The 57671-nt window shown below is 65.5% G+C and carries 45 protein-coding genes and 2 pseudogenes (1 of these 47 running past the window's edge); 33 read left to right on the plus strand and 14 right to left on the minus strand.

What is annotated here, in order from left to right; translation table 11 throughout:
* From ABQ137_RS05970 to pbpC, 5 genes and pseudogenes are all read left to right on the plus strand, one after another.
* Positions 1-253: pseudogene (locus tag ABQ137_RS05970) on the plus strand (REP-associated tyrosine transposase); the annotation flags it as partial.
* Between the two features lie 208 nt (positions 254-461).
* A complete protein-coding gene (locus ABQ137_RS05975) occupies positions 462-3602 on the plus strand; it encodes a TonB-dependent receptor (protein WP_349781562.1) in 3141 nt (1046 codons plus the stop codon).
* Between the two features lie 157 nt (positions 3603-3759).
* Positions 3760-4707, plus strand: coding sequence for a glycerophosphodiester phosphodiesterase family protein (locus ABQ137_RS05980; RefSeq protein WP_349781564.1), 948 nt, complete (start codon positions 3760-3762; stop codon positions 4705-4707).
* A 131-nt stretch (positions 4708-4838) separates the two neighbouring features.
* The gene (locus tag ABQ137_RS05985; RefSeq protein ID WP_349782335.1) at positions 4839-5615 is read left to right on the plus strand and encodes a CPBP family glutamic-type intramembrane protease; all 777 of its coding nucleotides are present in this window, start codon (positions 4839-4841) and stop codon (positions 5613-5615) included.
* Positions 5616-5726: 111 nt separating this feature from the next.
* Entirely contained in the window at positions 5727-8147 is a 2421-nt protein-coding gene (gene pbpC, locus ABQ137_RS05990) for a penicillin-binding protein 1C (protein ID WP_349781566.1), read from the plus strand.
* 267 nt (positions 8148-8414) lie between these two features.
* Here pbpC and ABQ137_RS05995 read toward each other — a convergent pair whose 3' ends face one another.
* Entirely contained in the window at positions 8415-8975 is a 561-nt protein-coding gene (locus tag ABQ137_RS05995; RefSeq protein WP_024938597.1) for a ferritin-like domain-containing protein, read from the minus strand.
* 43 nt (positions 8976-9018) lie between these two features.
* Complete coding sequence (locus ABQ137_RS06000) at positions 9019-9501, minus strand: peroxiredoxin (protein ID WP_016903926.1); 483 nt, start codon at positions 9499-9501, stop codon at positions 9019-9021.
* A 161-nt stretch (positions 9502-9662) separates the two neighbouring features.
* Between ABQ137_RS06000 and ABQ137_RS06005 the strand changes: the two genes are divergently transcribed.
* From ABQ137_RS06005 to ABQ137_RS06050, 10 genes are all read left to right on the plus strand, one after another.
* A complete protein-coding gene (locus ABQ137_RS06005) occupies positions 9663-10139 on the plus strand; it encodes an Hsp20/alpha crystallin family protein (protein WP_016903925.1) in 477 nt (158 codons plus the stop codon).
* Between the two features lie 140 nt (positions 10140-10279).
* A complete protein-coding gene (locus ABQ137_RS06010; RefSeq protein ID WP_349781568.1) occupies positions 10280-11176 on the plus strand; it encodes a DnaJ C-terminal domain-containing protein in 897 nt (298 codons plus the stop codon).
* Positions 11177-11561: 385 nt separating this feature from the next.
* A complete protein-coding gene (pilH, locus tag ABQ137_RS06015) occupies positions 11562-11948 on the plus strand; it encodes a twitching motility response regulator PilH (protein WP_024938599.1) in 387 nt (128 codons plus the stop codon).
* Between the two features lie 463 nt (positions 11949-12411).
* Positions 12412-13551: an FtsH protease activity modulator HflK gene (gene hflK / locus ABQ137_RS06020; RefSeq protein WP_046341957.1), complete on the plus strand. Its 1140-nt coding sequence runs from the start codon at positions 12412-12414 to the stop codon at positions 13549-13551.
* Positions 13551-14414 (plus strand): protease modulator HflC, encoded by an 864-nt coding sequence (gene hflC, locus ABQ137_RS06025; RefSeq protein ID WP_024938601.1) that lies wholly within the window; start codon positions 13551-13553, stop codon positions 14412-14414. Before hflK ends, hflC begins: the two co-directional genes overlap by 1 nt.
* A gap of 600 nt (positions 14415-15014) precedes the next feature.
* Positions 15015-15479, plus strand: a complete 465-nt coding sequence (locus ABQ137_RS06030; protein ID WP_349781569.1) for an REP-associated tyrosine transposase — start codon at positions 15015-15017, stop codon at positions 15477-15479.
* A gap of 337 nt (positions 15480-15816) precedes the next feature.
* On the plus strand, positions 15817-16002 hold the full coding sequence (locus ABQ137_RS06035) for a DUF2065 domain-containing protein (RefSeq protein WP_039510765.1): 186 nt from the start codon (positions 15817-15819) through the stop codon (positions 16000-16002).
* A 416-nt stretch (positions 16003-16418) separates the two neighbouring features.
* Positions 16419-17711 carry an adenylosuccinate synthase gene (locus tag ABQ137_RS06040; RefSeq protein ID WP_046341959.1) on the plus strand — a complete coding sequence of 431 codons (1293 nt, stop codon included), beginning with the start codon at positions 16419-16421 and terminating at the stop codon, positions 17709-17711.
* Between the two features lie 175 nt (positions 17712-17886).
* Complete coding sequence (locus tag ABQ137_RS06045) at positions 17887-20550, plus strand: M1 family metallopeptidase (RefSeq protein WP_349781570.1); 2664 nt, start codon at positions 17887-17889, stop codon at positions 20548-20550.
* Positions 20551-20778: 228 nt separating this feature from the next.
* A complete protein-coding gene (locus ABQ137_RS06050; RefSeq protein ID WP_326520409.1) occupies positions 20779-20955 on the plus strand; it encodes a hypothetical protein in 177 nt (58 codons plus the stop codon).
* A gap of 159 nt (positions 20956-21114) precedes the next feature.
* On the opposite strand, the gene bdcA is transcribed toward ABQ137_RS06050, so the two are convergent.
* The gene (bdcA, locus tag ABQ137_RS06055; RefSeq protein ID WP_014506929.1) at positions 21115-21828 is read right to left on the minus strand and encodes an SDR family oxidoreductase; all 714 of its coding nucleotides are present in this window, start codon (positions 21826-21828) and stop codon (positions 21115-21117) included.
* A gap of 70 nt (positions 21829-21898) precedes the next feature.
* Here bdcA and ABQ137_RS06060 point away from each other — a divergent pair, with 70 nt between their 5' ends.
* The 8 genes and pseudogenes from ABQ137_RS06060 to ABQ137_RS06095 all read left to right on the plus strand — a co-directional run bounded on the left by ABQ137_RS06060 (position 21899) and on the right by ABQ137_RS06095 (position 31028).
* Positions 21899-22489, plus strand: a complete 591-nt coding sequence (locus tag ABQ137_RS06060) for a TetR/AcrR family transcriptional regulator (protein ID WP_349781571.1) — start codon at positions 21899-21901, stop codon at positions 22487-22489.
* A 34-nt stretch (positions 22490-22523) separates the two neighbouring features.
* A pseudogene (locus tag ABQ137_RS06065) lies at positions 22524-22677 on the plus strand (type II toxin-antitoxin system RelE/ParE family toxin); the annotation flags it as partial.
* Positions 22678-22756: 79 nt separating this feature from the next.
* A complete protein-coding gene (gene hsdR, locus ABQ137_RS06070) occupies positions 22757-25138 on the plus strand; it encodes an EcoAI/FtnUII family type I restriction enzme subunit R (protein ID WP_349781572.1) in 2382 nt (793 codons plus the stop codon).
* Between the two features lie 63 nt (positions 25139-25201).
* Complete coding sequence (locus ABQ137_RS06075; RefSeq protein WP_226426712.1) at positions 25202-25837, plus strand: helix-turn-helix domain-containing protein; 636 nt, start codon at positions 25202-25204, stop codon at positions 25835-25837.
* Positions 25837-26559 (plus strand): nucleotidyl transferase AbiEii/AbiGii toxin family protein, encoded by a 723-nt coding sequence (locus ABQ137_RS06080; protein WP_349781573.1) that lies wholly within the window; start codon positions 25837-25839, stop codon positions 26557-26559. Before ABQ137_RS06075 ends, ABQ137_RS06080 begins: the two co-directional genes overlap by 1 nt.
* 4 nt (positions 26560-26563) lie before the next feature.
* The gene (locus tag ABQ137_RS06085; protein WP_349781574.1) at positions 26564-28033 is read left to right on the plus strand and encodes a type I restriction-modification system subunit M; all 1470 of its coding nucleotides are present in this window, start codon (positions 26564-26566) and stop codon (positions 28031-28033) included.
* Entirely contained in the window at positions 28030-30339 is a 2310-nt protein-coding gene (locus ABQ137_RS06090; RefSeq protein ID WP_349781575.1) for a restriction endonuclease subunit S, read from the plus strand. Before ABQ137_RS06085 ends, ABQ137_RS06090 begins: the two co-directional genes overlap by 4 nt.
* A gap of 386 nt (positions 30340-30725) precedes the next feature.
* Complete coding sequence (locus ABQ137_RS06095; RefSeq protein ID WP_349781576.1) at positions 30726-31028, plus strand: XAC0095 family protein; 303 nt, start codon at positions 30726-30728, stop codon at positions 31026-31028.
* A 218-nt stretch (positions 31029-31246) separates the two neighbouring features.
* On the opposite strand, the gene ABQ137_RS06100 is transcribed toward ABQ137_RS06095, so the two are convergent.
* The 3 genes from ABQ137_RS06100 to ABQ137_RS06110 all read right to left on the minus strand — a co-directional run bounded on the left by ABQ137_RS06100 (position 31247) and on the right by ABQ137_RS06110 (position 32845).
* Entirely contained in the window at positions 31247-31645 is a 399-nt protein-coding gene (locus ABQ137_RS06100; RefSeq protein WP_349781577.1) for a hypothetical protein, read from the minus strand.
* A 40-nt stretch (positions 31646-31685) separates the two neighbouring features.
* Positions 31686-32099, minus strand: coding sequence for an uS12 family ribosomal protein (locus ABQ137_RS06105; protein WP_349781578.1), 414 nt, complete (start codon positions 32097-32099; stop codon positions 31686-31688).
* Between the two features lie 116 nt (positions 32100-32215).
* Positions 32216-32845, minus strand: a complete 630-nt coding sequence (locus ABQ137_RS06110) for a TetR/AcrR family transcriptional regulator (RefSeq protein ID WP_005920554.1) — start codon at positions 32843-32845, stop codon at positions 32216-32218.
* A gap of 173 nt (positions 32846-33018) precedes the next feature.
* Here ABQ137_RS06110 and ABQ137_RS06115 point away from each other — a divergent pair, with 173 nt between their 5' ends.
* The 3 genes from ABQ137_RS06115 to ABQ137_RS06125 all read left to right on the plus strand — a co-directional run bounded on the left by ABQ137_RS06115 (position 33019) and on the right by ABQ137_RS06125 (position 36575).
* Complete coding sequence (locus ABQ137_RS06115; RefSeq protein WP_349781580.1) at positions 33019-33807, plus strand: histidine phosphatase family protein; 789 nt, start codon at positions 33019-33021, stop codon at positions 33805-33807.
* Complete coding sequence (locus ABQ137_RS06120; RefSeq protein ID WP_349781582.1) at positions 33807-34676, plus strand: NAD(P)H-hydrate dehydratase; 870 nt, start codon at positions 33807-33809, stop codon at positions 34674-34676. The genes ABQ137_RS06115 and ABQ137_RS06120 overlap by 1 nt, the downstream gene beginning before the upstream one ends.
* A 321-nt stretch (positions 34677-34997) precedes the next feature.
* Positions 34998-36575, plus strand: coding sequence for a glycoside hydrolase family 30 protein (locus ABQ137_RS06125; protein WP_503021207.1), 1578 nt, complete (start codon positions 34998-35000; stop codon positions 36573-36575).
* 273 nt (positions 36576-36848) lie between these two features.
* Here the strand turns inward: ABQ137_RS06125 and ABQ137_RS06130 are convergent, their stop codons facing one another.
* Positions 36849-37751, minus strand: a complete 903-nt coding sequence (locus ABQ137_RS06130; RefSeq protein WP_349781586.1) for an SDR family oxidoreductase — start codon at positions 37749-37751, stop codon at positions 36849-36851.
* Positions 37752-37935: 184 nt separating this feature from the next.
* Here ABQ137_RS06130 and ABQ137_RS06135 point away from each other — a divergent pair, with 184 nt between their 5' ends.
* Complete coding sequence (locus ABQ137_RS06135; RefSeq protein ID WP_024938624.1) at positions 37936-38643, plus strand: DUF429 domain-containing protein; 708 nt, start codon at positions 37936-37938, stop codon at positions 38641-38643.
* A 1-nt stretch (position 38644) separates the two neighbouring features.
* On the opposite strand, the gene ABQ137_RS06140 is transcribed toward ABQ137_RS06135, so the two are convergent.
* On the minus strand, positions 38645-40999 hold the full coding sequence (locus ABQ137_RS06140; RefSeq protein WP_349781588.1) for a GH92 family glycosyl hydrolase: 2355 nt from the start codon (positions 40997-40999) through the stop codon (positions 38645-38647).
* 310 nt (positions 41000-41309) lie between these two features.
* On the opposite strand from ABQ137_RS06140, the gene ABQ137_RS06145 reads away from it, so the two are divergent.
* The 3 genes from ABQ137_RS06145 to ABQ137_RS06155 all read left to right on the plus strand — a co-directional run bounded on the left by ABQ137_RS06145 (position 41310) and on the right by ABQ137_RS06155 (position 44338).
* Positions 41310-41948 (plus strand): alpha-ketoglutarate-dependent dioxygenase AlkB family protein, encoded by a 639-nt coding sequence (locus ABQ137_RS06145; protein ID WP_349781590.1) that lies wholly within the window; start codon positions 41310-41312, stop codon positions 41946-41948.
* 378 nt (positions 41949-42326) lie between these two features.
* The gene (locus ABQ137_RS06150) at positions 42327-44036 is read left to right on the plus strand and encodes an FAD-dependent oxidoreductase (protein ID WP_104624201.1); all 1710 of its coding nucleotides are present in this window, start codon (positions 42327-42329) and stop codon (positions 44034-44036) included.
* Complete coding sequence (locus tag ABQ137_RS06155) at positions 44033-44338, plus strand: UBP-type zinc finger domain-containing protein (RefSeq protein WP_160954638.1); 306 nt, start codon at positions 44033-44035, stop codon at positions 44336-44338. Before ABQ137_RS06150 ends, ABQ137_RS06155 begins: the two co-directional genes overlap by 4 nt.
* Before the next feature lie 181 nt (positions 44339-44519).
* Here the strand turns inward: ABQ137_RS06155 and ABQ137_RS06160 are convergent, their stop codons facing one another.
* Positions 44520-45266 (minus strand): EAL domain-containing protein, encoded by a 747-nt coding sequence (locus tag ABQ137_RS06160; protein ID WP_024938629.1) that lies wholly within the window; start codon positions 45264-45266, stop codon positions 44520-44522.
* A gap of 148 nt (positions 45267-45414) precedes the next feature.
* Between ABQ137_RS06160 and ABQ137_RS06165 the strand changes: the two genes are divergently transcribed.
* Both ABQ137_RS06165 and ABQ137_RS06170 read left to right on the plus strand, forming a co-directional pair.
* The gene (locus tag ABQ137_RS06165; RefSeq protein WP_349781593.1) at positions 45415-46053 is read left to right on the plus strand and encodes an HD domain-containing protein; all 639 of its coding nucleotides are present in this window, start codon (positions 45415-45417) and stop codon (positions 46051-46053) included.
* 439 nt (positions 46054-46492) lie between these two features.
* Positions 46493-49030, plus strand: a complete 2538-nt coding sequence (locus ABQ137_RS06170; protein WP_349781595.1) for an excinuclease ABC subunit UvrA — start codon at positions 46493-46495, stop codon at positions 49028-49030.
* A 525-nt stretch (positions 49031-49555) separates the two neighbouring features.
* On the opposite strand, the gene ABQ137_RS06175 is transcribed toward ABQ137_RS06170, so the two are convergent.
* Positions 49556-51838 carry a glycoside hydrolase family 3 N-terminal domain-containing protein gene (locus tag ABQ137_RS06175; protein ID WP_349781597.1) on the minus strand — a complete coding sequence of 761 codons (2283 nt, stop codon included), beginning with the start codon at positions 51836-51838 and terminating at the stop codon, positions 49556-49558.
* A 173-nt stretch (positions 51839-52011) separates the two neighbouring features.
* On the opposite strand from ABQ137_RS06175, the gene ABQ137_RS06180 reads away from it, so the two are divergent.
* Positions 52012-52512 carry a DUF421 domain-containing protein gene (locus ABQ137_RS06180; RefSeq protein ID WP_053051582.1) on the plus strand — a complete coding sequence of 167 codons (501 nt, stop codon included), beginning with the start codon at positions 52012-52014 and terminating at the stop codon, positions 52510-52512.
* 94 nt (positions 52513-52606) lie between these two features.
* Here ABQ137_RS06180 and ABQ137_RS06185 read toward each other — a convergent pair whose 3' ends face one another.
* The 4 genes in view from ABQ137_RS06185 to ABQ137_RS06200 are tightly spaced (at most 50 nt apart) and all read right to left on the minus strand, a layout consistent with a single transcriptional unit that may run on beyond the window.
* Positions 52607-53770: an SGNH/GDSL hydrolase family protein gene (locus ABQ137_RS06185; protein ID WP_102254656.1), complete on the minus strand. Its 1164-nt coding sequence runs from the start codon at positions 53768-53770 to the stop codon at positions 52607-52609.
* 35 nt (positions 53771-53805) lie between these two features.
* On the minus strand, positions 53806-54558 hold the full coding sequence (locus ABQ137_RS06190) for an SDR family NAD(P)-dependent oxidoreductase (protein WP_184431870.1): 753 nt from the start codon (positions 54556-54558) through the stop codon (positions 53806-53808).
* A 50-nt stretch (positions 54559-54608) separates the two neighbouring features.
* Positions 54609-55904, minus strand: coding sequence for an MFS transporter (locus tag ABQ137_RS06195; RefSeq protein WP_349781600.1), 1296 nt, complete (start codon positions 55902-55904; stop codon positions 54609-54611).
* Positions 55901-57671, minus strand: partial view of an oligoalginate lyase gene (locus ABQ137_RS06200; protein WP_349781602.1) — the 3' portion only. It continues 473 nt past the right edge of the window; only the last 1771 of its 2244 coding nucleotides appear in the window; the start codon falls outside the window, past its right edge; its stop codon occupies positions 55901-55903. Before ABQ137_RS06200 ends, ABQ137_RS06195 begins: the two co-directional genes overlap by 4 nt.

Here is a 57671-nt window from a genome sequence, read left to right on the forward strand (position 1 = left end):
CGCGCTCGCGCGCGATGGGGCGTTACCGGTAACGCCCCATCGCGCGCGAGCGCGCTCCTACGTCAGCGCTTCTTCGCTTACGGCGGCATCGCTGCGCACTGTCTTTTCGATGCGATGTAAGCGACACGCAAGGATCGTTGGGAAAGACGATCTGCGCCTCGCGGCTCGTTACCTTATCGCCAACCCGCTACGCGCCGGACTGGTCGAGCGGGTCGGCGACTATCCATTCTGGGATGCAATCTGGCTGCCGTAGGAGCGCGTTTGCGCGCGATTGGGCATCACCGGGAAAGCCTCATCGCGCGCAGGCGCGCTCCTGCGCCAGCGCTTCTTCGCTTACGGCGACATCGCTGCGCACTGTCTTTTCGATGCGATGCCAGCAACATGCAGGGGTCATTTTTGCTGGCTACGGTGGCGTGCTTTCTCACAGGCGCGGCATTCCCGCTGCGCGATCTCGGGATTCCATGCAGCGCTCCGATTCTTACCGTTTGCACTTGTCCGTTCTCGCCGTTGCCATTGCGGCGTGTTCGCCAGCTCCGCAGGCATGCGCCCACGAGTGGGCGGCTATTGCAGCCGATGCCTCCGCTCAAATGTCTGCTGCGACCATGACCGCGACCGCGGGCGCATCAGCGAGCGCAGCTACAACTACAGCTGCACCTACAGCTAATAATGACGAGGCATCCACGCCTGAGGCTGAAGTTGCGACTGCAAGGCAACGTTCTCCATTGCCAGCAGATGCATCCGCTGATTCCATAGACCCTGCATCCCCTGCATCCCCTGCATCCCCTGCATCCCCTGCATCGTCCACGTCGCCTGCATCGCCCACCTTGCCTGCATCGGCACCAGGCGAGGCATCCACTAGCGACGCACCGGCCACCCCCACCAAAACCGGCGTGCAGACCCTCGATGCCATGCAGGTCACCGGCGTGCGCCGTGCCAATGCTGCCGCGGTGGAAAGCAAGCGCGCGGCAACTAATATCACCGATGTGATCAGCGCCACCGATGTGCGTGCCTTGCCCGACAGCACCATCGTCGAAGCGCTGCGCCGCGTGCCCGGCCTGTCGGTATTGCCGGCCACCGACAACGAGCATCCGCGCGACGAGGCCGCCACACCGGTCTTGCGCGGCCTGGGCCCGTCCTACAACAACGTCACCATCGATGGGCTGACCATTGCCTCGCCCGGCACGCCGAACGGCACGCTTGGCTCGATCACCCGCGGCGTGCGTCTGGACCTGCTGCCGGCATCGATGGTCAGCGAACTGCAGGTGGTCAAGACCTTCACGCCCGACCTAGACCCCAACGCAACGGGCGGGGCGATCAACCTCAAGACGCGCAGCGCCTTCGAAAACGGCGGCAAGCCCTTCTTCAGTGCCGAAGCGGCGCTGGGCCACGCCAACGATGTCGGCAAGCCGCGCGACCAGGACGACCCCGGCTATCGCCTGAACGCCACCGGCAGCCGTACCTTCGGCAGCGAGCAGCAGTACGGGGTCACCCTGTCGGCCAACTACCAGACGCTGAGCAGCTACACCGAAACCCATATGACCACCGACACGGTGCATTACGGGTTCTACGACAACAACGGCGCGCTGCAGACCGGTGCCAATCTCGGCAATGGCTGGGCGGTGCCGCAGCAGGACAAGTACTGGTACGTGCAGAACCAGCGCGACCGCTATGGCGTCACCGGCAAGTTCGAAGTGCATCCCAGTGCCGCGCTGGAAGCCTATGCAACGGCCGGCTACTACTATTTCAAGGACAACATGGAGCGCAACGAGGTCATCATCGACCCGCGCAACCGTGGCCAGGTGTTCAATCAGACCGCCAGCTCCGGCAGCTATCCCGGCGGCGACATCGAGGTGGGTTACTCGAACCAGATCGTCACCACGCGCACCAAGGTCGCGCAGCTGGGCACGATCTGGCGGCCCACCGATCGGCAACAGTTCTCCGCGCGCGGCGCGTGGTCGGATGCGACCTACGACGAGCCGATCCGCATGATCAAGTACGCCACCGGCATCACCCGCGCCGCGCCGGTACCGGTGGGCCAGACCGGCAGCGGTGTGACCATCAATGCCACGCCCAACTACGCATTCAACTACGACACCTCCGGCTTCGATCAGCGCTTCGGGGTGTCGCCGCAGGCCTACAACGATCTGGGCAACTACAGCCTGTCGTACTGGCGCCCGGACTACAAACGCACCGCGGCCGATCGCATCCTCACCGGCCGGCTGGATTACGGTTTCAACCAAGGCGAGAGCGATCAGGGCATCGGCTTTGCCGCGGGCGTGTCGTACACCACCGACAAACCGTCCTACGACATCTATCGCGTCGAATATCAGCCCAATACCAGTGCGCCGGCGTTTGGCCTGGCCGATGTGGCGGGTACCGGCCGGGCGCCGATGCGCTACGCCGGCCTGAACCTGATCACCATCGATCCAGACAAGGCCAATCGCGCATTGGTTGCAACGCCGTTGAGCGCGTTCAACAGCACCGACCAGCAGGCCTTCAGCAATCAGGACAACTTCACCCATACCGAAAAGACCTTCGGCAGCTATGGTCTGGTCAGCTATCGCAGCGAGCGTTTCAATGTGCAGGGCGGTCTGCATTTCGACAGCACCAGGCTCGATACGGTCGGCCGCCAGCGGCAGCTGGATGCCGCGACCAACCGCTATGTGTATGTCGATAACCCGACCAGTGCCGATTACCACTATCTGCTGCCCTCGGCCATCATGACCTACCACCTGACAGATGCATTGGACCTGCGCGCCGGCGCAAGCCGTACGCTCGGCCGCCCGCCATACGATGCGTACGCGGCGCGCACCTCGATCGGCTTCGTCAACACGGCCGATGCCGGCAACCCGAATGCGCAAGGCGTCACCGTCACCATCGGCAACCCGGACATCAAGCCGCGCGTGTCCAATAACCTGGATCTGTCGCTGGAATGGCGCCTGCCCGGCGATTTCGACGCGTTCGCGTCCACGGCCGTGTTCGACAAGCGCATCCAGGACGAGATCTTTACGCTGTCGCGCACCGACAGCTTCACGTTCGACGGCACCACCTACGCCAACGCGTTGATCAGCACGCCGGCCAATGCCGCCAAGGCGCGTATCCGCGGGGTGGAGTTCAACGGCATCGTCAACACCTTGGCGCCGATCGCGCCGTGGCTGAGTGGGGTCGGTTTCAGTGCAAACTTTGCGGTGCTCGATGGCAGCCTGGATGTGCCCTACAGCGTTGGCAGCGGCAGCAATATGAGCCAGCGCGAGCGCAAGCTCGACAACCTGGTCGGGCAGCCCGACTACACCGCCAATGCCACGCTGTTCTACAACAGCGGCGGGCTGGAGCTGCGCGCGGCCTACAATCGTCAGGGCAAGGCCTTGGGTGCCATCGTCAGCAATATCGACTGGCAGGACCTGTATTGGTCGCCGCGTTCGCAGCTGGATTTCACCGCGACCTATGCGATCAGCAAACAGCTCAGCCTGATCGGCCAGGTCAGCAACCTCACCCACAGCCGCATCACCAGCGTGACCGGCCCCGGGCAGAACCTGCTCAAGGACAGTTATTCGGTACCCACGACGTATTGGTTCGGTCTGCGCTTTACGCCGACGTTCTAGGCGCGGCGAAGCTGGCATGGCGAGCAGAGCTCGGGCAAGTGCGCGCGGTGCGTGGAAATCAGGATGTGCACCTGGCAGGGCGCCATGCTGAGTACCCGCCGCGCCTACCTGACCGACACGCAATAGTTCTGTTAATCCCTTCAAGCGGAGTTGTTCGATGACCTTACGTACTGCCGCCACCGTCGCGGTCATGCTGTGCGCGGCACTGGCCACCCATGCGAGCGCGGCGCCCACCGGCGTGGCCGCAATCCAGGCCCGGCTGACCAATCCTGCCGGCGGCATCGTGGTGGTGGCTCATCGCGGTTGCCACGCGCCGGCGCCTGATCATGGTTTCAAGGACAGCGCACCGGAGAACTCGCTGGCCGCGCTGGAGCGCTGCATCGCCATCGGTGCCGACGTGATGGAGACCGATGTGCGGCGCGCCGCCGACGGCACCCTGGTGATGCTGCACGACGCCACCGTGGACCGCACCACCGACGGCACCGGCAAGCTGTCCGAGCTGACCTTGGCCGACCTGCAAAAATTGCGGCTGCGCAGCGACGAAGGTGGCGCGCAGGCGCCGCTGACCGACGAACGCCTGGTCACGCTCGAGCAGATGCTGGCCAGGTCTAAGGGCCACATCCTGCTCAACCTGGACGTCAAGGATGCGATTTACGTGCAGGTGGTCGACGCGGTTGCCCGTGCCGGCATGCAGCACCAGGTAATCGTCAAGGCCGAAGCCGGCATCGCCACGCCGCCTCTGGCGGCGATGCTGCCGTTCGACAAGGTGTATTTCTTCCCGATCCTGATCAACGCCCATGGCACTGCCGACCTGGCCGCGATCGCCACTGCGCAGACACGCAACGCGCATCCGGTCGCGTTCGAGCTGCCCAAGATGTCGGCAGCGCAATTGCCGGCGTTGGTTGCAGTGAGCAAGGCACACAAGGTGCGGCTGATGGTCAACTCGCTGTGGGACGGCTTCATCGCCGGCTACGGCGGCGACGCCGACGCCGAGCGCGATCCCGACAAGGTGTGGGGCCGCCTGTACCGCGAGGGCGTGTCGATCATCCAGACCGATGCGCCAGAAGCCTTGCTGCGCTATCGCGCGTCGCTGGAGCAGCGGTGAGCGCCGCGTTGCATCACCGTATGCAGCTGGCCTGCGACGGGAGCGGATGTCGCCGCGCAATGTGATCCGTGGAACTGCGGCGGCGATGTTGCCGTTATAGTCAGCGTTCGTTTGCACGCAAGGACGTCTGCATGCCGCTCGATACATCCCTGCGCCGACTCACGCCGCATGTCGTCTGGTTGTTGGTGCTGCTGGTCGCGCTGCAGGTGCGTGATGTGGCCAAGGCCCTTGGTTTTCCAATCCCGAAAATTCCGGTGCCTTACGGCGGTGGGATTCTCGACAATCTGCTCAGCGTAGTGCTCGTGCTCGTCGCAGCGGCGTTGCTGCGTCCTGGCATGCCAGGCGAGCTCGTGGCGCGTCTGGGGTTGCGTTGGAACGGCTTGCGCGGCCCGGCGCTGACGTTGCTGGCCACACTGCCGTGTTGGCTGGGACTGTGGACGCAGTCCAGCTCGGTCGGCACCGACGATCTGCTTGGCCTGCTCTGGTTGGCGCTGCTGTTTCCGCTAGCGGAAGAAATCGTGTTTCGCGGTTTCGGCTTCGTCTTTGCCTGCCGTGCGCTGGCCTGGCGTCCGGCAATCGCGGCGCTGGTGCAGGCGGTTGTGTTTGGCGGTGTGCATTGGCTCGGGGCCGGCGGTGGAGGTGGCGAGGCGTTGCTGATCTTCGCCGTTACCGGTATCGGTGCGCTGCTGTTTGCCATCGTGGACGCGCAGGATGGCTACACGATCTGGAGCGGCTGGGTGTTGCATGTCTCGCTCAACGCGGGCTGGACGGTCTTTGCGGTCTCCGATTCGGCGGCCAGCGGCTGGCTCGGCATTGCGTTGCGCCTGTCTGCGGTATTCCTGGCGATGGGGCTGCTGCGGCTGTTCGTAAGGCCGCGTCGCTCGCCGCACGCGGACGTGGTGGGCTAGCGCAGCTGTCGTCGCGCAAGCAGGAGCGTGCAGTCACGTTGATCGCTCAACGCCGCAGCTTGCCGCGCGCGATGGTGGCCGAAATGCGTTTTGCCCTGCATCCTTGGCAGGATGGATGAGCAGCAGCACGCGCAGGCAAGGATCGACCAGACGCAGGAACGCGTCGCTGGCAAGGAGGGCGTTGCTCGGCGTGGCCGGCGCTGGTTGACATGGCTACGCTGGAGCGCCGTGGCCCTGTTGTCTGCGGTGTTGCTGCTGGATCTGGCCTTCCCACTGCCACTGCCCAAATCACGGGACACCTCCACGCTGGTGGTGGCACGCGATGGCACGCCGCTGCGTGCGTTCGCCGACCGCAACGGGGTGTGGCGTTATCCGGCCAGCCCGCAGAGTGTGTCGCCGCTGTATCTGCAGGCGCTGCTCAATTACGAGGACCGCTGGTTCTGGCGCCATCCCGGGGTCAATCCGTGGGGCCTGCTGCGTGCGGGTGGGCAATGGATCGGGCAGGGGCGCATCGTCTCCGGCGGTTCGACGCTGACCATGCAGGTGGCGCGCATCCTCGACCCGCATACGCGCACGCCGTGGGGCAAGGCCAAGCAGCTGCTGCGCGCGCTGCAGCTGGAAGCGCACCTGAGCAAGCGCGAGATTCTGACGCTGTATCTGGAGCGCGCGCCCTATGGCGGCACCATCGAAGGCGTGGAAGCGGCCAGCTGGGCGTACCTGGGCAAGCCGGCCAAGGCCTTGTCGCAGGCCGAGGCTGCGTTGCTGGCGGTGTTGCCGCAATCGCCCAGCCGCCTGCGCCCGGATCGCCATCCCGAGGCCGCGCAACGCGCGCGCGACAAGGTGCTCGATCGCATGGTGGAGCTGGGCGTGTGGTCGCGCGCGCAGGTGGACGATGCGCGGATCGAGCCGGTGGTGACGCGCTCGCTCAAACCGCCGTTGCATGCGGCGCTGCTCGCGCAGCGGTTGCACAGCGCGCAACCGCGCGCGGCACGCATCGTGACCACGCTGGATGTGGAGCTGCAGCGCACCCTGGAAGAACGCGTCACGACATACTTTTCGCAGCTGCCCGAGCGCACCTCTGCGGCATTGCTGGTGGTGGACAACGCCACCATGGAAGCGCGCGCATACGTGGGCTCGGCCAGCTTCGGCGATCGCAAGCGGCTGGGGCATGTGGACATGGTGCAGGCCTGGCGCTCGCCCGGTTCCACGCTCAAACCGTTCCTGTATGGCATGGCGCTGGACGATGGGTTGATCCACTCCGAAAGCCTGTTGGTGGATGCGCCGCAGAGTTTTGGCAGCTACCGGCCCGGCAATTTCGATGCGGCCTTCAATGGGCCGGTGAGCGCGGCGACGGCGTTGCGGTTGTCGCTGAACGTGCCGGCGGTGGACCTGCTCGACCGGATCGGCCCGGCGCGGTTTGCTGCGCGGCTGTCCAATGCCGGGATCGAGCTGCGCTTTGCGCACGGCAGCGTGCCCAATCTGGCATTGATCCTGGGTGGCACGGGCGCGCAATTGCAGGAACTGGTCGGTGCATTTGCGGCGCTCAATCGCGGCGGCATCGCCGGGCGCGTGCGCTATACGCCGGACGATCCGCGCATCGAGCGCCGGCTGATGTCGCCGGGTGCGGCCTGGATCGTGCGCGAGATCCTGCAAAGCAATCCGCGCCCCGGGTACGGCAGCGGCACCTTCGACACCGCCACGCGCCCGGGCGTGGCCTGGAAGACCGGCACCAGCTACGGCTACCGCGATGCCTGGGCGATCGGCGGCACGCGTCGCTACACGGTCGGGGTGTGGGTGGGGCGTCCGGACGGTACGCCGCTGCCGGGCCAGTACGGCGCCGTCACCGCACTGCCGCTGATGTTCGAAGTCATCGATGCCTTGCCGCGCAGCGCCGGCGATAGCGCGCCGGTGCCGATGCCGGCCACCGTGCAGGCGCTGGACATCTGCTGGCCGCTCGGCGGCGCCGCCGATCAGACACCACCGGCGCAATGCGCACGCCGCGCCGACGCCTACGTGCTCGATGGCGCAGTACCGCCCACCTTTGCCGAGCGCGATGCGCGGCTATGGCAAAGCGGGCAGCTGCATTTCGATGTGGATGCGCGCAGTGGCCAGCGGCTGTCGCAGGAATGCAGCCAGGCGCATGAGCGCGTGCCGCATGCAGTGGCGCGCTGGCCGGCATTGGTCTCGCCCTGGCTCAGCGCCGCCGAGCGCAATGCTGCGCAACTGCCGCCACTTGCGGCGGACTGTCTGCCCGATGGGCGCATGACCGGTGGCGGCGTGCTGCGTATCGACGGGCTGAGCGATCGCGCCACGCTGGCGCGTGCCAACGCCACCTCGCATCCGGTGCGCCTGCAACTGCGTGCCCTGGGCAGCGACGCGCGCATCGACTGGTTGCTGGATGGCCGCTGGATCGCACAGACCAACGGACGCCAGGGATTTCAGCGCGAATTTGCTGAGGTCGGCACGCATACGCTCACCGCAATGGCCAGCGACGGTGCATGGACGCAGCTGCGCTTTCGCGTATTGCGCTGACCGCGCACGTGCTCCGCCCGACCAGCGTGCACGCACCCGTAGGAGCGCACCCGGGCGCGATGGGGCGTTACAGGGAATGCCACGTCGCGCCCGGGTGCGCTCCTACGGCAGCAGGCAACCACACACCCTCCAATGACAAAAAAACAGACAGGGCGCTCAAGGCGCCCTGTCTGCTTAAATCATCGAGTCGATTTCAACTTTCAACTTCAGTGTGAATGTCGATGCCGATCATCGATCACAACACATCGCTCCGTTGCAAGACTCAGCTCACTCGCCGATCCAGCCTTCCAGCAGGTCGGCGAACTCGTCGGCGTGCTCTTCTTCCTGGGCCAGGATGTCTTCCAGGATGCGCTTGGTGGTGGTGTCCTTGTCGCCGATGAAATCGATCATCTCGCGGTAGCTATCAATGGCGATGCGCTCGGCGATCAGGTTTTCCTTGACCATGTCGCGCAGGTCGCTGCCTTCCTTGTATTCGGCATGCGAGCGCTTGGTCAGCGTGTCCGGGTTGAGGTCCGGTTCGCCGCCCAGCTGCACGATGCGCTCGGCGAGCCTGTGCGCGTGCGCCTGTTCCTGCTGCGCATGCTCCAGGAACTCGCCCTTGACCGCGTCGGCAAGCATGCCCTTGGCCATGAAATAGTGGCGGTAATACCGCAGGGTGCACACGTATTCGGTGGCCAGTGCGGTGTTGAGCAGCTCGATCACCGCCTCGCGGTCGGCGTGGTAGCTCTCGGTGATAGCACCGTCTTCGATGCTCTGGCGTGCGCGGCTGCGCAAGGTGGCGGTATCGGTGATGCCGTCGGGGAGTTGCTTGGCTGGCTGGTTAGACATGGCTGGCCGGTTTCCTTCTGAGTGGTTGGGGGGAATCAATGCATCAATCGGGCAGGTGCTGCAGTACGTAATCGGCGGCGGACACCTTGAATTCGCCGGGTTCTTCGACGAACAAAGCCTTGACCACGGCGTCGTCGGCATACAGCGCGTAGCGGCGCGAGCGCAGGCCCATGCCCGAGCCGCTGGCGTCGATCTCCAGGCCCAGTGCGCGGGCCAGTTCGGCGTTGCCGTCGGGCAGCAGGTGCAGGCCGTCTGGGATCAGCTGGCTGCGGCCCCAGGCCTGCATCACGAACGGGTCGTTGACCGCGGTGCACAGCACCTCGATGCCGCGTTTGCGGAATGCGTCGAAGTGCTCCACATAGCCCGGCAGGTGCTTGGCCGAGCAGGTCGGGGTAAAGGCGCCCGGCACCGCGAACAGCAGCACCTTGCGGCCGGCGAACAGGCTGTGGGTGTCCACCGCCTCGATGCCCTCGCGCAGGCGCTTGAGCACGACTTCGGGAATGCGGTCACCAACGTGGATGGTCATGGGGCGGGCTCCTGCGGCTGAACGAAGTCTAGAAAGGGGCGAGGGAAAAGCGCGTCAACGCGCTTGAAATCCGCAGCGGCACGCCTATCTGACGCACATGGCCGGCGCAACGGCGCACGCCGCGGCAGCCGGCCCCTCACCCAACCTTTTGGAGGCTCGCAATGAACATCGTTCGTTATCCCCAGTGGCCCACCCATGCGCTGCAAAACGAGATCAAGCACGTGTTCGACCGCTTCTTCGAGCAGAACGGCGACACCGACGAATCGGCGGTGGTGACCGCGCAGTGGGTGCCGCGCGTGGACATCAAGGAAGAGGCCAACCACTTCGTGCTGTATGCCGACCTGCCGGGCATCGACCCCGGCCAGATCGAGGTGCAGATGGACAAGGGCATCCTGTCGATCAAGGGCGAGCGCAAGGGCGAGTCCAGCACCGAGACCGAGCGCTTCTCGCGCATCGAGCGCCGCTACGGCAGTTTCCACCGCCGCTTCGCGCTGCCTGACAGTGCCGACCCTGACGGCATCACCGCGACCGGGCACAACGGTGTGCTGGAAATCCGCATCCCCAAGCGCCCGGCGGCCACCCCGCGCCGCATCCAGGTCGGCAACGGCCAGGACCCGGCCGGCAATACGGTGCAGTAAGGCAGCAAAACCTGGAGCGGAGCGGCATGCTTCGCTTCCCGGCGGCAACCGCACCGTAGAATAGGTGCGGTTGCCCGCCCGGCTGCGATATGACTGGCTCGTGGCCTCGGCTGCGGGCCGTTTTTTTCAGAGGTGATTAGATGGAATTCAAGGATTACTACGCAACGCTGGGCGTGGAGCCCAGCGCGGGCGACGCGGAGATCAAGACCGCCTACCGCCGGCTGGCGCGCAAGTACCACCCCGACGTCAGCAAGGAGGCCGGCGCCGAAGACAAGTTCAAGGCGATCAACGAAGCCTACGAGGCGCTGCGCGACCCGGCCAAGCGCAAGGCCTACGACCAGCTCAAGGCGCAGGGCTTCCGCCCGGGCGACGAGTTCCAGGCCCCGCCCAGCTACGGCGGTGGGCAGGGCTACGACTACGAGGAAGTGTTCGGCAACGGCGGCGCCGGTGGCGGCTTCAGCGATTTCTTCGAAAGCCTGTTCGCCGGCCAGCGCGGCGGCCGTCCGCGTGGTCCGGGCGCCGGCCCTGGTGCGGGCGCGGGTCCGCAGGCGCGCGGGGATACCCGCGCCAAGCTGGCGGTGCCGTTGGAAGCGGTGTATGCGGGCGACAGCGTGCGCATCACCATCAACGGCAAGCAGCTGGATGTGCGCGTGCCCAAGGGCGTGCAGCCCGGCCAGGTGATCCGCCTGAGCGGGCAGGGCAATGGCGGCGGCAACCTGCTGCTGGAGATCGAATACGCCGCGCACCCCCAGTTCGAGGTGGACGGGCGCAACATTCTGTACACCCTGCAGGTCATGCCCTGGCAGGCGGCACTGGGCACCACCATCAGCGTGCCGACCCTGGGCGGGTCGGTGGAGTTGAAGGTGCCGGCCGACTCGGACGCCGGGCGCAAGCTGCGCCTGCGCGGCCGCGGCCTGCCGGGTACCACGCCGGGCGACCAGATCGTGGAGCTGGAAATCCTGGCCCCGGCCCCCACCGACGATGTGCAGAAGAAGGCCTACCGCAACCTGGCCAAGGCGTTCGGCGAATCGGTGTAGGCCGCGCGGGGTCGACGCGGGGATGAGGTGAGGGTTCGGCAGGCAGGTGGTGCGCCAGTGGACGTCGATCTGCGCGGTTGAATCGCCGCCGTCCCCTCATCCGGCGCTAGGTGCCACCTTCTCCCGATGGGAGAAGGGAGCAATTGCCTCTCCTGTGGTGAGGGATTGAAGGCAGGGCAGCATGCACGCGATGCGGTGGCGAACGGCCTTCTGCAACGTTGTTGAATCCAGTTGCCCCTGTGCAACGTAGTACGCGTTGCACAGCACAATGGCAACGTGTCACCGGATCAACACCTCGCAACAGCATCGCCGGGCGCACCGCCTGGCCTAGCTACCGAAAGCGCGGCCGGCGCACTACACTCGCCGCGCACACTAGGGGAAACACATGGCACGCATTCTGATCGTCGACGACTCGCCGTCGCAGCTGCTGGGGATTCAGCGCATCGTCGAGAAGCTGGGGCACGAAACCATCACCGCAACCGATGGTGCCGCCGGCGTGGAAGCGGCCAAGTCCTCGTTGCCGGATCTGGTGCTGATGGATGTGGTGATGCCCAACCTCAACGGCTTCCAGGCCACGCGCACGCTCAAGCGCGAGCCGACCACCCAGCACATCCCGGTGATCCTGGTGACCACCAAGGACCAGGACACCGATCGCATGTGGGGCATGCGCCAGGGCGCACGCGCCTACATCACCAAGCCGTTTTCCGAAGACGAGTTGCTGGAAGTGATGGAGCGCGTGTTCAACCAGAAAGACGAACCGCCGACCGTCTAAGCGCGCCGGCGAGGTGCGACCGGGGCGCGGGTTCGCTCCGCAGTGCGATAAGCCGACGCGTTGACCGCAGCCGGTGCGATCGACGAAGGCCTGCTTGATCCAGCTTCGCGCAGCGTGGAATCGCTAGACCGGCAGGCGCCGCGCGCCCGCGCGCATCACGCGGTCACCGGCCGCAACGCGCATCGAAGGCCGCTCGCCTCCGGCCTTGCCTGCTCCCAACGCAAAGGTCATCACATGCGCGCCTTTCCGGCCCCCGGGACCGCGTCGACACGCGCCTGGACCGGACCGGGCCCTGCTGTCGCCCGATGCGTCGCCGCCCGATCCACCCCAGCGGCTAAACCGGGATGCGCCAATCGGGGCCTTTCAAAACGGTCGGTCTGCCCCATCTAGTAGAATCATCGAATCACACAACACGGCGGCACTGCGGGACTGGCCCGCACAGCCCCTCGATCATGGAGCGTGCATGGCCTGGAACACACCCGGCAACAAGGGCGGAGACGGCCCGGACCCCAACCGTCGCAGGTCCTGGGGCCCGCGCGGTGGTGGCAACGGTGGTGGCTGGGGCAATCTGCCCGCACCGTTGAAGGAGCTGTTCGATGGCGGCGTGGGGCGCTGGATACTGGTCGCGGTGGTGCTGATGGTGCTGTTCTCCAGCTTCCAGCTCATCGGCGAGCAGCAGCGCGGCGTGGTGCTGCGCTTCGGCCAGTTCTCGCGCATCCTGCAGCCCGGCCCCAACTTCAAGCTGCCCTGGCCGGTCGAGTCGGTGCGCAAGGTCAACGCCACCGAGATCAAGACCTTCAGCAACCAGGTGCCGGTGCTGACCCGCGACGAGAACATCGTCAACGTCTCGCTCAACGTGCAGTACCAGATCAGCGATCCGCGCAAGTACCTGTTCGGTTCGCGCAATGCCGACCTGGTGCTGGAGCAGGCCGCGCAAAGCGCCGTGCGTGAGCAGGTGGGTCGTTCCGACCTCAATACCGTGCTCAACAATCGCGGCCCGCTGGCCATCGCCTCCAAGGACCGCCTGCAGGCGGCACTGGATGCCTACAACACGGGTCTGTCCGTTACCGGTGTGACCCTGCCGGACGCGCGTCCGCCGGAAGAAGTGAAGCCGGCCTTCGACGAGGTCAACGGCGCCCAGCAGGTGCGCGAGCGCCTGATCAACGAAGCCCAGGCCTACGCCGCCAAGGTGGTGCCCGAGGCACGCGGCCAGGGTGCGCGTACCCGGACCGGCGCCGAAGGCTACAAGCAGGCGGTGATCTCCAAGGCCGAGGGCGACGCCGATCGCTTCACGCTGTTGCAGGAGCAGTACGCCAACGCTCCCGAGGTCACGCGCAAGCGCCTGTGGCTGGAAACCGTGCAGAAGGTGCTGTCGGAGAACCGCAAGGTGATCGGCAGCGATGGCCGCCAGGTCATCTATGTGCCGCTGCCGGCCGACGCCAGCAAGTCCGCCAGCAACAGCGGTGCTGCGGGCAACGGCAGCATGCCGTCGATGGTGCCGCAGGATGTGCTGTTGAATCCGCCGCAAACCAGTGGCGGCAGCGAGGGCATCCGCAATCCGGAGCGCGGCCCGCGCCCGACCGGCCGTGAGGGAACCGAATAATGAAGAATTCGCTAGTCATCGGCCTGGTCGTCGCCGTGTTGCTGACCCTGATGGGCTCAGTGTTCGTGGTGCGCGAGGACCAGACCGCCATGGTGCTCAACCTGGGCCGTGTAGTGCGAGCCGACCTCAAGCCCGGCCTGCACTTCAAGATCCCGGTGGTGGAGTCGGTGCGCGTGTTCGACCGCCGCTTCCAGGTGCTGGACACCGCCCCGGCGCGCTACTTCACCGCCGAGCAGAAAGACGTCAGCGTGGACTTCTTCGCCATCGGCTACATCTCTGATGTGCGTGCGTTCTATCGCGCCACCGGTGGTGAGGAGTCGGTCGCCAATTCGCGCCTGGCCCCGATCATCACCGATTCGCTGCGTAACCAGATCAACTCGCGCACCTTGCAGCAGCTGGTCTCCGGCGACCGCAGCGAGTTGATCGCCAACCAGCTCAAGGGCATCAACGGCGCGATCAAGGGCCTGGGCATGCAGATCACCGACCTGCGCATCAAGCAGATCGACCTGCCGACCGACAGCCAGGTGATCACCGACGTCTACGAGCGCATGCGCGCCCAGCGCAAGCAGGAAGCCAGCAAGCTGCGCGCCGAAGGCGAGGAGCAGGCCCTGACCATCCGCGCCCAGGCCGACCGCGAGTCCACCGTGATCGTGGCCGACGCCGAGCGCGATGCGCAGAAGCTGCGCGGCGAAGGCGACGCCGACGCCGCCCGCATCTACGGCCAGGCCGGTGCCAAGGATCCGTCGTTCTACGCGTTCTATCGCAGCCTGGAGGCGTACCGCGGCTCCATGACCGACGGCAACGGCGTGGTGGTGCTGGACAAGAACGACCCGTTCCTGCAGTACCTCAAGAGCGATCGTTGATCGCTCTGCGCTGAATCGACAACGCCCGCGGAATGCGGGCGTTTTCGTATGTGCCTGTCACTGCCGTCCCCCCCCCCACCGTAGGAGCGCACCCGGGCGCGACGGGCATGCCCGGTAAGGCGATCGCGCCCAGGTGCGCTCCTACGCAGGGCGTGCGTCAGCCGATGGATCGGGCGCACGGCGCTTCGTGCACTGCGATGCTGATGGTCACGTCTGGAATCCAACTGCCTAGAGCGCCTCTCCCGTAGTGTTGACTAGACTCGGCCCGGTAGGAGCGCACCGGGGCGCGACGGGCATGCCCGGTAAGGCAATCGCGCCCAGGTGCGCTCCTACGCAGGGCGCGTGTCGGCCAATGAATCGGGCGCATGGCGCTTCGTGCACTGTGATGCCATGGGTATTTCCGGAATACGCAGCTGCCTGGAGCGCCTCTCTCGTCGTGTTGACTAGACTCGGCCCGGTAGGAGCGCACCCGGGCGCGACGGGCCTTACCGGCGGACCCCGCTGATTGCCGTTGATAGTCAGTCGCCATATGGATTCCCCTAGCGCAGAACGCGGCAACCGCCGATATCCCGCGTGGTCCAAGACCGCCAGCATCGCGCCATGGCCAACACCAACTCTCCAGGGCATCGCGCGCTGCGCCGCGGCAGGCAGTCTTCGCCTAACAGCGTTTACCTGCTGACCACCACGACATGGCAGCGTCGTGCCGTGTTCGCAGATTTTCTGCTTGCAGCAACCGCCTGCCGGGCATTCACCGCAGCAACGCCTTGCGATGCCAGGCTGCTGGCCTGGGTGTTGATGCCGGATCATGCACATTGGCTGTTGCAGCTGGGGAGCATCACCGCGTTGGCCGACGCCGTGTCCCGGATGAAAGCGTTCGCAGCGCGTTCGGTGAACGATCAGCGGCAGCATCACGCACCGGTCTGGAGCCGCAGCTACCACGACCACGCGTTGCGCAAAGACGACGACCTGCACGCAGCCGCGCGCTACCTCATCGCCAATCCGCTCCGGGCCGGGCTGGTCACCCACATCGGTGATTATCCGTTCTGGGACGCGATCTGGCTCTGAGCGTCGAGCCGCGAGCAAGGCCTAGTGCATGCCCACCGTTTGCCGCGCGCCGCCGCGTAGGAGCGCACCTGGGCGCGACCGGCTTTATCGGGAATGCCTGTCGCGCCCGGGTGCGCTCCTACGGGTGGGTTTGTCGGGGGCGCCTGTCGTGGATCGGGCGATGGTGCTTTGGGTGGTCTGCCGGTTTGACTAGGCTCGCCACGTTGCCGCGTAGGAGCGCACCCGGGCGCGACCGGCTCTACCGGAAATGCCTGTCGCGCCCGGGTGCGCTCCTACGCGGGGCGCGTGGAGGGCGCTGACGCGGCACACTGCAGTTCCCCACGTCCTGGTGTTGCTGATGCATGAATTTCTGTCCGCGTTATGCCTGATCGCCGTCATCGAAGGCCTGCTGCTGTTTGCCGCGCCCACCGCCTGGAAGCGCATGGTCGAGCAACTGTTCAGTCTGCCCACCGCGCAACTGCGTGCGATTGGTGGTGTGACGTTGGTGCTGGGCGCGATCGCGCTGTGGGTGGTGCGTCACTGAGTGGGTGGTCCATTCCGACTGCAGCGGGCAGCGTAGGAGCGCACCTGGGCGCGACGGCGTTACCGGGAATGCCGGTCGCGCCCTGGTGCGCTCCTACGAGCCATTGAGATTGTCGCCACGGGCTAGGGGCCCGCAGCGCTCGGAGCACCGCGTAACCGACGGCCAGCCGCAATCTGACCCGCCCCCGATCCGCCGGCCGCCAGGGGTAGTGCACGTCACCGGAAACCCGGATAATGCACAAAAGCCGGCCGGGCACGCTCACACAGGGCACCTCGTTCGGCTTTTTCCGTGTCAGGGCTTCACGCGCCGCTGCAACGCTCCCCGATGGAGCCGCGCGCCAGGCGGCGCCGCCAGCCGTGAACCGGTCCCATCCCGCGGCCCCGATGGCCGCAGCAAAACTCAGGAGTTCACCCGTCATGGGTCAGTCAGTTGTCGTGCTCGGTGCCCAGTGGGGCGATGAAGGCAAAGGCAAGATCGTCGATCTGCTTACCGAAGAGATCGGTGCGGTGGTCCGCTTCCAGGGTGGCCACAATGCCGGCCACACGCTCGTCATCAACGGCAAGAAGACCGTCTTGCATCTGATTCCGTCCGGCATCCTGCGCGACGACGCGCTGTGCCTGATCGGCAATGGCGTGGTGATCTCCCCGGCCGCGCTGATCAAGGAAATCAGCGAGCTGGAAGGTGCCGGCGTGGAAGTGCGCTCGCGCCTGAAGATCTCCCCGGCCGCGCCGTTGATCATGCCGTACCACATCGCCCTGGATCAGGCGCGCGAGAAGGCCGCCGGCGGCAAGGCCATCGGCACCACCGGCCGCGGTATCGGCCCGGCTTACGAAGACAAGGTCGCCCGCCGCGGTATCCGCATCGCCGACCTGCATTACCCGCCGCAGCTGGAAGAGCTGCTGCGCACCGCGCTGGATTACCACAACTTCGTGCTGACCAAGTACCTGGGCGTGGAAGCGGTGGACTTCCAGAAGACCTTCGACGAAGCGCTGGCCTTCGGCGACTACGTGCAGCCGATGAAGTCGGACGTGGCCGGCATCCTGCACGACCTGCGCAAGCAGGGTAAGCGCGTGCTGTTCGAAGGCGCGCAGGGCGCGTTGCTGGACATCGACCACGGCACCTATCCGTACGTCACCAGCTCCAACACCACCGTCGGCGGCGCACTGGCCGGCACCGGCGTGGGCGCCGATGCGATCGACTACGTGCTGGGCATCGCCAAGGCCTATGCCACGCGCGTGGGCGGTGGCCCGTTCCCGACCGAGCTGGATGACGCAGTGGGCCAGGGCATCCGCGACCGCGGTGCCGAGTACGGTGCTTCCACCGGCCGCCCGCGCCGTTGCGGCTGGATGGACATCGTCGCGCTCAAGCGTGCGGTGGCCATCAACGGCATCTCCGGCCTGTGCATCACCAAGCTCGACGTGCTCGACGGCATGGAAAAGCTCAAGGTCTGCATCGCCTACGAATACCGCGGCAAGCGTACCGAATACGCCCCGCTGGACGCGCAGGGCTGGGAAGAGTGCACCCCGGTGTACCTGGAGTTCCCGGGCTGGACCGAAAACACCCACGGCATCACCGAGTGGGACAAGCTGCCGGTGGCCGCGCGTGCCTACCTGCGCGCGCTGGAAGAACTGGCCGGCTGCCCGATCTCGATCGTCTCCACCGGCCCGGATCGTGACCACACGATGGTGCTGCAGGATCCGTTCGCCTGATCGGCTGACGCCAGACGCGGCATCGTCCAACGGCCCGGCTTGTCCGGGCCGTTGGCATTTGAGGATTGCTGAGATTTGCCATGACTTCCGGCGGTGCCTGCGCGCACTGTTCCGGCGGATCATCCGCGGCCTGGCGCCGCTTGCCTGCCCACTTCGCCCACATCGAGAATTTCCCATGCGTCTTCCCTTGGTGACCGCCATCGCACTGGCCCTGGTCGGTACAAGTCCGGCTGCCTCCGTGCTCGCCGCCGCGTCCGCGCCGCCGAGCGCCGCCGCCTCGTCCATCACCACCCAGTTGCCGCGCACGGCCAAGCCCACGCATTACGCGGTGGAGATCACGCCGCATGCCGACAAGATGACGTTCGACGGCAAGGTCGCCATCGACATCAGCGTGCTGCAGGCCACCGACCGCATCGTGTTGCAGGCGGCCAACCTGAGCTTGGCGCGCGGCACGCTCACGCAAAAGGGCGGCAAGCCGCAAGCTGCCAAGGTCAGCACCGATGCCGAGGCGCAAACCGCCACGTTCGCGTTCGACAAGCCGCTGGCAGTGGGCGAGTACGTGCTGTCCATCGACTACAGCGGCGTGATCAACACGCAGGCCAACGGCTTGTTCGCGCTGGATTACACCACCGCGCAAGGTGCGCGCCGGGCGTTGTTCACCCAGTTCGAAAACTCCGATGCGCGCCGCTTCATTCCTTCCTGGGACGAGCCCAACTTCAAGGCCACCTTCGACCTGGCGATCAATGCGCCGGCCGGTCAGATGGCGGTGAGCAACATGCCGGTGGCCTCGTCCAAGCCGGGCGCAAACGGGCGCACCCGCATCGCGTTCCAGACCTCGCCCAAGATGTCCACATACCTGCTGTTCGTCAGCGTGGGCGATTTCGAGCGTGCCACCGTCACCGCCGACAACGGCACCGAGATCGGCGTCATCGCGCAGAAGGGCAAGGTGGACCAGGCGCAGTTCGCGCTGGAATCCGGCCGCGATGTGCTGCACGAATACAACGCCTACTTCGGCATCCCGTACCCGCTGCCCAAGCTGGACAACATCGCCGCGCCCGGGCGCAGCCAGTTCTTCAGCGCCATGGAAAACTGGGGCGCGATCTTTACCTTTGAATACTCGTTGTTGCTGGATCCGGCGGTGGCCAACATCGACACCAAGCAAGGCGTGTTCACCGTCGCCGCGCATGAGATCGCGCACCAGTGGTTCGGCAACCTGGTGACCATGGCGTGGTGGGACGACCTGTGGCTCAACGAAGGCTTCGCCAACTGGATGGAAGCGCGCACCACGGCAAAACTGCATCCGGAATGGGATATCGACAAGACCGGCCCGGCGCTGAAGAGCCGCGCGGCGATGCGGCGCGATGCGTATGCGACCACCCACCCGGTGGTGCAGCACGTGGCCACCGTGGAGCAGGCCAGCCAGGCCTTCGACGCCATCACCTACCAGAAGGGCGAGGCGGTGATTGCCATGCTGGAAGACTACGTCGGCTCGGACCACTGGCGCACCGGTGTGCGCAGCTACATCAAGCAGCACCAGTACGGCAACGCGGTGACCGACCAGTTGTGGCAGCAGATCGACGCGGTGGCCCCGGGCAAGCAATTTACCCAGGTGGCGCACGACTTCACCCTGCAGCCGGGCGTGCCGTTGATCAAGGCCAGTAGCCGCTGCGTCGGCGGCCAGACCGCGGTGACGCTGGAGCAGGGCGAGTTCACGCTGGACCGCCCCGACAAGCAGCCGTTGCGCTGGCATGTGCCGGTGGTCCTGCGCAGCGGCAATGGCGCGCCGGTGCGCGTGCTGGTAGATGGCACCGCCCAGGTGCAGGTGCCCGGCTGCGACGCACCGGTGGTGGTCAATGCTGGGCAAAAGGGCTACTTCCGCACCTTGTATGCGCCCGTGCAGTTCAAGGCGCTGACCGACAGGTTTGCCGCGTTACCGGTGGTGGACCAGGTGGGCGTGTTGAACGACACCAACGCACTGGCCGGTGCCGGCGTGCAGGCACAAGCCGACGTGCTGGATCTCACCGCCCAGGTGGCGGCAGGTGCATCGCCCGATGTCTGGGACATGGTGGCCAGCATCTATGACGATGTGGATGGCAGCTTCGAGCACGACCCGGCTGCGCGGACGGCGTGGCGTGCCTATGCCGTGCCGCGCCTGTCGGCCGAATTCGCAACGCTGGGCTGGGACAAGCGCGATGGCGATTCGGCGCAGATCCAGCAGTTGCGTACCCGCCTGATCGCCACCCTCAGCGACATGGGCGATGCCGCCGTGATCGCCGAGGCACGCAGGCGCTTTGCCGCCTTCCAGGCCAACCCCGCCTCGCTGTCGCCGGAGCTGCGCGACAGCGTGCTGGGCGCGGTTGCGCACAATGCCGACGCCGCCACCTGGGACGCCTTGCATGCCTTGGCCAGGCAGGAAACCTCGTCGATGGTGCGCGACACCTATTACGACTTCCTCTCCATGCCCAACGACGAGGCGCTGGCCAGGCGCGCGCTGGAACTGGCGTTGACAGCCGAGCCGGGCGCCACCACCGGTGCGAGCATGATCGACCGGGTCGCTTCCCGGCACCCGGAGCTTGCCTTCGACTTCGCGGTGGCGCATCGCACGCAGGTGGACACCCTGGTGGATTCCACCTCGCGCGCCCGCTACTACCCCGGCCTGGGCATGGACTCGGCCGAGCTTGCCACCGCCGACCGGATCAAGGCCTATGCCGAGCAGTACATCGCGCCGACCTCGCGGCAGGCCGCAGACAACGCCGTCAACACGATCCAGACGCGGGTGAAGCTGCGGGCGGCCTCGCTGCCGCAGATCAAGGCGTGGTTGAAGGCGCGCAAGCGCTGAGCGTTGCGGTCATCGCAGCACAGGAAACAGCCCGGTCTTGCCGGGCTTTTTCTTTGCCGCGCCGGCAGTCACCTGGAGGTGGGAGCGAGGCCGCCGAGCAGCGTGATGCCGGCATCGTGGCGTCCGGGAAGACCATCGCCTGGGACGACATGCGTGGCTATCTGGAAAAGCGCATGGCCGGCGAGCCGGCAAAGCGTCCCACGGCCCGCAAACTAGCCCGGTAGCATGGTGCGTATCGAGCTGGCACCGGAGGTTGCACCGGATCTAGAGCGGATATTCGACCACCCCCAGCGCCATGAGGCCGCACATGTCGCAGCACGCCTGCACGAGATCATTGCGGCCATCGATGTGCTGGAAACCAATCCGCTGATCGGCCGGCCGGCGGCGACAAGTGCGAACTGGTGATCGGTCACGGCGCGCACGGCAATCTGGCGCTGTACTGCCATGTCGCGCAGATCGGCACGGTGTTTGTGCTGGCCGTTCGCTCGCAACGTGAGGCGGGCTTTGCGGGGCCGTGATGTTCGCAGTTCCCTCATCGCCGTAGCCAAGGCAGACGTCGCCGCGTCATGCCCCAAACGCACCATCGATCGTATGCATCGCCCCGGTGACAAAGCTCGCTTCCGGGCCTGCCAGCCAGGCCACCATGCCGGCCACTTCGTCGGCACGGCCGTGGCGTTTGATCGCCATGAAGCTGTGCATCAGGTCTTTCATCGGCCCGTTTTCCGGGTTGGCGTCGGTATCGATCGGACCCGGTTGTACCACGTTGATGGTGATGCCACGCGGCCCGAAGTCGCGCGCCAGCCCGCGCGCAAGCCCTTGCAGCGCGGATTTGCTCAGCGCGTAGGACGCCATGCCGGGCAGCGGCATGCGGTCGCCGTTGACCGAGCCAATCACGATGATCCGCCCGCCGGGCGGCATCTGCCGCGCGGCCTCCACGGCGGCGTGGTAAGGCGCGTGCACGTTGATGCGGAACAGCCGGTCCACCGCGTCCGGATCCTGGTCCAGGGCATCGCCGAACAAGGCGATGCCGGAGTTGACCACCAGCACATCCAGCGGCCCGCTGCGGCGCACCGTGTCGATGACCGCATCGCGGTCGGCACTGTCGGCCAGCACCGCGGTACTGCCGGTGTCACCGGCCAGGCGCTGCGCCGCCTCGGCAGAGCCGGCATAGGTGAACGTCACCCGTGCGCCCTCGGCCACAAAGCGCCGCACGATGGCGGCCCCAATGCCCCGGCTGCCACCGAGCACCAATACCGACTTGTCTTTGAATGCTGACATGCATCACCTCGCAATTAATGTAGCGAGTAATACATAATAGATTTCGCCTGCCGTCAAGAGTTTTGTAACTATGGCTACAGAAACCCCCCGGGCCCGCGGCCGGCCGCGGGCGTTCGACCCGGACCAAGCGGTCGCCACTGCGCAGCAGTTATTTCATGCGCGCGGCTACGACGCACTGAGCGTGGCCGACCTCACCCAGGCGCTGGGCATTAACCCGCCCAGTTTCTACGCCGCCTTCGGCAGCAAGGCCGGCCTGTATGCGCGCATCCTCGACCGCTACGCGCAGACCGGGGCCATCCCGCTGCCACAGATCCTGGACACCGCCCGCCCGCTGGCCGACGCGCTGGCCGACGTGCTGGAGCAGGCCGCCCGCTGCTACGCGGCAGACCCCGCCGCCACCGGCTGCCTGGTGCTGGAAGGCACGCGCAGCAACGACGCGCAGGCACGCGAGGCCGCCTGCAGTTTTCATGTCGCAGCCCAGGAGCTGATTCGCTCCCACATCGCCAAGCAGTGCCCGCACGACGCAGACCGGCTGGCCGATTTCGTCAGCACCACCATGGCCGGGCTATCCGCCAGCGCCCGGCATGGGCAGAGCCTGGAGCGTCTGCTGGCGAGTGCGCGCTTGGCGGGGGAGGCGCTTCGGGTGGCGCTGCGCGGATAGGCAGCGTGAGAGTGGGCAGAAGGCTTTCGATGGTATGAGCTACCGCAAGCGGGGCTGGCGGATCCCGTTCTTGTGCGAGTTGATGATTGGTTTCAGTGCCAGTGGCTACGTGCTGCTGTTTGAGGTTGCAAGCGATCAGGTCGTCACCGTTGGCGATCAGGCATTGGCGTGAAGACGACTATCATTAGGCGGCGAGTCAATCGATAAGTGGCGTCTGTGCCTGGGACGCATCGCCAATGACGGGAAGGTGGAGACACAGGGGATTGAATGGACAAGTCGTCGTTAACCGAGCGCGATATCTGCACGAAATTCATTATTCCGTCGATCGTCGCTGCGGGCTGGGATCTGGATCTCCAGGTGCGCGAAGAGGTCGCTTTTACCAAGGGGCGTGTCGTCGTTCGCGGCAAGCTGCACAGCCGAGGGTTGGCGCGTCGTGCCGACTTCGTGCTGTACCACCGCGCCAATCTTCCTTTGGCCGTGATCGAGGCAAAGGACAACAAGCATACCGTTGGTTCCGGCATGCAACAGGCGCTGGGATATGCAGATGCGCTGGATGTTCCGTTTGTGTTCTCAAGCAATGGCGACGGATTCCTTTTCCACGATAGAACCGCAACCGGCGACAAGGTCGAATCCGAACTGACGTTGGATCAGTTTCCCTCGCCAGAGGAACTGTGGTGTCGCTATTGCCTCTGGAAGGGGCTTGGTGAGGACGCGCGACAGGTGGTCGAGTCCCCGTACTACGATGATGGCAGCAGTCGCTCGCCGCGCTACTACCAGATCAATGCGATCAATCGAACGATCGAAGCTGTGGCCAATGGTCAAAACCGCATCCTGCTGGTGATGGCCACCGGAACCGGCAAAACCTATACCGCCTTCCAGATCATCTGGCGGCTTTGGAAGTCGCGCCAGAAGAAGCGCATCCTGTTCCTGGCTGATCGCAACATCTTGGTCGATCAGACAAAAAACAACGATTTCAAGCCGTTCGGCACGGCGATGACCAAGATCACCAAGCGCCAGATCGATACGTCCTACGAAATCTACCTGTCCCTGTACCAGGCGGTGACCGGCGTAGAGGACGTCAAGAACATCTACAAGCAATTCTCTCGGGAATTCTTTGACCTTGTCGTCATCGATGAATGCCATCGTGGCAGCGCGGCTGAGGATTCTGCGTGGCGGGAGATCCTGGAGTATTTCTCTGGTGCCACGCATATCGGCCTGACCGCAACGCCAAAGGAGACCAAGGAAGTCTCCAGCAGTACTTACTTTGGAGAGCCCGTCTACAGCTACACGCTGAAGCAGGGCATCGATGACGGCTTCCTGGCACCGTACAAAGTGGTGCGCATCGACTTCGATGTCGATCTGCAGGGCTGGCGGCCACCTAAAGGGATGCGCGACAAAAACGGCGAGTTGATCGAAGATCGTATCTACAACCTGCGGGATATGGATCGCCAGCTTGTCATCGAAGCGCGGACGTATCTGGTCGCGCAAAAAGTCACCGAATTCCTCACTGCCACCGGTCCATTCCAGAAGACCATTGTTTTCTGTGACGACATCGATCATGCCGAGCGTATGCGCCAGGCTCTGGTGAATCTCAATCAGCAGCGTGTTGCGGAAAATCGCAAGTACGTCATGCGCATCACCGGCGATGACAACGAGGGAAAGGCCGAGCTCGACAATTTCATCAATCCGGAAATGCGCTACCCCGTCATCGCCGCCACCAGCAAGCTGATGACGACCGGCGTTGACGCGCAAACCTGCAAGCTCATCGTGCTGGACCAGCACATCAGGTCGATGACCGAGTTCAAGCAGATCATCGGTCGCGGGACGCGTATCAATGAGGACTACGGCAAGTACTGGTTCACCATCATGGATTTCAAGAAGGCAACCGAACTGTTCGCTGATCCATCATTCGATGGAGACCCGGAGGTGATCTACAACCCATCACCCAATGACAGTCCGGTACCGCCTGAGATCGGGGGCGGCGAGGGTGGCGACGGCGGTGTGGTCGGCGATCCTCCAGATGGCGGTGATGACGTCACCACCGGAGGTGAGGATGGGCCGAAGCGCATCAAATACGTCATCGACAAACTGCCGGTATCGGTCGTGGCCGAGCGCGTCCTGTATTACGGATCCGATGGCAAGCTCATCACCGAGTCGCTGCGCGATTACACCCGTGAGCGCGTCCTGCGCCAGTTCGCATCGCTTGATGACTTCCTGCGGCGCTGGAGCGATGCCCAGCAGAAGAAGGCCATCATCGATGAGCTGGCCACACAGGGCGTGTTATGGGAAGAGCTGGCCGGCGAGGTCGAGAAGAAACTCGGCCAGTCGCTCGATCCGTTCGACCTAATCTGTCACGTGGCCTTTGATCAACCGCCGCTGTCGCGCAGGGAGCGGGCGGAGGGTGTGCGCAAGCGCAATTACTTCGCCAGGTATCAGGGCAAGGCGCGGCAGGTACTCGAAGGCTTGTTGGACAAGTACGCCGACACCGGGGTGGAGCACATCGAGGACATCAGGATCCTGCAGCTTGACCCGTTTCGTACCCTTGGAGCACCAATCGAACTTGTGGCGGCCTTTGGCGGCAAGACGAATTACCAGCGGGCCATCCTGGACCTGGAAAGCCAGCTATACAGCAGTGCGGACGTTGCCTGACCTGTTTTCCATAGTATTCTTGTCCTCTGTTTCAGGACGAGGGACGCGCCCTTTCCGTTACTCATGAAAAGTCAAGACATCCTGCTCTTGCTGAAGCTGGTCAGCCTTGAGCGCCAGCAATCGGTCCCTGTGGGTGGCGAGAAAGCAGCGCTCGGCATTCCCGATGACTGGCGCGGCTGGGCCATGTCGGCGGCTCAGGAGGATGGGGGGGCGAGCGGCTTGGCCGAAGATGCGTTCTCCGTACGCGGCCTTGAGGAGTCCACCGGCATCAGCAAATCGGAAGTCAGTCAGGCGCTCCGGCGTTGCGCCGACGTGGGGCTGGTCGTGGCCGAGCGCGGCAGTGGCATCCCGCGCGCCAACACGCGCGCCCTGCTGGGCTTTGTGATGAACGGGCTGAAGTATGTGTTTCCGGCGCGCCCGGGCCCGATCGTCCGAGGCATTCCCACGGCACACGCCGCGCCGGTGTTGGTCGATCGCCTGTTATCCGCAGGCGAACACATCTACGTCTGGGAGGACGGCTACGGCAGCGAGCAGGGCCAGCGCGTGGAGCCGCTATACAAGAGCGTGCCGCGTGCCGTGCGTCGCGATGCGGAGCTGTACGCCATGCTGGCGCTGGTGGACGCGATCCGGCTGGGACGTGAGCGTGAGTCGGCGCTTGCCGGCAGTGTGCTGACCCAATACCTGCGGGAAGTGCCGTAATGGGCACGCCTGGAAACTGGGATATCCAGCAGCACATGCTGGCACGCGTGGCCGAAGCGCTTGGGCCGGATCTGCTGCCGGAGGTCGCCTTCGTTGGCGGCTGCACCACCGGTCTGCTGATGACAGACTCGGTAAGCCGGGAAGCTGTTCGCTTTACCGAAGACGTCGACTTGATCGTGCACGTCATGGGCTTGGGCAGTTGGTACCGCCTGCAGCAGGTACTGGCCGGTAAGGGCTTTCGCACCTCGCCCAATGACGACGTCGTCTGCCGCACCCGCCTGCGCGATCGGCATCCCAGCGAGCTGATCGTCGATTTCATGCCTGATGACGCTGCCGTCCTCGGATTCAGCAATCGCTGGTATGCCGATGCGCTGCGTGAGGCGTACGATCACGCACTGCCGACCGGTGTGAAGATCCGCGTGGTCGCTCCAGCCTACTTTCTGGGCACCAAGCTGGAGGCCTACCGGGGGCGCGGCAACCGTGATCCATTGGCCAGCCGGGATGTCGAGGACATCCTCAATGTCGTGGATGGCCGCGCCAGCCTGTGCGATGAGGTCGCGCAGGCGTCAACGGCATTGCAGTTGGATATCGCACAAGGGATCGCCGAACTCCTGCGCCACCGCGACTTCAACTATGCCGTTCAGGCCACTTCCAACAACAACCGCCAGCGCGAGGAGTTGATCTTCACGCGGCTGGACGCACTTGCATCCTTCAACAGGTAACACGATGTCGATCAGCAGTACCATCAAATCCATCCAGGACATCATGCGCAAGGACTCCGGCGTCGACGGAGACGCCCAGCGCATCGGCCAGCTGGTGTGGATGTTGTTCCTCAAGATTCTCGATGACCGTGAGCAGGAATGGGAGCTCATCCACGAGGACTACCGTTCGCCATTGCCGCAGCGGCTGCGTTGGCGCAACTGGGCGGCCAATCCGGAAGGGATCACCGGTGATGAACTTAAAAGCTTCATCGATATCGACCTGTTTCCCGAGCTGCGCGATCTGACGCCGCGCCACAGCAAGCCGCTGGGCTTTGTCGTGCGCGATGTGTTCCAGGACGCCTACAACTACATGAAGTCCGGGCAGCTGATCCGCCAGGTGCTCAACAAGATCCAGAGCGGTGTGGACTTCAACAAGGCGCAGGAGCGCCATGCGTTCGGCGACATGTACGAGCAGCTGCTGCGCGACCTGCAGAGCGCCGGCAACGCAGGCGAGTTCTACACGCCGCGCCCGGTGACCGAGTTCATGGTACGCATGGTCGACCCCAAGCTGCATGAAAAGCTCATGGACCCGGCCTGTGGCACCGGCGGCTTCCTCACCTGCGCCATCGAGCACAAGCGCCAGCGCTATGTGCGCACCGCCGAGGACGAGGCCATCCTGCAGGCCAGCATCTTCGGCGTGGAGAAGAAGCCGCTGCCGCACCTGCTGGCCACCACCAACATGGTGCTGCACGGCATCGAGGTGCCTAGCCAGATCAAGCACGACAACACGCTGGCGCGCCCGCTGATCAGCTGGGGGCCGGGTGAGCGGGTCGACTGCATCGTCGCCAATCCACCATTCGGCGGCATGGAAGAAGACGGCATCGAAAGCAACTTCCCCGCCGCCTTCCGCACCCGCGAAACCGCCGACCTGTTCCTGGTGCTGATCATGCATCTGCTCAAGGACGGCGGCCGCGCCGCGGTGGTGCTGCCCGATGGCTTCCTGTTCGGCGAAGGCATCAAGAGCCGCATCAAGGAAAAGCTGCTCACCGAGTGCAACCTGCACACCATCGTTCGCCTGCCCAATGGCGTGTTCAGCCCCTACACCGGCATTAAGACCAACCTGCTGTTCTTCACCAAGGGCACGCCCACCAAGGACGTGTGGTTCTACGAGCACCAGTACCCGGCCGGTTACAAGAGCTACTCCAAGACCAAGCCCATGCGCGTCGAGGAGTTCGCCGTTGAGGAAGCCTGGTGGGGCAGCGAGGCCGATGGCTTTACGGCACGGCAGGAAAACGAATTCGCCTGGAAGGTCAGCTTCGACGAGCTGCAACGCCGCAACTGGAACCTCGACAGCAAGAACCCCCACGTTGGCGAGCAGATAAGTCACGACCCGGACGAGTTGCTGCGCAACTACGCCGCCCTGCAAGGCGAGATTGGTGAGCTGCGTGACCAGCTCAAGGCGGTGCTGGCCGAAGCGCTGGAGCGCCGGGTATGACGGCGCTGTTTACCGACAATCTGCCGCTGCTGGCGGGCGCGCCCAATGGCATTAAGAAGCTGCGCGAGCTGATTCTGGAACTGGCGGTGCGCGGCAAGCTGGTGCCGCAAGATCCGAGTGATGAGCCGGCCAGTGAGTTGCTTAAGCGGATTGCCGAGGAGAAGGCGCGGTTGGTGGCAGCGGGGAAGAATAAGGAGCAGAAGGCTCTGGCTGAGATTGGTGGGGATGGCGAACCGTTTGAACTACCAGCAGGTTGGAAGTGGGGGACATTAGCGCAAGTAGCATTTATCAACCCCCGCAATGCTGCGCCGGATTCACTTAAAGTCTCGTTTGTGCCTATGACGTTTATTGGTACACGCTTCGATGATCAGCATGCGCAAGAGTCTCGTCTATGGGGGGAAGTAAAAAACGGCTTTACCCATTTTGCAGAGGGCGATATTGGTGTGGCGAAAATCACACCTTGCTTTGAAAATAGCAAGGCATGCGTATTTTCGAATCTCGTGAATGGACTGGGAGCTGGGACTACCGAGTTGCACATTGTTCGACCTATCGGCGGAACACTTGATCCACGATTTGTGCTGGCCTATCTGAAGTCGCCGCAATTCTTGCTTGTTGGCGAAACCAAGATGACAGGGACTGCAGGCCAGAAACGGTTGCCAAAAGACTTTGTTGAGACAAATACGTTTCCACTTCCACCGCTCCTCGAACAGCACCGCATCGTCGCCAAAGTCGATGAGCTGATGGCCCTGTGCGACCGGCTGGATACCCGGCAGGCCGATGCCGACAGCGCCCATGCCCAACTGGTGCAGGCGCTGCTGGACAGCCTGACCCTGGCCCGCGATGCCGAGGATTTTGCGCAAAGCTGGCAGCGCCTGGCCGAACACTTCCACACCCTGTTCACCACCGAATCCAGTATCGACGCACTCAAGCAAGCCCTGCTTCAGCTGGCTGTGATGGGCAAGCTGCTGCCGCAAGACCCCAGTGATGAACCGGCGAGCGAGTTGCTGAAGAGGATTGCGGAGGAAAAGACGCGCCTCATCTCAGAAGAAGGTCTTAGAACCACAGCAAGCGAAGATGTTCCAGAGGCTGATTATCACTTCACGCTGCATGCCGGTTGGGCGTCCTGCCGGCTTGGCAACCTTGCTCGCTTCATTGACTACCGGGGCAGGACACCTACAAAAACATCATCTGGCATACCGCTCATTACTGCCAAAAATGTGCGGCCAGGATTCATAAGCAGAGAGCCTCAAGAGTTCATTGCCGACACAGACTACTTGTCTTGGATGACAAGAGGCTTTCCACGGGTTGGAGACATGCTTTTCACAACCGAAGCCCCAATGGGGAACGTGGCGATAATTGATATTGCTGAGCGGTTTGCACTTGCTCAGCGCGTGATTTGCTTCCAACTACATGAGCTGGGCACTGGTCCATTCCTGAAGCTGACCATGATGTCTTTTAGTTTTCAGGCGCAGCTTTCAGATGCAGCCACAGGTATGACGGCCACTGGTATCAAATCCTCTCGCCTTAAAGAAATACCAGTCCCGATACCACCGTTAGCCGAACAACACCGCATCGTCGCCAAGGTCGATCAACTGATGGCACTCTGCGACCAACTCAAAGCCCGCCTCGGCAAGGCCCGCCAAGTGCATGGGAATCTGGCTAATGCATTGATTGGCCAAGCCTTGAATAACGATAAGAAATCACGCGCCGAGGCTGTTGATTTCAGTGCTTACCTGATTTCCAAACTCGCGTCACGACGCACCTTCGGGCGTGTTGCACACATGAAGTTGCTGTTCTTGGCGGATTCCCATCTGGGCTTGGGCCTGATGGACGGATATCGCCGTCACGCTGCGGGTCCGCTCGATACGACGATTTATCGAGTGGAGGAGCGTGCCGCTCAAGAAGGGCTGTATTCGACCTCGATCGAGGTGCTGAAATCTGGGCAGGAAAAGGTTTCCTATCACATCGGGCATAACATCAGTCGCTCTGTCGGAGTGGCGGCTGCCGCACTCGGCGCTGGTCGGAAGGAGTTGGATCGTCTTATCGCGCTATTTGAGGGGCGTAAGACTGAAGATTTGGAGGTTGTCGCAACGCTATACGCGGTCTGGAACGACGCGCTTGCCGGGGGGCTTCATCCCAATGACGAGTGGTTGATCAGCGAGTTTCGCGGCAACTGGCACGAGGCGAAGGAGCGCTTCACGCCGGACATCTTAGGTAAGTGGCTTGGTTGGATGCGCGATAACGGACTTGTCCCGACGGGTAACAGTGCGGTGACGAAGTCACAGGCAGCTTTCTTGTTCAATTGAATCTGCAGTGTGCGGGGTACGGGCTGATGGCAACGAGTCGGTTGAGCTCCGACGGGGAAACCTCGTTGTCGCTGGCCAATGATGCGTTTCCCGGCTCACAGCGGCGTTCGTTATCCATGCTTGACGTAGGAATTTTTCGGTAGCAGTCTTGCTGCACGGAGCCTCGAAACTCCGCAGACAGCGGTACCCACCTCCGACAAACCGGTGGGTTTTTTGTGCCTGATGTTTTGCAGGCGCAACCGACGTGATGCCTGCGTCGGGAGGGCGGCTAATACAACACCCGCAAGGGGAATACGCCCGCCGGCTGTCTGCGGTTTCGAGCCTCCCGACTTCCCGTCCGTCGCCTTGCGGCGGGCGGGCTGATTCCATGGAATGAGGAGCAGGCCATGTCGGACGTTGTACGCGATGCGCAGTCACACCCAGGCTACTACCTGCCAGAAGGTGCGCAGTACCGCTTGCAGCAACTGCGCGACCACATGCGCTTTCTGGCACGTCTAGCGCAGCCGCGCACTCAGGCCGAAGAGCAGGCCAGGCAGCCTGCCATCTGCATGGACGAGATGGCGTTCTGCCTTGAACTGCTGGCCGAGCAGGTAACGCAGGCGCTGGCGCAGATGCAGTGGCCCGCGCGCCTTGGGCCCGATGCTGCTGACAACGCTACCGACGCAGGGGAGGCTGCAAGAACCGATTAGCGATGGCCTTGCCGCGCACACGGAAACAGGCAATGGCCGATATGTAGGCGATGCGTTTGCCTTCGGCGTCAAGCGGAGCAGGTGGATGCGCTGGAATAGTTGCTGACCATCGCCACCCATGGCGATGTGATCGCTGCCGGTAACGCTGATCGGCTGGAACCCTGCACCTCAGTGTCGGCCAGCTGTATCTGCAGTGCGCTGTTATCCGGGAAAGGCGATCAGTATTCCGCCAGTGAGCCGGTATACCAATATGCTTTGCCTTTGATCGTGCGGTTGTCGAACTTGAGCGTGCCTCGCTTGCCCTTGATTTCAAGCGTGAACGACGGCGGCAAGTCGGTGCGTCCGGTGTTGGTGAAAACGATGCGCATGTGGTTGGCAGTTGGCTTGAAGTACCACTGCGTGCTTTCCGATGGAAGCCCGCGTGATGCAATGTCCGGCCAGGTCATGACCAGGCCGCCGATGCCATCAGGGTCGCCTCCGCTATAGACCAGAAAGCTGTAGCCAGCGGTATCTGTTTCAAACGACAGGACATCGCCGGTGGCGGCAGCGGACGTGCTTGTCAGCAGGGCGATCAACAAGATCAGACTGGTCCATAGACTGCGCATGTGTGTTTTCATCGTTCGTCCCTGCGATGGATGTCTATTGTTTGCCGAGTCGCTACGGGTAGGCATAAGGACCCACGATCCAGGATGCATTGCCTGGAATGACGCGCTTGCCAACGGTCAGGCGGCCACTTCTGCCCTCTATCTCGACGGTAAAAGATGGGGGGTATTTAGGGTCGCCCGGATTGACGAATTTGGCGCCTGCGCGGGTGTGTTCCTTATCCATGTGGTACTTCACACCGGTGAAAGGCAGGTCCCCGTGCGCATAGCCGGGCCAGCGAATCATGGCGCCGGCAATGCCGTCGTTTTCCTTGCTTCCACCACCGACATACAGTTCGACTTCGTAGGTGTTGTCAGCGCTTCGAAAGGTGACCACCGTACTTGTGGCCAGTGCAGGAGCGCTGGTAAACGCAAATACCAGGAGCAGCGTCAGCAGCATAGCCACCTTGGGTGTGATTCGATTTCGCATGCGACATCCCTCCTTGGTATGAAGCTGGATCTTATCTGATCGAAATTCTGGAACCGGTACAGGCGAATGGCATTAGCTGTGCAATCGCAGCCGACCACGCCGCATGCTGCAGCCGACTACACCGGCGCAGACTTCAAGATCCCCGACAGACTCTCGCGCAGGATCAACTGCAGATGCATGCGGTTGAGTTCCATGCCGCTGGTCATCACGCTGTGTAGGCCGCCGCACATGGCGGCGACGGCGAAGACGCGGGCCTGGAATTCCTGTTCGCTGCTGGCCGGGTCGGCGTGGCCGCGCAGCAGGCGCTTGAGCAGGGCGCTGAGGTGTTCGATGAGCGATGCGCTCTGCCGGCGCATGAAGGCGGCCAGCACCGGGTCGCGCAGGGTGGCCAGGTGCAGTTCCAGGTCGATGCGGGTGCGCTTGATATTGATTTCTTGCAGCAGCCATTCTTCGAGCAGGCCGGCGATGAAATCCACCACGTGCACGTTGGCCGGGCGTTCCACCAGCCACATCTGGCGGATGGCGCGCATGTAGTTGCGCTCCAGCAATGCGCGCACCAGCGCGTCCTTGTCTTCGAAACGTTGCAGCAGGCTGCCGCAGCTGACCTTGGCGCGCTCGGCGATCAGTTCGAAACTGGTGGCGCTCAGGCCGATGACGTCGATGCACTGCTCGGTGGCGTCCAGCACCTCTTCCAGCAGCAGTTCTTCGCGCTCTTTTGCCGTGCGCAGCAACAGGACGTTGGACATGGGCAGCAGGGTGTCGGGGGGCTGCAGTATACCGGCGCGGCGTTACCCATCCGTTGCGTTCGCTTGTTGCTGTGCCATCAGTCATGCATGCGTGTGCGTATTGAAACACCGGTCACAGATGCGCTGGTCGACCATGTTTTCACGGCGGCTGTGCGACACGTGAGGTCGACGTTGTGCAGGAGAAGCATGTGAGTGAGAACAGTGCGGTAGCCGGTGTCTCGGCGCAGTGGCCGGCGCGGTTGTGGGTGGTGCGGCATGGGCAAAGCGCGGGCAACGTGGCGCGCGATGTGGCCGAGTCCAACGGCTCGGCCTTGATCGACCTGGAGCACCGCGATGCGGATGTGCCGTTGTCGGCGCTGGGCGAGCGCCAGGCCGAGGCGTTGGGGGCGTGGATGGCCGGTTTGCCCGAGCACGAGCGCCCGACCTTGATCCTGAGTTCCACCTATGTGCGTGCGCGCCAGACCGCCGCTGCGGTGGCGCGTGCGCTGGGGCAGCCGGCCGAGTCGGTCAGCGTGGACGAGCGTTTGCGCGAGAAGGAATTCGGCGTGCTCGACCGTTACACCACGGCCGGCATTCTTGCGACCTTTCCGGAGCTGGCCGAGCAGCGCAAGCTGGTGGGCAAGTTCTACTTTCGCCCGCCCGGTGGTGAGAGCTGGTGCGATGTGATCTTCCGCCTGCGCGGGGTAGTGGGTGACCTGCAGCGCAACCATGTGGGCGCGCGGGTGCTGATCGTGGGGCATCAGGTAATCGTCAATTGTTTCCGCTACCTGATCGAGCGGATGGACGAGGCCACCATCCTGGGCATCGACCGCGAGGGTGATGTGCCCAATTGCGGCGTCACCGAATACGCGGCTGCGGCCGATGGGCAATCGCTGGAATTGCTGCGCACCAAGTTCGTGCCGCTGGAGCTGGCCGACGAGCCGGTGACCACCGAGTCCGACCGCCCGGCCGGGGCGCGCTGATGGCCCCCCCGCGCGTGCGCATGCTCACTGCGGCCGCCTTGCGGGCGATGCCGTTGCCGGCCCCGGGTGGCGACAAGGAGCAGCGCGGGCGCGTGTTGATCGTGGGTGGCTCGATGCGCGTGCCGGGTGCAGTGCTGCTGGCCGGCGAGGCGGCGCTGCGCACCGGTGCGGGCAAGTTGCAGATCGCCACCGCGGCCAGTGTGGCGCCGGGCATGGCCTTGGCGGTACCGGAGGCGCTGGTGCTGGGGTTGGCGCAGAACCGGCAGGGCGAGATCGTGCGCGGGCACCGCGCGCTGGACGGGGCGATGGCGGCCTGCGATGCGGCAGTGATCGGGCCGGGGATGGCGTCGTCGGCCACCACCACGGCGATGGTCAAGCGCGCCGCCGAGCAGGCGGTGTGCACCTTGGTGCTGGATGCCGGCGCGTTGTCGCGTGGCCTGCGGGCGCCGATCGGGCGGCCATTCGTATTGACGCCGCATGCGGGCGAGATGGCAACCCTGGCCGGCGACGACAAGGCGGCGGTGGAAGCGGCGCCGGGCGCGTACGCGTTGAAGTTTGCGCAGAAGCTGCGCAGCGTGGTGATCGTCAAGGGCGCGGACAGTTTTATTGCCGGGCCGGATGGAGTGGTGTGGATGCATCGCGGGGGCGCGTCCGGGTTGGGCACGTCCGGGTCTGGCGATGTGCTGGCGGGATTGATTGCCGGCTTTGCCGCGCGCGGCTGCGATGCGTTGACCGCTGCGTTATGGGGCGTGTTTGTGCATGCGGCCGCGGGCAGGCAGTTGGCCAAGCGGATTGGGCCGGTGGGGTTTTTGGCGCGCGAGCTTGGGCTGGAAGTGCCTGGGATTTTGAATCGGTTGGCACGCCGCTGATCGATGCTCGTCGCGGTGATGCCGCGCGCAGACCAAGCCCCTCTCCAGCGTGGAAGGGGTTGGGGTGAGGGTACGTTTGCTGAAGGCGTGGTGCTGTCTTTCCAGTTGGGGTTTAGGTTGTTGCCTTGATTGCCGGGGGCGGGTTGCACCCCTGGCAGATGTACCCTCATCCGGCCCTTCGGGCCACCTTCTCCCGAGGGGAGAAGGGAGTGTCCATTGGTGGAAGGGTGCATGGTTGCGCTCGTTTGTTGCGCGATGTTGCGCCGCGTTGGTCGGTTAGGCTTGGTCACCAACCTGGGAGGGTGCACGGTGAAGCGAACGATTGCGTGGTCGATGGTGGGGGTTCTGGGGGTTTGGGGTGCTGCGACTGAAACGGTGTTGGCATCTGCAACAGCGACAGCGATAGGAACAGCGACAGGAACAGCCGCAACGCCGATTCCGATGCTGGCATCGACGGCATCGCCTGCATCCACGCCCGCATCGAAGGCGGTAGAGGCTTCGGTTGCGGATGCTGCTACTCCGCCAGCCACCGCCGGTGCACTACGCGTCTACACCTCCGCCCAGGGCGCAACGCAGCAGATGCGTGTCAGCACTGTCGATGCGCCCAGGGCCGGGCATGCGTTGACCGAGAAGGAGAACTCCATCTTCGTCAATCCGCAGCGGCGCTTCCAGGAGGTGCTGGGCATCGGCGGGGCAATCACCGATGCTAGTGCCGAGACCTTCGCCAAGCTGCCCAAGCCTGCGCAGCGCGCCTTGCTCACTGCCTACTACGACCCACAAAAGGGCATCGGCTATACGCTGGCGCGCACCACCATCCACAGCTCGGATTTCAGCAGCGGCAGCTACACCTACATCAAGGAAGGCGATGCGGCGCTGAAGAGCTTTTCGGTTAGGCACGATCAGCGTTATCGCATCCCGATGCTGCGCCAGGCCATTGCGGCGGCCGGCGGCAAGTTGACGACATTTGCCAGCCCGTGGAGCGCGCCGGCCTTCATGAAAGACAGCAACAACATGCTCAAGGGCGGCAAGTTGCTGCCCGCGTATGCGCCGGCCTGGGCCACCTACTACACGCGCTTTATTGCGGCCTACGAGAAGGCCGGCATCCCGATCTGGGGCATCAGCCTGCAGAACGAGCCGATGGCGGTGCAGACCTGGGAGTCGATGGTGTTTTCCGCCGAGGAAGAGCGCGACTTTTTGAAGAAGCACCTCGGCCCGACGATGGAGCAGGCCGGCTATGGCGACCGCAAGATCATCGTGTGGGACCACAACCGCGACATGATGCTGCACCGCGCGCATGTGATCTTCGACGATCCGGACGCGGCCAGGTATGCCTGGGGCATGGGCTTCCACTGGTACGAGACCTGGGCCGGGTTCGCGCCGATGGTGGAGAACGTCGCAGCCGTGGCGCAGGCGTACCCGGACAAGCCGCTACTGCTGACCGAAGCGGCGGTGGAAAAGTTCGACCCGGCAAAGTTGCAGTACTGGCCCAATGGCGAGCGCTATGGCACTGCCATCATCAACGATCTCAATCATGGTGCGGTGGGCTGGACCGACTGGAACATCCTGCTCGACCAGCACGGCGGGCCGAACCACGTGGGCAATTACTGCTTTGCGCCGGTGCATGCCGACACGCGCACCGGCGAGGTGACTTACACGCCGAGCTATTGGTATATCGGCCACTTTTCCAAGTTCATCCGCCCCGGCGCGCGGCGGGTGAGTGCAGCCAGCAGCCGCAGCAATCTGGCAACGACGTCCTTTCTCAACACCGATGGCAGCCTGGCGACGGTGGTGATGAATGCCAGCGATGTGGCGATCCGTTACAACCTGTACGTGGGCGATGCATCGAGTGAGCTGGAGATCCCGGCGCATGCAATCCAGACGGTGGTGATGACGCAATAAGCGCAGGCCGTGGGCGGAGCGTTGGTGGGTTGCGTACCGTCATCCGCCCTTTGGGCACCTTCTCCCGGTGGGAGACGGGGAGCTTCACATGATCGAAGCCGTCTTTGCGTAGCTGGTCGAACTACCTTGCGGTTCGGTGGTGCTGATGCATCCGCATTCGAGACTGCCGCCAATACCAAAAACGCCATCGATGAGAACCCTGCGGACCGCTGCGCGTGCAGCGATCGGCAGGGTTCTAGTGGCATTACGCGAAAAAACGCGCTTTCAGCTTGCTTACGACAGCAGCAAACCACCGGTGGCACCGAATACTTCGCCGGTCACATAGCTGGATTCCTGCGAAGCCAGGATCACGTACAGCGGCGCCATCTCCACCGGCTGGCCGGCACGCTTGAGAGAGGTTTCCGAGCCGAACTCGGGAATCTTTTCCGGCGGCTGGCCACCGCTGGGTTGCAGCGGGGTCCACACCGGGCCGGGCGCGACGGCGTTGACACGGATGCCCTTCTCGGCGACCTGCTGGGCCAGGCCCTTGGTGAAGTTGACGATGGCCGCCTTGGTGGACGCGTAGTCCAACAGCGTCGGCGAGGGCTGGTAGGACTGGATCGAGCCGGTGTTGATGATGGATGCGCCCGGCGGCAGGTGCGGGATGGCCGCCTTGCACAGCCAGAACATCGCGTACACGTTGGTCTTGTAGGTGGCGTCGAACTGCTCGGTGGTGATGTCGGCGATGTCTTTCATCGCGGTCTGCTTGCCGGCGATATTGACCAGCAGATCCAGCCCGCCAAGCTCCTTGACCGCGCGTGCGACCAACTGGTTGCAGAAAGCCTCATCCTTGAGATCACCGGGGATGCTGATCGCCTTGCGGCCTTCGGCCTCGATCAACTTCACCACCTCCGCAGCGTCCTGTTCTTCTTCCGGCAGGTAGTTCAGCACGATGTCCGCGCCTTCGCGCGCATAGGCGATCGCAGTAGCGCGGCCGATGCCCGAGTCGGCGCCGGTGATCAGCGCCTTGCGGCCCTTCAGGCGGCCGAAGCCCTGGTAGCTCTGCTCGCCGTGGTCGGCCTTGGGCTGCAATGCATGGATGGTGCCCGGCGCTTCCTGGGTCTGCTCGGGGAACTTGGGCTGCGGAAACTGGGTGAGCGGGTTCTGCATTTCGTACTGGTTCTTGGTGCTGGACATGCGCTGGCTCCTGCAGTGGGGGATGGCAGTGCCGCAGCGTGCTGCGGCCGATGCGGAGCAGTCTGGAAACCATGGCGATGCGTGCGGGTGAACGAATGTTGTGCATGATGTGAACGCGCCACGCAGATGGCGCGCGTGCGGTGCTGCTGCGCCGTACACGCAGGCCACGACCGGGAGGACCGCAATGCAGTGTGTAGGGATCGATGGCGCCGGCAGCGGCTGGCTGGCGGTGTGGCAGGCCGGCGATGGATTGCAGTTTGCCGGCTACCCCACGGTGGCCGCGGTGGCGAGCGCATTGGGGGACGTCGCTGTGCTGGGCGTGGACATTCCGATCGGTCTGAGCGAACACGCGCCACGCGCTGCGGATGTGCAGGCGCGGCGCTTTGTGGGTGGGCGCCGCGCATGCAGCATCTTTGCCGCGCCATTGCGCGGCATGCTGCATGCACCCACGCAGGTGGAAGCGTCCGCGTTGCATCGGGTGCTCGACCACGACGGGCAGCGCGGCTTTGGCGTGCAGTCGTTTGCGCTGCTGTCGAAGATTCGCGCCTGGGACGATGCCTTGCGCGCCGATCCGGCGTGGGCGGAGCGCGTGTTCGAGGTGCACCCGGAGGTGTCGTTCGCCGTGCTCGCCGGCGGGCACGGCCTGGCGGCGGGCAAGAAGAGCAGCGCGGGCCACCAACAGCGCGCCGCCTTGCTGGGCCAGTGCTATGGCGCCAGGCAGGTGGCCGCGTTGCTGGAGCGCGTGCCGCGTGCCCTGGCCAAGCCGGACGATGTGCTGGATGCCCTGGTGGCCTGCTGGAGCGCGCAGCGCATTGCCGCAGGTACCGCCGGCAGCCTGCCGGCGGTGGTGGAGCGCGATGCCTGCGGGCTACGCATGGGCATCCACTACTGACTCAGCGCGTCTGCGTCGACATCGAATACGGCCGCTGCGCCGGATCGGTGGCCCACTGCGTGTTCGGCGTAGCCTGCATGCGGAAGCGCAACTCGCCGCCGGCCTGAATTTCTTCATGCGTGAGGTAGGCGCGGGTCAGCGGCTGGCCGTTGAGGGTGACGCTGCCGACGTAGCTGCGCGCCTTGCTCAGGCCATCGGCGATCACGCTGAAGCGCTTGCCATTGGGCAGCTTGAGCGTGGCGCGCGGCAGGAACGGGCGGCCGATGATGTACTGGTTGCTGCCCGGTGCCACCGGATAGAAGCCCAGCGTGGTGAACACGTACCAGGCCGACATCTGGCCGAGGTCGTCGTTGCCGGCCAGGCCCTCTGGGCCGGCGTGATATTGGGTGTCCATGATCTGGGTCAGCCGCGCCTGGGTGCGCCAGGGCTGGCCGGCGTAGGCGTACAGATAGGCGACATGGTGGCTGGGCTCGTTGCCGTGCGCGTACCAGCCGATCAGGCCGGTGATGTCTTCCATATGCGCGAACACCTTGGGGTCGACCTTGGCGTCGAACACCGCATCCAGGCGCGCCAGCAGCTTGTCGTCGCCGCCATGTGCGGCGGCAAGCCCGGCGACGTCCTGTGGCACATACCAGGAGTATTGCCAGGCATTGCCTTCGGTGTAGTCGCTGCCGTAGCCGCTAGTGGATGGATCGAATGGTTCGCGGAAGTTGCCGGCACGGGTGCGTGCACGCATGTAGCCTGTAGCGGGGTCGAAGGCGTGCTTCCAGTTGCCGGCGCGCGTGCTGAATTCTGCGGCGATGGCGGGCTTGCCGAGCTTGTCGGCCATGCGCGCGATGGTCCAGTCGTCGAAGGCGTATTCCAGCGTCTTGGACGCGGCTTCGCCTTCTTCGTCGATGGGCACGTAGCCCAGCTCGCGGTACTGCGCGATGCCGTCGTAGGGGCCGTAGTTGGCGCTGGCGACCATGGCATCGAGCGCTTCGTTGGCATCGAAGCCGCCGATGCCTTTCATGTAGGCATCGGCGATGACCGGCACGGCGTGGTAGCCGATCATGCACCAGGTTTCCAGGCCGTGGAACGCCCAGACGGGCAGGATGCCGTAGGCGCTCTCGCGGCGCGAGGCGAGCAAGGAATTGACCATGTCGCTGCTGCGTTGCGGCGGCTGCACCAGGGTCAGCAGCGGATGCAGGGCGCGGTAGGTGTCCCAGAGCGAGAAGGTGGAATAGTTGGTCCAGCCACGCGCCTGATGCACGGCGTTGTCCGGCCCGCGGTACTGGCCATCTCTGTCCATGAACAGGGTGGGGCCGAGCAGGGTGTGATACAGCGCGGTGTAGAGCTGGGTGCGTTGTTGCGGCGTGCCTTGCGCATCGATCGCCGACAGCGCCTGTGTCCACTGCGCGCGGGCCTGGGCGCGCACGCGGTCGAAATCGAAATCGGGCACTTCCGCGTCGAGATTGGCGATGGCGCCGGCCTCGCTGACCGGCGACAGCGCAACCTTGACCACCAGCGGCGTGCCGTCGTTGGCGACGTCGAACACGCCGACCAGCTGCCGGCCTTCGATCTGTGCACGCTGCGCGGGGTTCTTCTCGCCTGGCGGCGGAAAGCCCTTGTACGGGACGTCCTGCTCGGTGTCGTGCAGTTGGGTAGCGGTGAGTGGGTGCGAAAAACGCATGGCGAAGTACAGCTGGCGGCCGGGTGCCCAGCCGCGGGTTTCGCGAAAGCCGGTCACGGTGCCATCGCCGCGTACACGCAGCCGCGACCACTGCACCTTGCCGGGGTAGTCGTACAGGCTGGTGCGCAGGTCCACCAGTACATGCGCCGGCGTGCCCTTGGGGAAGGTGTAGCGATGCACGCCCACGCGCGCACTGGCGGTGAGTTCTGCGCGGATGTTGCGGTCTTTCAAGGTCACCGCGTAATAGCCGGGCTGTGCCTGCTCGCTGGCATGGTCGAACTGCGCGGTGTAGCCGCTGCCCGGTGTGGTGGCGTCGCCGCGTTCGAGCCTGACCTGGCCGGTCTGTGGCATCAGCAGCACATCGCCCAGGTCCGAATGCCCGGAGCCGGAAAAGTGCGTGTGCGAGAAGCCGACAATCGTGGTGTCGCCATGCCGGTAACCGGCGGCCCAGCCATAGGCCTCCTTGCGCGGCTTGATCTGCGTGTCCGGGCTCAGCTGCACCATGCCGAACGGCAGCGTGGCGCCGGGATAGGTATGGCCTTCGCCACCTGTGCCGATCAACGGGTCGACCGCGCTGAAGCCCGCGTCGTCCCCACGTGGCGCCGCGTTGCCGGCAAAGCTGACGCAGGCGGCAAGCAGCGCCAGCCAACGCAGGGGAGAGAAGGCGATTGAGCGATGCTGCATGCGAACGGTTCCAGGCGGATGCAGCGCCGGACCGTAGCACAGCTGTCGGGCCTGATCGCATGACATCCATGCCTGCATCGTTGAGCTCGCTAACCGGTGCACGGCTTGCCGCGGTGATGCGTACGCCTGTCTTTGAGAGGTTGCCGGCGTTTCGCGCAGGAGACAGCGGATGCGCAGATCGGTCGCCTTTCTGCACGGAACTAGCGCAATGCCAGCAACTGCGAGAGAGCGTGCGAATGCGGGGCTTCGGCTGCGGGCAATCGCAACGCCGGGCTGCTGAAATTGCGCAAACCGTCCGCATATCACCCCGATGGATCTGTTCGATACTCCCACCGCGCCGGTGCAGCTGCTGCACGATACGCAAGGCGGCGTGCGCTACTGGCCGCAGCTGCTGGCGCCTGCTGTGGCGCAGCAGTGCTTTGCCGCGTTGCGCCAGGCGACCGACTGGCGCAGCCAGCGCCGCGAGATGTACGACCGTGTGGTGGAGGTGCCGCGCCTGCTGGCCTCGTATCGGCTGGATGCACGGCTGCCACCCGGGCTGCCGCTGCAGGCGCTGCTCGATGCGGTGCAGGCCGTGCTGCCTGCGCCGTACAACGCGGTAGGCCTAAATCTGTATCGCGATGGCCGCGACAGCGTGGCGATGCATCACGACAAGCTGCAGACGTTGCTGGCGCCGTATCCGATCGCATTGGTGTCGCTGGGTGCGACGCGGCGGATGCAGCTGCGCGCAAGGGACGGCAATACGCGTGCAATCGGTGTGGAACTGGCGCCCGGCAGCCTGCTGGCGATGAGCCATGCCTCGCAACTGAGCCACGAGCACGGCATCGCCAAGACCGCGCGTGCGGTGGGCGAGCGCATCAGCGTGGTGTTTCGGGTGCGCCCGGCCGAGCGCATGGCCGCCGGCCAGCACGGGCCGCACTGGGAGCCGGTACAACCGGAGCGTGGCTGACAAGGCGTGGTGTGGCTTCGTCGGCACGGTGCGGAGCAAGCCGGAGTCTCCCGGGCAACAGGAGCGACGGGATCACACGAGTGCCGCGTACCGGCTGCGGGCCCAGTGCCGTGTTCGCTTGACGGCCAGCGCAGTAGCTACGTCGGCAATCTTCTGCGCGTACGGTTGCGGCTGATTGTGCCGATCACCGCTGGTGAGCGTGCGGTACCGCTGGCAGCCGCGTGAGGTGTTTTGCCTGTGCAAACACCGCACTGGTGCGCGCGCCGGTGCTGCTCGTGCATGCGCTCTGTCGCGCCCGGCATGGCCCGTTCGGGTGATTGCCATCACCCTCACGGCTGGCCATGCTTGCATGTACTCCCCCCTCAGCGTCGCCACTCCATGTCCCTGGCCGATACCCGCCACCATCAGATGTTCCCCGAGTTGGACTCGGGCCAATTGGCGATCACGCGGCGGTTTGCCAGCGGGCCGGCGCAGCGTTTCGATGCAGGCGAGATCGTCTTCGACGTGGGCGATGCGCACGCGCCGGTGTGGGTGGTGCTGGAAGGCGCCATCGAAGTGGTGCGTCGCGACGGGTTGGGCAACGAAAAACCGATCACCTTGCAGACGCCCGGCCAGTTCACCGGCGAGGTCAGTCAGCTGGCCGGGCGCGCGTCGCTGGCCGGTGGGCGTGCTGGGCCGCAGGGCTGCCTGGCGCTGCCGTTCGACACCGCGCATCTGCGCGCGCTGATGATCAGCTCGGCCGAAGTGGGCGAGGTGGTGATGCGTGCGTTGATCCTGCGCCGCGTCGGCCTGATCGAAGGCGATGCCTCGGGCTCGGTGTTGATCGGCGAGCCGGACGACCCGCATCTGACCCGTTTGCAGGGCTTTCTGACCCGCAACGGTTACCCGAACACGGTGATCGATGCCTCCGACGAGGAAGGCCGCGCGTTGGTGCAGCGCTTCGGCATCCAGGAGCAGGAACTGCCGGTGATGGTATGCCCGAGCGGGCGGGTGCTGCGCCAGCCCAGCGATGCCGAAGCGGCGCATTGCCTGGGCATGACGCCGGACATCGACCCGGATAAGCGCTACGACGTGGCCATCGTCGGCGCCGGCCCGGCCGGTCTGGCGACGGCGGTGTATGCGGCCTCCGAAGGCCTGTCGGTGCTGGTGCTGGACCAGCGCGCCATCGGCGGCCAGGCCGGCGCCTCGGCACGCATCGAAAACTATCTGGGCTTTCCCACCGGCATTTCCGGCCAGGCGCTGGCCGGGCGCGCCTATAACCAGGCGCTGAAATTCGGCGCCGAGCTGGCGATTCCGATCGAGGCCGGCACGCTGGAATGCGGGCGCGACGACGGTGCGCTGAAGCTGGATCTGGCCGACGGCAAGCAGCTGCTGGCCAGCACCGTGGTGGTCGCCTCCGGGGCGCGTTACCGGCGCCCGGAGATCGACGGACTGGAGCGGTTCGAAGGCCATGGCGTGTCGTACTGGGCCTCGCCGGTGGAAGCGCGGCTGTGCGAGGGCGGCGTGGTGGCGCTGGTGGGCGGCGGCAATTCCGCCGGCCAGGCCGTGGCGTTTCTGGCACCGCGGGTGAAGGAATTGCACCTGATCATTCGCGGCGAAGGGCTGGAATCGTCGATGTCGCAATACCTGATCGACCGCATCGCCGTGCTGCCGAACGTGCAGCTGCATACCGGCACCGAAGTGTCCGCGCTGGAAGGCGACCCGGAGCGCGGCCTGCAGGCGGCGGTATTGCGCACGCGCGCCGATGGGCAGACCACGCGGGTGGAATTGCGGCACCTGTTCCTGTTCGTCGGCGCCGACCCCAACACCGGCTGGCTGCAGCAGTGCGTGGAGACCGATGCGCGTGGCTTCGTCGTCACCGGCAACGCACGCGGCGATGGCGTGCCGGCCTGCCTGCCGCTGGAAACCAACCGCCCCGGCGTGTTCGCCATCGGCGATGTGCGGGCCGGCTCGGTCAAGCGCGTGGCCGCGGCGGTGGGCGAGGGCGCGGCGGTCGTCGCGCAGATCCATCAATACCTGGCACACCAGGCCAACCCGGTGCCGGCATCCGAACTTGTCAGTGCCTCACAGGAGTCCACCACCTCATGAGCGACCAGTGCACACATACCGCGCAGATCAGCGAGGTCACGCCCAGCGCACGTGGCTGCGAAGACTGTCTGGCCATCGATAGCGCCTGGGTGCATCTGCGCCTGTGCCGCAGCTGCGGCCACGTGGGGTGCTGCGATGATTCGCCGCACAAGCACGCCACGGCGCACTATCACGCCACAAGCCATCCCATCATCGAAGGCTACGACCCGCCCGAAGGCTGGGGATGGTGCTATGTGGACGAGGTGGAAGTGGAGTTGCCGGACCAGACGCCGCAGCTGGGGCCGATACCGCGGTATGTGTGAGCGGCGCGGTTGGTTGGCGGGGTGTGGATGGGGGGCTGGGGCGCCGCTGGGAATCGGGATTGGGGAATCGGGAATCGTAAAAGCGGCTTGCGTGCTGTTTGATTTGGTCGGGCGGGGATTTTGTGTGGGGCGATGGCAAGTCTGCTGAGGGGGCGCGGTTCGCTTGCTTCGTGGCGCCCACTTACTCCGGCCAGTGCACCTGTGGTAGCTCGCCGATTGTTGGGCGGGCGAACAGATAGCCTTGCTGCAGGTGGATGCCCATGTCGCGCAGGGTGCGGTATTCGTCCGGGTGTTCGATGCCTTCGGCGATGACGGCGATGCCGAGTTCTTCGCACATGCGGGTGGTGTGGCGGACGATGGCCTGGCGGCTGCGGTCGGCGTCGATGCCGCGCACCAGGGCGATGTCCAGCTTGAGCAGGTCCGGCTGGAAATCGGCCAGCAGGCCGAGGCCGGAATAGCCGGCGCCGAAGTCGTCGATGGCGGTCTTCAGGCCGCGCGCCTGGTAGGTGCGCATGATGTCGAGCAGATGCGCCGGCTCGGCCAGGTGTTCCTGTTCGCTGACCTCGAAGATGATGGCGTCCAGCGGCCAGCCGTACTGCGCAGTGGCCGAGAGCGTGGCGCGCAGGCAGTGTTCGGGGTTGTAGACCGCGTTGGGCATGAAGTTGATCGACAACAGGGCCGGCAGCGCGATCTGCGCGGCGCATTCGATCGCCTTGATGCGGCAGGCCTGGTCGAAGGCGTAGCGGTTGCGCTCATCCACGGCGGCCAGGATGCTGCCGGCCGATTCGCCGTTGACGCCGCGCACCAGCGCCTCACCGGCATAGATGCTGCGGGTGGACACGTCCACGATCGGCTGGAACGCCATGGTGATGGCGGTGGGAAAGTCCTGGCCGTCGCGGCAGGCGTTGCAAACGGGGAGCGTGGGCATGGCTGAGCAATCGTGCGGCGTGGAGGTAGCCTAGCGGTATCGGCCGCAACAGCGCGTCATTGAGTCTGCACACGCATCCTCGCGCCATCCTCACCTGGGGCGTCACCGGGCTCGGCGATAATGCGCCATTCCCCGCATCGGACGCCCCATGACCGCTCTCACCGAACGTTACGCCCTGGCCGTGGATTACGCGCGCATTGCCCATGCCGGGCAGGTACGCAAGGGCACGCAGATTCCGTATCTGAGCCATTTGCTGGGCGTGTCCACGCTGGTGCTGGAATGCGGCGGCGACGAAGAACAGGCCATCGCCGGGCTGCTGCACGATGTGGTGGAAGACTGCGGCGGCGGTCACGAGGCCTCGATCCGCGCGCAGTTCGGCGATGCGGTGGCCGACATCGTGATGGCGTGCAGCGATGCCACCGCCGAAGACAAGGCCGAGGTGGACAACACCGCCAGCGCGCGCAAACGCGACTGGCGCGAGCGCAAGCTGGCCTACCTGGAGCACCTGCGCAACACGCCCGAGCGCGCCTTGCTGGTGTCCGGCTGCGACAAGCTCTATAACGCACGCACCATCGTGCAGGACCTGGAAAACCCGGACGTGGGCCAGGACATCTTCAACGTGTTCACCGCCGGGCGCGCCGGCACGTTGTGGTACTACGGCGAGCTTGAGGAGATCTTTCGCACGCGTGGCGCGGCGACTGCACGGCTGTTCAGTGGTGTGGTGGCGCGCATGCAGGCGCTGGCGGAGACCGGCGAGCAGCCGGTGCCGGCGCACGCGCTGGGGTGATTGTGTTGTAGAGCGGCTGGTTTGTGAGTTGGCTGCAGGGCCCTTGCCCGCCCACCCTCGCAGGACACGCCGCAAGTACGTCCATGTAGGCGCTTACGCGGCATCCATGCCGCGTAAGGTCCCGCGACGGTGGGCGGACAAGGACCAGTTGAGTTGGCCGGCGCGCATGGTTTTCAACAAAGCAGCCGGCAACTGTCTTGTGCGGTGTCCTCGCCGCTTGCGGGACCGTGTGGTGGCATGGATGCCGCCATCTAGCCCCCACGAACGGGTTTACGGCATAGCCCGCGAGCGGTGAGGGCGCTGCGCCTTCGACTGATGCATTCCAGGGCGATCAGCGAGTTGCTTGAGTGGAGCGCCGCAGGACTCGCCGTCAACACTGACACCGGCTGTATGCGGCACGCGGTAGGCTGGCGCATTGTCGAATGTCGGTGTGTCACTCATGTCCAGCGCAGCGTCGTCTTCCTCCGGCCTGGTGCGCGTGCGCGGTGCGCGCGAGCACAACCTCAAGAACGTGGACGTGGACATCCCGCGCGATGCGCTGGTGGTGTTCACCGGGGTGTCCGGCTCGGGCAAGTCGTCGCTGGCGTTCGGTACCGTGTTTGCCGAAGCGCAGCGGCGTTACCTGGATTCGATCTCGCCGTATGCGCGGCGCCTGATCGACCAGGTCGGCGTGCCGGAAGTGGATTCCATCGAAGGCCTGCCGCCGGCGGTGGCCTTGCAGCAGGCGCGCGGCGCGCCGAGTGCGCGCTCGTCGGTGGGCAGCGTCACCACCATCTCTAACTCCCTGCGCATGCTGTATTCGCGTGCGGGCAGCTATCCGCCGGGGCAGGACATCATCTACGCCGACGGCTTTTCGCCCAATACCCCGGCCGGTGCCTGCCCCACCTGCCATGGCCTGGGGCGTATCTACGATGCGACCGAGGCGACCATGGTGCTGGATCCCACGCTGAGCATCCGCGATCGCGCGGTTGCCGCCTGGCCCGGTGCCTGGCATGGCCAGAACCAGCGCGACATCCTCACCACGCTGGGCCACGACGTCGATCTGCCGTGGCACAAGCTGCCGAAGAAGACCCGCGACTGGATCCTCTACACCGACGAGCAACCGGTGGTGCCGGTGTACGCCGGCTACAACCTGGACGAGGCCAGGCGCGCGCTGCGCCGCAAGGAGGAGCCCAGCTACATGGGCACCTTCACCAGTGCGCGGCGCTATGTGCTGCACACCTTTGCCACCACGCAGAGCGCGCAGATGAAAAAGCGCGTGGCGCAGTACCTGATCAGCACGCAGTGCCCGCAGTGCGACGGCAAGCGGCTGCGCCGCGAGGCGCTGTCGGTGACCTTCGCCGGCCTGGATATCGGCGAGCTGTCGCGGCGGCCGCTGGACGAGGTGGCCGACCTGCTGCGCCCGGCTGCGGAAGGTGCCGGTGGCAAGCGCAACGACAAGCGCAAGCAGGCCGACACGCATCCCGAGCAGGCGATCGCCGCGCAACGCATCGCCGCCGACCTGCGTGCGCGGATCGAGGTGGTGCAGGCGCTGGGCCTGGGCTATCTCAGCCTGGAGCGCAGCACGCCGACGCTGTCGCCGGGCGAGCTGCAACGGCTGCGGCTGGCCACGCAGATCCGCTCGCAGTTGTTCGGCGTGGTGTATGTGATGGACGAGCCATCGGCGGGCCTGCATCCGGCCGATGCGCAGGCCTTGCTGGGCGCGCTGGATCAGCTCAAGGCCGCCGGCAATTCGGTATTCGTGGTCGAACACGAGGTGGATGTGATCCGCCACGCCGACTGGATCGTCGACGTCGGCCCGGCTGCCGGCGTGCACGGCGGGCAGGTGCTGTACAGCGGCCCGCCCGCGGGACTGGAGCAGGTGGAGGCCTCGTCCACGCGGCGTTACCTGTTCGGCACCCCGCCGCAGGTGCACAGCCATGCGCGTGCAGCCACCGGCTGGCTGCAGTTGCGCGGCATCACCCGCAACAATGTGCGCGAGCTGGATGTGGACCTGCCGCTGGGTGTGTTCACCACCGTGACCGGTGTGTCCGGCTCGGGCAAGTCGTCGCTGGTGAGCCAGGCATTGGTGGAGTTGCTGGCCGCCCATCTTGGACAAACCCAGGCAGAAGAAGACGAAGCGCTGGACCCGCTGGAGCGCGGCACGCAGGTGCCGCTGGGTGGTGCGATCGTCGGCGGGCTCGACCAGGTGCGCCGCCTGGTGCGGGTGGACCAGAAACCGATCGGCCGCACGCCACGTTCGAACTTGGCCACCTACACCGGCCTGTTTGATCCGGTGCGCAAGTTGTTTGCCGCCACACCGGCCGCGCGCCGCCGTCGTTACGACCCGGGGCAGTTTTCGTTCAACGTCGCCAAGGGCCGCTGCGCCACCTGCGAGGGAGAGGGCTCGGTGCATGTGGAATTGCTGTTCATGCCCAGCGTGTACGCGCCATGCCCCAGCTGCCACGGCGCGCGCTACAACGCCAAGACCCTGGAGATCGTGCTGCGTGGTCACAACATCGCGCAGGTGCTGGCGCTGACCGTGGACCAGGCTGCCAGCTTCTTTGCCGACGACGCCAGCGTGCTGCGCCCGTTGCAGGTATTGCGCGAAGTGGGGCTGGGCTATCTGCGGCTCGGCCAGCCGGCCACCGAGCTGTCCGGCGGCGAGGCGCAACGCATCAAGCTGGCCACCGAGCTGCAACGCGCGCAGCGGCGCGACACTGTGTACGTGCTGGACGAGCCGACCACCGGTCTGCATCCGGCCGACGTGGATACCTTGATGCGTCAGCTGCAAGGCCTGGTAGAGGCCGGCAACACGGTGATCGTGGTCGAGCACGACATGCGCGTGGCCGCCAGCAGCGACTGGGTGCTGGACATGGGCCCGGGCGCGGGCGGCGCGGGTGGCGCTGTCGTGGCGGCAGGTGCGCCGGAGGCGGTTGCGCGGCAGCGTGGCAGCCGCACTGCGCCGTTCCTTGCAGAGGTGTTGCGCGGGAACTAAGCGTGGCTGACAACCCTTTCGAAGGTTGTAGCGATGGCGGCAGCATGTTGCCCAGACGCGCCTTCGATGACGAGTGAATCGATGTCGGCATGGCAGCGAGTTGCTCGCATCGAAGAACTGATCAGACCGCACTGCGTCTCCATCGCATCGCGTTGCGGGGCACGGCACGGCATCACTGCCCCTGACCATGCACACCGACCAACTCGACGGGTCCTTGCCCACCCACCGTCGCGGGACCTTACGCGGCATGGATGCCGCGTAAGAGCCTACATGGACGTACTTGCGGCGTGTCCCGCGATGGTGGGCGGGCAAGGACCCCGCAGCAAACCCGCAGATCGTCCGCTGTAAACCCGGGCACACGCACCGTCCAATCCCCCTCAAGACCCAGTCCCCTCTCAAGACGACCGAGAGCGTGAGCGCATTGGGGATGTGCTCCCGAGCCAACCTGGGCGCGATGCCTTCTGCGTGAGCGAGACACGCCCCGTATTCATCCCCTGAGCTGGCCATTCCGATTGCCGCTGGCGCTCAGCCCATCAATTCAAAACTTGCAGACACGCCCTCGGCCTCTGCAGAGGGCGCCACCCAGACATCGAATACGCCAGGCTCTACCGTCGGCTTCAATGCCTGGCCGATAAACAGCAGGTCCTCACGGCGCAGCACGAACTCCACCACCGCGCTGCCGCCCGCCGGCACCGCCAGCTTGCGGAAGTCCTTCAGCTCGCGCACCGGGCGGGTGATGCTGGCGCTGCGGTCGCGGATGTAGAGCTGCGCCACTTCCTCGGCATCGCGTGTGCCGCGGTTGTGGATGCGCGCGCTGATGCGCAGGCTGCCGGCTGCCGCCATGCGTGCATCGCTCAAGCGCAGCTCGCCGTATTCGATGCGGCCATAGGTCAGGCCGTGTCCGAACGGAAACAACGCGGCATTGGGCGCGGTGCGGTAGCGGGTCTTGAACGGTTGCAAGGCATCCGGGCGCGGGTCGGCACGGCCGCTGGGCTTGTGCGCATAGCTATAGGGCACCTGCCCGGCGGTGTGCGGAAAACTCACCGGCAGGCGCCCGGACGGACCATGCGCGCCAAACAGGATGTCCGCCAGCGCGGCGCCCGATGCCGAGCCCAGGAACCAGCCGACCAGGATCGCCGGCGCCTTGAGCACCGGGCCATCGATCACCAGCGCACGGCCGTTGCTGAGCACCACCACCACCGGCGTGCCGGTGGCTGCCACCGCAGCCAGCAGCGCTTGCTGCACGGCGGGAATGACGATCTCGCTGCGCGATTGCGCTTCGCCGGAGTAGCGCATCGGCTCGCCGATTGCCAGCACTGCCACATCCGCGGACGCCGCTGCGGTGACGGCCGCCTGCACGCCGCCGGGCAGGCCATGTTCGAAGTCGCAGCCTTCCACCACCTGCAGGCTGCCCGGGTTGCCCAGCCGCGCGCGCACTGCGGTGGCCAGATCGTTGCCGCTGTCGTCGCCGCCGAACAGCGTCCACGGGCCGGCGCTGTCGGTCCAGTTGCGTGCCATCGGCCCGATCAGCGCGATGCGTTGCCCCTGCGTTTTCAGTGGCAGCAGCTCGCCATCGTTCTTGAGCAGCACGATGGATTTGCGCGCCGCCTCGCGCGCCAGTGCCAGGCTGTCCGGGCGCCGCTGCCGCGCCTGCGCGCGTGCCGGCACGATGCGCAGGAACGGATTGTCGAACAATCCAAGCTCGGCCTTGAACTGCAGCACGCGCCGCACCGAGGCATCCAGCTGCGCCATCGTCACCTCGCCGGCGGCCACCAGCGCCGGCAGATGCTGCAGGTACAGCCCGCTCTGCATGCTGATGTCCACACCGGCCAGGAACGCCAGCCTGGTCGCCTCGCGCGCATCGCTGGCAAACCCGTGCCCGATCAGTTCCAAGTCGCCGGTGTAGTCGGACACCACCAGGCCGCGGTAGTCCCACTCGCCGCGCAATACCTCGCCCAGCAACCAGCGATTGGCGGTGGCAGGGATGCCGGCGATCTCGTTGAAGGCCACCATCGTGGTCACTGCGCCGGCATCGAAGGCAGCATGGAAGGGTGGGAAATAGACTTCGCGCAGGCTGCGCTCGGAGATGTCGACGGTGTTGTAGTCCAGCCCCGCCTCGGCGGCGCCATAGGCCGCGAAATGCTTGGGGCAGGCCGCAAGTGCGTCGGCATGATCCAGGCCCTCGCCCTGGAAGCCGCGCACGCGGGCCTGCGCAAGACGCCGGCCGAGCAGCACGTCTTCGCCACTGCCTTCCACGCCGCGCCCCCAGCGCGCATCGCGCGCGATGTCCACCATCGGCGCGAAGGTCCAGTCGATGCCGACCGCACTGGCCTCCAGTGCGGCCGCACGCGCGGTGCGTTGCGCCAGCGCCGGCTCGAAGCTGGCGGCCTCGGCCAGCGGCACCGGAAACACCGTGGTGAACCCGTGGATCACATCGGCGGCAAACAGCAGTGGAATCTGCAGGCGGCTCTGCAGCGCGGCCTGCTGCAGTTGCTGATGCCACAGCACATTGGAGCCATTGAAGATGCCGCCTACCCGCCCGGCACGCGCGGCAGCAAGCTGGCCCTCGGCCGTGGGCACGGTATTGATTGGATTGGCCGCTGCGGCGGCATCGGTCTGCTGCGCCGAACCGGACAGCGTCAGCTGGCCGGCCTTTTCTTCCACGCTCATGCGTGCGATCAACGCATCGATAAAGGCCGGCGCCGCGGCCGCACGACGCGGCAGCGCAACTCCCACCGGTACCTGTGCCAACACCGCTGCCGAAGCAGTGCCCAGCAGCAACCCGCGACGCGTGATCCCTTTCCGCATGCCCGCCATCCCCGTCTGTCCAGGCCAGACGCTAACGGATCACCAGCGAAAAGCCGTGATGCGCTGCACGATGGGTGCCGGGCCGGCGGTCTCGGCAACGACGGCGACAGCACGGCGCCTTCACCGTTTCCGCACTAGCGTGCGCCATCGATCAACGGCGGTCAGGACACACGATGCTGGACGTGGAAACACGCGTGCGCTTTTACGAAATGATGCACCTGGACATGCCGTGGTGGGAGTTCGTCCTGCGTGCGGTAGCGGTCTATACCGTGGTCCTGCTGTTGACGCGCCTGACCGGCAAGCGCGCGCTTGGCCAATCCACGCCGTTCGACGTGCTGCTCATCGTGCTGCTGGGAACCGCGGTGCAGAACTCGTTGATCGGCAAGGACGTCTCGCTGCTGGGCGGCATGATCCTGGCGGCCACCTTGCTGGTGTTGAACTGGCTGGTGGGCATGGCCACCGCGCGCAGCCGGCGGATCGATACCTGGGTGCAGGGCACCCCGGCGCTGCTGGCGCGTGGCGGTGAGATCTACTGGAAGGAACTGGTCCGCCACAACGTCAGCTATGCCGATTTCGAAGTGGCAAAACGCAAGGCCGATTGCCGCGACGATGCCGATATCGACATGGCGATCCTGGAGACCTCCGGGGAGATCAGCATCCTAAAAAAGCGCTAGCGCGCCGGCAGGCCGGCGCGCATGCCGGCGGTGCCGCCGCACCACCGCGGCAGCCAGCCTGGCGCATGTGCGCCACGGCATGGCGACCGGCGGATCAGCGGGCCTTGCAGAACAACGACAGGTCCACCGACTCGGCCATGCGCTGGTAACCGGCATCGTTGGGATGCAGGAAGTCGCGGGTCAGCGCGGCGGGCAGCCACTCCGGCCTGGCCGGGTCGCGCAGCGCGGCGTCGAAGTCGATCACCGCATCGAATGCCTGCCCGTCGCGGATGAAGCCGTTGAGCGTCTGACGCGTGGCCGCCGCCACCGGTTCGTAGCGGTCGGAGTTGCCGAACGGGGTCAGCGTGGCGCCGATCACCGCGATGCCGTGCTGCTGCAGCCGGGTCACGATCTGGCGATATCCCAGCACCATGTCGGCGGCATTGCGGCCGGCAATCGCATCCGGCGGACCGCTGTGGCGGATGTCGTTGATGCCTTCGAACAGGATCACCTGGTCCACGCCGGGCAGCGCCAGCACGTCGCGATCCAGCCGCGCCAGCGCGCTGGGGCTGCGGCCGTCGTCGAGCAGCTTGTTGCCGCTGATGCCGGCGTTGAGCACCACCACGCTGCCGGGGCAACGCTGCTCCAGCCGCCTGGCCAGCAGGGCCGGCCAATCGCCATTGGCGCCGCGCGTGGCGGTGGCGCCTTCGGTGATGGAATCGCCCAGCGCCACCACCACCGTCTGGCGTGGATGCGGTGGTTGCACGTAAAGGGCGGAGATGACGTTCTGGCGATACGCCAACGCTTTGCTGTCCGGCACCTCGGCCTGGCCCTTGACCACCCGCACTGCCGTGCGGCGTACCGCCGGCCGCGCCGGCGTGGGGAAATACAGGCTGACCGCCACCTCGCCCAATGCCGGTGCGCGCAGCGGCACCGGGTCGCTGAGCAGCACGCCACCGGGCGGCACGGTCACGCTGGCGCGCCCGTCAAAGCGCAGCGGTTGCGCACCGCCGCCGCCGCCGAGCAGGCGCGCGGTGCCCGCAGCGACGGTCAGCGGTGCGGTGCCCAGCTCGTTGCTGATGCGCACGCGCAGGGCCACTGCCGCACTGCCCAGGCGCATGTCCTGGCGTACCGTTTCATCGGCAAATTGCAGCGGCGTGTCGGCACCGCCGTCGAGCCGGTCCGGTGTTGCCGAAGCGATCCAGGCCGGCACCCAGCGTGGTGCGGGGTGCGCCGTGGCCGGGCCTGCCAGCACCACACTCAGTGTCGCAGTCATCATCCATCGCCAGCGCATGCGCAGGACTCCTTTGTCGATCAGGAAAAGAACACGCCGCCGTTGACGTCCAGGTTGGCGCCATTGATGAAGCTGGCCGCATCCGAGGCAAGGTACAACGCCGCATCGGCGGCTTCCTCCGGGCGGCCTTCGCGCCGCAGCGGGGTGGCATTGGCGACGAAGGCACGCACTTCCGGCTTGGTGAAGTCGTCGTGGAAGCGGGTGGAGATCATGCCGCAGCACAATGCGTTGACGCGGATGCCGCGTGGGCCCAGTTCCTTGGCCATCGCACGCGAGAAGGTCATCACCGCCGCCTTGGCGGTGGCGTAGATGGCCGCGCCCGGCCCGCCGCCATCGCGCCCGGCAAGCGAGGCGAAATTGACGATCGCACCGCCTTCGCGCATATGCGGCACCACCGCCTGGGTGGTCAGGTAGACCGATTTGAGGTTGAGGTCCATCACCTGATGGAAGAAGGCCTCGTCGATGTCGGCCAGTGGCTTGCGCGCCAGCATGCCGCCGGCCACGTTGATCAGCACGTCGATGTGCTGGCCGAAGGCGGTGCGCGTGGCGGTCAGCAGGCCAGCCACGGCGGTGGCATCGGTGACGTCGGCGCGGTGCAGGATGCCCTGGCCGCCGGCGGCCTGCAGCTGTGCCAGGGTGTCGCGCGCGCTGGCGTCGTCGTTGGCGTAGTTGATGCAGACCTTGGCGCCGGCCGCGGCCAGCTTGAGCGAGATGGCGCGGCCGATATCGCGGCCACCGCCGGTGACGATGGCGACCTTGTCGTGGAAGTGCATGCGGGTGTGTCCTGTTGGTGTGGGGAAAGCTGGGTAGGCAGCGGGCACGCTCAGGTGCCCGCTGCGTCGAGTCGGTGGATGCGGCCGGTGACCAGCCAAAGCGCTGCCAGCGAGGCCGGCACCAGCGCGGCGACCAGAATGAACATCGGTGCGTACGAGGTTGCGGTCATCACCGGGACCAGCCAGGTGGTGATCAAGGTGCCGGCCACCGCGGCCATGCCGCCGATGCCGGCCAGCGAGCCGACCGATTTGCCGGCGAACAGATCGCCGGGGAGGGTCTGGATGTTGCCGATGGCGATCTGGAAGCCGAACAGCACGGCGGCAATCGTCAGCACCGCCATGCGCGGGTCGGCGGCCTGCACGGCGCCCAGCAGCGCCGGCGCCATGATGGCCCCGCCCAGGGTGATGGTCCATTTGCGCGCGCGGTCCACGCTCCAGCCGGCCGCGATCAGGCGCCCGGACAGCCAGCCGCCGCACAGGCTGCCCAGCATCGCACCGACGAACGGCACCCAGGCGAATGCGCCGATCTGCTTGATGTCGAAGTGGAAGGTCTCGGCCAGGTAGATCGGCAGCCACGACACGAACAGCCACCAGATCGGGTCCAGGAAGAACCGCGCCAGCACGATCCCCCAGCTTTGCCGGTGCGACATCAGCTGGCGCAGCGTGGGCAGGTAGGCCGGCGGCGGCGCGCTGCCGGCGTCGGGCGCATCCAGGATCAACGCACGCTCGGCCGCGTCGACCCAGGGATGCCGGTCCGGCCCGGCGCGGTAGATCACCAGCCACGGCAGCAACCACAGCATGCCCAGCACGCCGATCAGCACGAACGTGCCCTTCCAGCCGAACGACAGAAACAGCAGCGCGATCAGCGGTGCCGAGACGATCGCGCCGATGGAGGCGCCGGCATTGAAGATGCCCTGCGCCAACGCACGCTCGCGCGCGGGAAACCATTCCGCATTGGCCTTGACCGCGCCCGGCCAGGCGCCGGCTTCGCTGATGCCCAGCAGCGCGCGCACCACCGAGAACGCCATGATGGAGTGCGTGACCGCATGCAGCGCGATGGAGATCGACCACACCGCGATGGACAGGGCAAAGCCGAGCCGGGTGCCGATGATGTCGAACAGCCGCCCGAACACGAACTGCCCGGCGGCATAGAACAGCATGAAGATGGTGACCAGTAGCGCGTAGTCTTCCTTGGTGGCGCCGATGTCGCGCGAGATCGCCGGCCACATCACCGCCAGCGCGTTGCGGTCGATGTAGTTGATCACCGTGGCCACCGCGATCAGCGCCACGATCAGCCAGCGCACCGCCGAGCCCTTGCCCGCGGGGCGCGTGCGGGCGGTGCTCATTGCGCACCTGCAGTGCGATCGAAGCGCGCGTAGCCGCCGCGCCAGCTGTAGCGCTGACCGGCAGCCTGTACCTGGTGGCTGCGTTGTGCATCGGCGTCGTCGGCCACCGCCAGCGCGATGCGCTGGCCGCCGACCAGGGTGAGCACGATCACCTCGGCATCGTCGCCGCGCACGCGCTCGATGGCGCGGATGCGGCTATTGGCGCCGTGCACGTATTCGGCGGTGCCGTTGTATTCGCCATGCGGTTCCAGCACGCCGAAGAAGCTGACGTTGGCCTGCCCATCGACGCGCTGGATCAGCGCCGGTTCGCGGCGCAGGTTGAAGTTCGGGTCGTTCGCTCCGCTCTCCACCAGCAGGGCACGCGCCGGCGCGCTGCTGCCGAAGCGGTAGCTGTAGAAGCGGCCGGCGAGCAGCCAGCTCAGGCTGCGCGTGTCGGTGCTCGCATCGCTGGAGGCGTCCACCCACAGGTGCTGATAGCCGTTGGCCTTGCCCAGCACCGGGCGTTGCGTCAGTGCGCGCTCTGCGGTGAAGCCGACCTGCATGATCTGCCCGTTGAAATGCAGCGGCAGGTCGTAACGTGCCGGAGCGTTGGCGTTGACGCGCAGCAGGTCGATCACCACCGGCAGGGGCAGCTGCGGGTGCGACAGCAGCGCCTGGGTGCGGGTGAAGCTGACCCCGTCGTAAGCCTGCTGCATGCGCGCCGACACGATCTGGGTGTCGGCAGTGCTGGCGAACAGCAGCTGCGTCGGCGCGTGTTGCTCGCCCACCTTCCAGTCGCCGTTGAAGTGGCTGGTCTCGTTCACCACCAGCGTGTTGTGCGCAACGGTCTGCTTGGCCCAGCTGGTGTTCTCCGGCAGATAGATGCCGCCGGCCTTGGCTTCCACATTCAAGAAACGCGCCGCGCCGTAGTCGGTGACCACGCGCTGGCCGTTGTCGTAGAACAGCCAGTTCAACTTGTCGAAGTGGCCGTGGCCCATGCCTTGCGAGGTGTTCTTCATCACCAGCGTCTGGCCGTCTTCGCCGCCGCTGCGCAGGATCGCCAGCGCGCCCTGGTCGCCCTGTGCGCCATCGCGCAGCAACACGCTGCCGAAGGCGAACGGTTGGGCGCGGCCTTGCGCGAGCGCGGTGGCCACGGCCAGGCCTTCGGGGGTGAGCAGCACGCGGCGCTGGCGTTGCGCGATGGACAGCAGCTGCGCGTCGTGGGTCTGCGCGTAGGCGATGCCGATGCCGGCCACCAGTTCTTCGGTGTCCAGGCCCTTGTCGAGGATGGCGTCGTTGATCGGGAAGAAATAACCGCCGTAGCTGCTCTGCACCAGGCTGTTTACGGCCTTGAGCAGCACGCCGTCGCGGCGCTGGAAGATGCGCTGCTGCGGCTGGTTGCGCTCGATCGCATTGGCGAACAGCACGAACGGCGCCAGGGCATAGCGTTGGTAGTACGGGCCTTCGGCGTAGTAGCCGTCCGGCGAGAACAGCTGGTCCACCTGCGCCAGGAAGCCTGCCTTGCCATCGCGCCTGCTGCCGCGCAGTGCCTTGTCCACCAGCGCCTGGTCGCGCAGCACGTAACCGGTCATGCCGACCGCGGCAACTGCCCAGGTGGCGTGGTTGTGGATCTTGTCGAAGTTGTCGGCGCTTTCGTCGCACAGGAAGTGCGCCATGCGCGCGAACACGTCGCGGTCGATGGTGGCGCGGTCCTGCGCGCTGAGCGTGTCGCGGATGGCGTCGTAGCCCTGGCTTGCGTAGACCAGCCACACCGAGTCGTTCAAGGAC

This window comes from Xanthomonas sp. WHRI 8393 (genome assembly GCF_040203315.1).
Lineage (GTDB): Bacteria > Pseudomonadota > Gammaproteobacteria > Xanthomonadales > Xanthomonadaceae > Xanthomonas > Xanthomonas arboricola.

Bases quoted from the DNA above. Each gene is read 5' to 3' on its own strand.
- ABQ137_RS06160 (WP_024938629.1), bottom strand. From the start codon at position 45,266: ATGCCCACGCTCCCCGTTTGCAACGCCTGCCGCGACGGCCAGGACTTT.
- ABQ137_RS06075 (WP_226426712.1), top strand. From the start codon at position 25,202: ATGAAAAGTCAAGACATCCTGCTCTTGCTGAAGCTGGTCAGCCTTGAG.
- ABQ137_RS06040 (WP_046341959.1), top strand. From the start codon at position 16,419: ATGGGTCAGTCAGTTGTCGTGCTCGGTGCCCAGTGGGGCGATGAAGGC.
- ABQ137_RS06185 (WP_102254656.1), bottom strand. From the start codon at position 53,770: ATGATGACTGCGACACTGAGTGTGGTGCTGGCAGGCCCGGCCACGGCG.
- pbpC (WP_349781566.1), top strand. From the start codon at position 5,727: ATGGATGAGCAGCAGCACGCGCAGGCAAGGATCGACCAGACGCAGGAA.
- ABQ137_RS06060 (WP_349781571.1), top strand. From the start codon at position 21,899: ATGGCTACAGAAACCCCCCGGGCCCGCGGCCGGCCGCGGGCGTTCGAC.
- hflK (WP_046341957.1), top strand. From the start codon at position 12,412: ATGGCCTGGAACACACCCGGCAACAAGGGCGGAGACGGCCCGGACCCC.
- ABQ137_RS06105 (WP_349781578.1), bottom strand. From the start codon at position 32,099: ATGCGAAATCGAATCACACCCAAGGTGGCTATGCTGCTGACGCTGCTC.
- ABQ137_RS06080 (WP_349781573.1), top strand. From the start codon at position 25,837: ATGGGCACGCCTGGAAACTGGGATATCCAGCAGCACATGCTGGCACGC.
- ABQ137_RS06110 (WP_005920554.1), bottom strand. From the start codon at position 32,845: ATGTCCAACGTCCTGTTGCTGCGCACGGCAAAAGAGCGCGAAGAACTG.
- ABQ137_RS06120 (WP_349781582.1), top strand. From the start codon at position 33,807: ATGGCCCCCCCGCGCGTGCGCATGCTCACTGCGGCCGCCTTGCGGGCG.
- ABQ137_RS06085 (WP_349781574.1), top strand. From the start codon at position 26,564: ATGTCGATCAGCAGTACCATCAAATCCATCCAGGACATCATGCGCAAG.
- ABQ137_RS06175 (WP_349781597.1), bottom strand. From the start codon at position 51,838: ATGCGGAAAGGGATCACGCGTCGCGGGTTGCTGCTGGGCACTGCTTCG.
- ABQ137_RS05980 (WP_349781564.1), top strand. From the start codon at position 3,760: ATGACCTTACGTACTGCCGCCACCGTCGCGGTCATGCTGTGCGCGGCA.
- ABQ137_RS06095 (WP_349781576.1), top strand. From the start codon at position 30,726: ATGTCGGACGTTGTACGCGATGCGCAGTCACACCCAGGCTACTACCTG.
- ABQ137_RS06010 (WP_349781568.1), top strand. From the start codon at position 10,280: ATGGAATTCAAGGATTACTACGCAACGCTGGGCGTGGAGCCCAGCGCG.
- ABQ137_RS06170 (WP_349781595.1), top strand. From the start codon at position 46,493: ATGTCCAGCGCAGCGTCGTCTTCCTCCGGCCTGGTGCGCGTGCGCGGT.
- ABQ137_RS06135 (WP_024938624.1), top strand. From the start codon at position 37,936: ATGCAGTGTGTAGGGATCGATGGCGCCGGCAGCGGCTGGCTGGCGGTG.
- ABQ137_RS06150 (WP_104624201.1), top strand. From the start codon at position 42,327: ATGTCCCTGGCCGATACCCGCCACCATCAGATGTTCCCCGAGTTGGAC.
- ABQ137_RS06035 (WP_039510765.1), top strand. From the start codon at position 15,817: ATGCATGAATTTCTGTCCGCGTTATGCCTGATCGCCGTCATCGAAGGC.
- pilH (WP_024938599.1), top strand. From the start codon at position 11,562: ATGGCACGCATTCTGATCGTCGACGACTCGCCGTCGCAGCTGCTGGGG.
- ABQ137_RS06145 (WP_349781590.1), top strand. From the start codon at position 41,310: ATGGATCTGTTCGATACTCCCACCGCGCCGGTGCAGCTGCTGCACGAT.
- hflC (WP_024938601.1), top strand. From the start codon at position 13,551: ATGAAGAATTCGCTAGTCATCGGCCTGGTCGTCGCCGTGTTGCTGACC.
- ABQ137_RS05975 (WP_349781562.1), top strand. From the start codon at position 462: ATGCAGCGCTCCGATTCTTACCGTTTGCACTTGTCCGTTCTCGCCGTT.
- ABQ137_RS06130 (WP_349781586.1), bottom strand. From the start codon at position 37,751: ATGTCCAGCACCAAGAACCAGTACGAAATGCAGAACCCGCTCACCCAG.
- bdcA (WP_014506929.1), bottom strand. From the start codon at position 21,828: ATGTCAGCATTCAAAGACAAGTCGGTATTGGTGCTCGGTGGCAGCCGG.
- ABQ137_RS06100 (WP_349781577.1), bottom strand. From the start codon at position 31,645: ATGAAAACACACATGCGCAGTCTATGGACCAGTCTGATCTTGTTGATC.
- ABQ137_RS06000 (WP_016903926.1), bottom strand. From the start codon at position 9,501: ATGACCATCCACGTTGGTGACCGCATTCCCGAAGTCGTGCTCAAGCGC.
- ABQ137_RS06030 (WP_349781569.1), top strand. From the start codon at position 15,015: ATGGCCAACACCAACTCTCCAGGGCATCGCGCGCTGCGCCGCGGCAGG.
- ABQ137_RS06155 (WP_160954638.1), top strand. From the start codon at position 44,033: ATGAGCGACCAGTGCACACATACCGCGCAGATCAGCGAGGTCACGCCC.
- ABQ137_RS06005 (WP_016903925.1), top strand. From the start codon at position 9,663: ATGAACATCGTTCGTTATCCCCAGTGGCCCACCCATGCGCTGCAAAAC.
- ABQ137_RS06140 (WP_349781588.1), bottom strand. From the start codon at position 40,999: ATGCAGCATCGCTCAATCGCCTTCTCTCCCCTGCGTTGGCTGGCGCTG.
- ABQ137_RS06045 (WP_349781570.1), top strand. From the start codon at position 17,887: ATGCGTCTTCCCTTGGTGACCGCCATCGCACTGGCCCTGGTCGGTACA.
- hsdR (WP_349781572.1), top strand. From the start codon at position 22,757: ATGGACAAGTCGTCGTTAACCGAGCGCGATATCTGCACGAAATTCATT.
- ABQ137_RS06190 (WP_184431870.1), bottom strand. From the start codon at position 54,558: ATGCACTTCCACGACAAGGTCGCCATCGTCACCGGCGGTGGCCGCGAT.
- ABQ137_RS05995 (WP_024938597.1), bottom strand. From the start codon at position 8,975: ATGTCTAACCAGCCAGCCAAGCAACTCCCCGACGGCATCACCGATACC.
- ABQ137_RS06180 (WP_053051582.1), top strand. From the start codon at position 52,012: ATGCTGGACGTGGAAACACGCGTGCGCTTTTACGAAATGATGCACCTG.
- ABQ137_RS05985 (WP_349782335.1), top strand. From the start codon at position 4,839: ATGCCGCTCGATACATCCCTGCGCCGACTCACGCCGCATGTCGTCTGG.
- ABQ137_RS06195 (WP_349781600.1), bottom strand. From the start codon at position 55,904: ATGAGCACCGCCCGCACGCGCCCCGCGGGCAAGGGCTCGGCGGTGCGC.
- ABQ137_RS06165 (WP_349781593.1), top strand. From the start codon at position 45,415: ATGACCGCTCTCACCGAACGTTACGCCCTGGCCGTGGATTACGCGCGC.
- ABQ137_RS06090 (WP_349781575.1), top strand. From the start codon at position 28,030: ATGACGGCGCTGTTTACCGACAATCTGCCGCTGCTGGCGGGCGCGCCC.